Genomic DNA, 53,122 nt, shown 5'->3' with positions numbered 1-53,122 from the left:
CGTGGTGCGGATCGGAAAGCCCTTTTCGCCGTAGAGATCCCAGAAAACCGCGGCGTTATCGGCATAGGCATAGTCGTCCATGCCCAGTTCCTTCGCGCGGCCTTCCAGCTTGTCCGCATGCTTGAATTGCGGCGATCCGGCCATCGAAATACCGGCAAGGTCGCCCTTCACGTCGGCCACGAAAACGGGAACGCCATTGGCCGAGAAACTTTCTGCAAGTCCTTGCAGCGTTACCGTCTTGCCGGTGCCCGTTGCACCCGCGATCAGCCCGTGGCGGTTTGCCTGCTCCAGAAGCAGGTGCTGCTTCTCGCCATCGGCTCCAAGACCGAGGAAAAGAGTGCTCATTTGTGCCCGTCCCTTGTTTCGTATTCTGTTCGAAAAACCGGCCTTCGGTTTGAGGCAGCAGGCGCCCTTGCGTCAAGCAATCCCTCGACTTGCGCGGCCAAGGCGCTAAAGGCTTGATGTCTATGGCGGTCCGGACCCCATTCGTATTGCTCGATGATGCGCGCGAAAGCGGCGCTGCCGATGCCTTGCTGTTTTCCAACCCCCGCAAGATCTTCGTTGCGCGCCGCGCGGACGAGGTCGAGGCCGTGCTGCGGGACGCCGAAGAAGCGCGCCAGGAGGGCGGGGAACTGGCGGGCTACATTGCTTATGAAGCAGGGCTGGCGCTGGAAGAGAAACTTGCAGGGCTTGCCGATGCGCGAACCGGGGCGATGGGGCCGCTCGTATGGCTCGGCCTGTTCGACGAGCCAGAGCGGATCCCGGCCACAGACATGCCCGACTGGTTGGTGTCCCATGCCGAAGGAGGGGGCGGTGTCGGCCCGCTCGAACCGCAGCTGTCACCGGGCGGTTACGAGGCGGCCTTCGGCCAGCTGCAGGAAGCGATCCGCGCCGGCGATATCTACCAGGCGAACCTGACCTTCCCGCTGGCGGGTAATTTCACCGGCGACCCCCTTGGCCTGTACGCGGCGCTGCGTCCGGCCGCGCAGGCGGGCTATGGCGGGGTGATTTTCGACGGGTCGCACTGGCTGCTCAGCCTGTCGCCCGAACTCTTCGTGTCACTGAAAGGCAGCGAGGCAAAGGCCAAGCCGATGAAGGGCACGCGGCCGCGCTCGGCCGATCCGGCGCAGGATGCGGCGCATGCGGAAGAACTGGCGGGCTCGGTCAAGGACAAGGCCGAAAACCTGATGATCGTCGACCTGATGCGCAACGATCTTGCCCGCGTGGCCGAAGCGGGCAGCGTGCGGGTGGACGAGCCCTTTGCGATCGAGAGCTATCCCACGGTGCACCAGATGGTCAGCGTGGTGCGGGCCCAGTTGCAGGAAGGCAAGGGCGCAATCGACCTGGTGCGCGCGCTCTTCCCCTGCGGCTCGATCACCGGCGCGCCCAAGATCCGCGCGATGGAATTGATCGATGCCATCGAAGCGCACCCCCGCGGTCCCTATTGCGGGGCGATCGGGCGGATCGGGGCAGACGGCGATGCGGCTTTCAACGTGGCGATCCGCACCCTGCGCCTGACCGAGATCGAGAATGCGCGCGGCAAGGCCGTGCTTGGGGTGGGCGGGGCCATCGTCGCCGACAGCGAGCCGCGCACCGAATGGCGCGAGGCGCTGATCAAGGGTGCCTTTGCCCGCGCGTCTTCTCCCGATCACAAGGCGGCGCAGTTCGACCTGATCGAAACCATGCGGTTCTCGCCCGAGGAAGGGTTCGACTTCCTCGAGGAGCACTTGATGCGCATGAAGACCAGCGCGGCCGAGCTCGGATTTTCCTTCGACCGGCACGAAGCGCGCAACCAGCTTCACGCGCTGTGCTTCGTGCTCGAAAAGCCGAGCCGCATCCGCCTGCTCGCGGCGCGCAGCGGGGCGATCGCACTCGACATCCAGGACATGCCCGCAGCTTGGGGCGAACCTGCGGAATGTATCGTGCTGCCCCTGCCCGTCGATCCGGGCGACTGGCGCCTGCGCTACAAGACGACCGATCGCAGTTTCTATGATGACGGCCAGCGGATCGCAAAAGAGATGGGCGCGACAGAAGCGCTGTTCGTGCGCGAGGACGGCTTGCTGACCGAAGGCTGCGTCACCAATATCTTCGTGCGCGATAACGATGGCGTGCTATTGACGCCGCCAGCCGCGCTCGGCCTGCTGCCCGGTGTCTACCGGCAGTCGCTTCTCGACGAAGGGAAGGCGCGCGAGGCCGAACTCACTATTGCCGATCTCGAGGACGGTTTCTTCCTCGCCAATGCGCTGCGCCGGATGGTGCACGCGAAACTGAAGACTGCATGACCGATATTCCGATTATCTTCGAAGACGGCGAAGCGCTCGTCATCGACAAGCCTGCCGGCCTTCCCGTGGACCGCCCGAAACGCGGCGGCCCCTGCCTCGAAGACCATTTCGAGCAGCTCAAGCTGGGCTTCCAGCGGCCGCCTTCGCCGGTGCACCGGCTCGACACCGATACCAGCGGCTGCCTGTTGCTGGCGCGCAATCCCAAGTCGCTGAAGCGCTTCGCCAAGGCGTTCGAGGACCGGCTGGTCGAGAAGCGCTATCTCGGCATCCTGGCCGGCATCCCCGAAGGTGACGAGGGCACGATCGAACTCTCGCTGTCGAAAATCAGCAGCGCCGACAAGGGCTGGCGGATGATCGCGGCTAAGAAGGGCAAGCCTTCGGTCACGCACTGGCGCAAGCTGATGGAACATGACGGCAAGGCCTTGCTCGAATTCCGCCCTGAGACCGGCCGGACGCACCAGATCCGCATTCATTGCCAGGCGGGCCTCGGCCTGCCGCTGCTCGGTGATCTGGTTTATGGCACCGGAAAGGGCGCGCCGCGCACCATGCTGCACGCCGCCGGGCTGGTGGTCCCGCGCGAGAAAAAGCCCGCGATCGAGGCCGCGGCACCGCTGCCGCGCGACTTCGCGGCGCTCGGGTTCACCGATGGGTAGGATTGCCGACCGGGCGCTGGAGATTGCCGAGGAGAAATTCATCGCTTCCTCCGGCCCGGGCGGACAGAACGTCAACAAGGTTGCGACCGCGGTGCAATTGCGGGTCGACGTGTTCCAGCTGGGCATGCCGCCCGATGCCTTCGAGAGATTGAAGGAAATTGCCGGCAGCAAATTCACCAAGGCAGGCGAAATCGTCCTGACCGCGAACGAGTACCGCACGCAGGAACAGAATCGCGAGGCTGCGCGCGAACGGCTGGTCGCCCTGCTGGGTCAGGCGCTCACCCCGCCCAAGAAGCGCAAGAAAAGCCGCGTGAACCGCGTGGGCAAGGTCAAGCGGCTGAAGGCCAAGAAAGTCCGCGGCGAGGTGAAAGCCAATCGCGGCAAGGTCAGTTGGTAGCCTTCCTGCCCTCTGGCGCTTGACTTTTGGCCGGGAATCACACAAAGGGCGCGCCACACGGCGGTGCAGCTCGCGCCGCCCTTATTATTTCGGCCTGATCTCCAGAGTGGGAAGGGCCTCTACCGAAAGATCTTTAGGAACACGCCATGGCGAAGCCCGCAACCGTCAAGATCAAGCTCGTCTCGACCGCCGACACGGGCTTCTACTACGTGACGAAGAAGAATCCGCGTAACCACACCGAAAAGTTCGTCTTCAAGAAGTACGACCCGGTTGTGCGCAAGCACGTGGAATTCAAGGAAGCCAAGATCAAGTGATCTGGCGGGGCGTTGGCCCCATAAGCTGAACGGCGGGAACGCGATTAGTTCAGTGACAGTTCAATGCTCCGACTGTAGATCACGGAGCATGAACACCTTGTCCCTTTTCAAGAACCGACCCATCCTCTCGGCCGTGGCATTCGCCATGGCCGTTGGCGTACCTGCAAGCTTTTACGCCGCGCCCGCGCCGGTGGAGGCTGCCGCAGGCGATCTCGACCGTGCGGTCGATGCACTGCGCGGCATTTCGACCATGAAGGCCGACTTCGTCCAGACCGACCGCAACGGCAATTCGGTGACCGGCGTCATGACGCTCAAGCGCCCCGGCAAGATCCGTTTTGAATATGAAAAGGGTGCCGACCTCCTGGTCGTGTCCAACGGCAAGTCGATGTACATGATCGATTACTCGGTGAACCAGGTCCAGCGCTGGCCGATCAAGAATTCGCCGCTAGGCGCGCTGCTCGATCCGAGCCGCGACGTGAAGAAATACGGCAAGCTCGTTCCGACCAGCCATGACGATGTCGTCAGCATCGAGGTGCGCGACAAGGATCGCCCTGAATTCGGCGTGATCACGCTGATCTTCGCCCGCGACGGATCGGCTCCGGGCGGCCTCCGCCTGACCCACTGGGTGGCGCTCGACTCGCAGAATCACCGCACCACCGTGCGGCTGCGCAACCATCGCTATGGAATGAGCGTGGCTGACAGCGCATTCACCTTCCGCGATCCCCGCAAATCGTCCCGTCGCCCGGGATAAACGTTTCGGCGATGAAACGTTCGAATATTGCGGCTTTCCGCGACCGAATGTTCATTGAGCAGCAAGTCGAGCAGGCGTAGAACGGAACTTACGAAACGGCGGGCGGCAATTTCCCCCCTGTTGATTGCACGGCCCACCAAACCGCTTCGTATCCAAGCGTGACGAACGCTCACAAGGAACCCTCGAGCCAATGCCCCCGGCTCGAGGGTTTTTTGTATGGGGAGGTAGACCCCTCGGCGTGAGCGCCCTATCTCCGCGCCATGGTTTCTGTCGCTACCTGGAATATCAATTCCGTCCGCCTTCGCATGCCCATCGTCGAGCGTTTCCTGAAGGAGACGGCTCCCGACGTGCTGTGCCTCCAGGAGATCAAGTGCCAGGAGCACCAGTTTCCCTATGAAGCGTTCAAGGCGCTCGGCTACGAACATGTCGCCGTCCACGGGCAGAAGGGCTATCACGGCGTCGCCACCGTCAGCCGCGTGCCCTTGCGCGAATTTTCGCGCCACGACTGGCAGGCCAATGGCGAAGCGCGGCATGTCGGTGTCGAATTGCCCGACCATGACGGCATGATCATCGAGAATGTCTACGTGCCTGCGGGCGGTGACGAGCCGGACCGCGAAATCAATGCGAAGTTCGGCCAGAAGCTCGATTTCCTCGAGCGCATGACGCGGTGGGCCGACAAGGTCGACCGCCCGACGCTGATCGTGGGCGATTTCAATATCGCGCCGCTCGAAAGCGACGTCTGGAACCACAAGCAGCTCTTGAAGGTCGTCAGCCACACGCCGATCGAGGTCGAGAGCCTCCAGCGCTTCATGGATGCGCATGGCTGGTCCGATATCGGGCGCGAGCACATCAAGGCGCCCGAGCGCTATTACAGCTGGTGGAGCTACCGCGCGAAGGATTGGAAGGCGAACGACCGTGGCCGCCGGCTCGACCATATGTGGGCGAGCCCCGAGCTGGCCAAGCAGGCAACCGGCCATTCGGTCCACGAATACACCCGCGACTGGGAAAAGCCGTCGGACCACGTTCCGCTGGTGACGGAGTTCTCGCTCTGAGCGAGCAATCGCCTTCGCGCCGCGCGGCACTGGCGGTGGACGCGCTGCGTCACGGCTGGCCGCTGGCGATCGAAGGCGCTCCGCTGCTGCAACCGGTGGAGACCGCCTTTTCCGACGTCTCGGGAGAGGCGATGCTGATCTCGGCAACGCGCGCCGCGACGCTCAAACTGGCCAACCAGCGAGAAGCGGCAGCGCCTCGCCAGCCGGTCCTGCTCCGCGGGGCAGAGACTTTCGACCTGCCCGCTGCGCTCGGCGTTGCCGATCCCGCGCTCGACTTGCAGAACCCGATGAAGGGCCCGTTCAAGGCGCTCACGCTCGACTGGGAAGAACAGGCGCGCACGGCGCTGGAACTGGCGCGGATCGCGGGGATCCTGCCGGCCTTTATCGTCGATCCTCATGGTGCGGGTGAGGCTGCTTCGATCGAGGCAGGCGATCTTGCCGCTTTCACCGACCCGCAGCGCCTGCGTATCGCGACGCGCGCGAAGCTCCCCGTGGCGGCTGCCGAAGGCGCGCATATCGTGGCCTTTCGCAGTCCCGACGATACGCGCGAGCATGTCGCGCTGGTCATTGGCGAGCAGCGCGCGGACAAGGCGCCGCTGGTGCGGCTTCATTCCGAATGCCTGACGGGCGATATCCTCGGCAGCCTCAAATGCGATTGCGGTCCGCAGCTCGACGCTGCGTTGCACGCCATGAGCGACGAGGCGGACAAGGGCGGCTGGGGCGTACTGCTCTACATGCGGCAGGAAGGTCGCGGCATCGGCCTCGTGAACAAGCTGCGGGCCTATCGCCTGCAGGACCAGGGCTTCGATACGGTCGATGCCAATACGCGTCTGGGCCTGCCCGACGAAGCGCGCGATTTTCCCACCGCGGCGCGCATGCTCGAACTGCTCGGCGTGAAGGAGATCCGCCTGATGACGAACAATCCGGCCAAGGTCGAAGCGCTTTCGGCAGAAGGCGTGACCGTCGCCGAACGCGTTCCGCATTCGCTGCCCGACAATCCGCACAATGCCCGCTATCTCGCGACCAAGCGCGACAGGGCGGGGCATATCCTGCCATGAGCGCGCTGACGATCCGTCCCGAAAAGCCCGTCGATCACGCGCAGATCGCGGTCGTCACCAATGCCGCTTTTGCCGAGGTCGAGCATAGCGACGGGAGCGAGGTCCGGATCGTCGACCGCCTCCGCTCTGCCGGAGACCTGACCCTTTCGCTGGTTGCCGAGGATGGTGAACGCATCGTCGGCCACGTCGCGGTTTCGCCGGTCACGATCTCGGATGGCAGCACGGGCTGGTACGGGCTCGGCCCGATCAGCGTGCTGCCCGCATGCCAGCGCGAGGGGGTGGGCCTCAGGCTGATGCAGCGCGCGATTGCCGACATGCGCGAACTGGGCGCGCAAGGCATCGTCCTGCTGGGCGAGCCGGCCTATTATTCGCGCTTCGGCTTCGAACACGACCCACAGCTTGCCTATCCCGGCCCGCCGGCAGAGTATTTCCAGCGGCTGGTGCTCGATGGCGATGCGCCGGGCGGTACGGTCAGCTACGCGCCCGCATTCAGCTGAAGCCGCTTGCCGATCGCCTGTCCCATGCGGACGGCATCGCCCGGTTTCAGGCTCTCGTCCCATTCAACCTTGCCCGGTTCGAACAGCAGGACCGCTGTCGAGCCGAGGATGAAGCGACCCATCTCGTCACCTGCGGCAAAATCGTGCTCGCTGCCTGAAAAATCCTGGCGCACGAGCTTGGGATTGTGCGTTTCGACAAGGCCCGACCAGACGGTCTCGATACCCGCGACGATCATCGCGCCGACCATGACATTGGCGAACGACCCGTCCGGCCCTTCGAACAGGCAGGCGAGGCGCTCGTTCTTGGCGAAGAGCCCGTCGACGTTCTCGGCCGTGACCTGGTTCACCGAGAACAGGTCGCCGGGGACATATGTCGTGCTTTTCAGCGTGCCCGCGGCCGGCATGTGGACACGGTGATAATCGCGCGGGCTCAGGTAAATCGTCGCGAAGCTACCGCCTTCGAAACGCTTGGCCGCCTCCGCGTCACCGCCGAGCAGTTGCGTCGCGGTAAAGTGCCGCCCCTTGGCCTGGAAAATCCGGTCTTCCTCGATCCGCCCTATCTGGCTGACCGCGCCGTCTGCCGGGCTGAGGATATGCGTGGAGGCATCGGCCAGCGGCCGCATGCCGGGCTTGAGTTCGCGTGTGAAGAAGTCGTTGAAGCTCTTGAACTGCTCCACGCTTCGCGCTGCCTCGCTCATGTCGACGTCATAGGCATTGATGAAGCGGCGGATGAGAAGGTTCTTCAGCCACGGCACTTCGCTCGATGCGATGGCACCTGCACCGCGCGATACGGCGTGGTGGGGCAGGACGTGCTGCAACCAGATGAAGGGAGAGGTCATTCGTGTGCCTTAGTGCGCCTGCGCCTCAGCGCAACTGGCTATCCTTGCTGCCCCGGCGGTTGATGCCCGACTGGCGTACCGCAGCGTCGCGGCCCGACTGGCAGGCGACGCAGGTCCGTACACCGGGCAGGGCCTCGCGCCGCTTTTCGGGAATTTCCTCGCCGCATTCGTCGCAATATTCGGCGCTCTCGCCGCGAGGCATGCGCGCCCGCGCCGCGCTTACCGCGTCGTTCACCGTATCGTCGATCTGGTCCTGTACGGCCCCATCGCGTGCCCAGCCACCGGCCATTGCAACCTCCTTTCCCCTCCAGAACGACCCGGCAGGGGCAGGCGTTCCGCCCGCAGGCGCTGGATCATTGCGGTTGCGCGGCGAGGGTGCGGTGCATAACCTGCCCCAATGAGATCCATCCGCAACCCGCTCGTCCGCCTTTTTGCAGCTCCGGCCATGGCGCTTTTCCTCCTCGCCAATACGATCGGCGACCGCGCCGAAGCGCTCATGGAAGAGGGCAAGGAGGCAGAGGCTTTCGAACTGGTCCGGCAGGGCGCGGCTGACGGCGATGCGGAGGCGATCAACTATCTTGCATGGTTCTATGACAATGGGCGCTACGTCGAAACCGACAGGGCGCGTGCCGCCGAATTGTACAGGCAGGCCGCCGCCGAGGGCGTCGCATATGCACAGTGGCGGCTTGGCGTGATGATCGACACGGGCGAAACCAACGGCACTCCCGAAGAAGCCTTTGCACTGTTCGAGAAATCGGCCGCGCAGGATTTCACCAACGCCATGACCAGCCTGGCGGTGATGCATGCCACCGGACGCGGCACGAAGCGCGACCCGATCGCTGCGCGCTATTACTATTCGATGGCCGCGGCTGCCGGGAATCCCCACGGGATACGTGGCCTCGGCATTCTCTACCTGCATGGCGAGGGGGTGGATCGCGATCCGATCGAGGCGGCCGCCTATTTCCTCATCTCCGCCAGCCTGGGCAACGAGCAAGGCAAGGAGTCCTTCGACGTGGTTACGCGGGATTACGACGAGGCCACCCTGGAGCAGGTGGCCGAACGTGCGAATGAGCTCGTCGAAGAGCTCGGCTACAAGTTCGAACAGGAACCTGTAGCCGAATAGGGCGATTCGTCAGTCGCCCTTGCGCGGGCGCCATTTCCAGCCGCCCGGGGTGGTTGCCTTCGCGACCAGCATGAATGCGATGGTGGCGACGAGGAATATGGCTGCCCCGGCAACGGTATAGACCTCGTCCCCGCTCTCCCACATCAGGCCGGCAACTACGGCCGTCGCAACATAACCCAGCAGCACGGCCCAGCCCTGCCAAGCGGTGGGCAGGCCAGAGCCGTATCCGAACTTCTTCGGCGCGAACCAGCCTTTCTCGTCACTCATCGGATGTATCCTTTGGTGGTCGTCCCCTGCGCGGGGCCGGCGATTGCTTTACTTCGATGCCGCGCCCCTTGAGCGCCTCGCGCAGCAGCATCTCGATCTGCGCATTGGCACTGCGCAATTCGTCTGCAGCGAGGCGCTCGACCGCGGCATGGACTGCCGGGTCGAGACGCAAGGCAAAGGCTTTCTTTTGCGGCATCGTGTGGCTCTGGGGAATTTCCCGGTCTGCCCCCGGGGGTTAGTAGATCGATCCGGCGTTGATCACAGGATGCGCATCCTTCTCGCCGCACAATACGACCATCAGGTTCGACACCATCGCCGCGCGGCGTTCGTCGTCCATGTCGACGATGCCGTCCTGCGAAAGCTTGGTCAGCGCATCCTCGACCATGCCGACCGCGCCCAGCACGATCTTGGCGCGCGCCGCAATGATGGCATCGGCCTGCTGGCGCTTGAGCATGGCGCTGGCGATCTCGCTGGCATAGGCGAGGTGGGTAAGGCCCGCCTCGTCGACCACGACGCCGGCGACCTTGAGGCGGTCGTTCAGCTCCTCGAGCAATTCGGCATTCACGACGTCCGCACCGCTGCGCAGCGTGACTTCCTCGCCCTCGAAATCGTCATAGGGGTGGCGCGACCCCACCGTGCGGAGACCCGCCTCGATCTGGATGTTCACGAATTCCTTGTAATCGTCGACGTCGAAGCTGGCCTGTGCGGTGTCGCGCACGCGCCAAACGACGTTGCAGGCGATCTCGATCGGGTTGCCGCGCAGATCGTTGATCTTCACGCGGTCCGAATGGATGTTGTGTGCACGGGCGGAGATCTTGTTCTTGCCCATCCACGGCCACACCCAGCGCAGCCCCTCGGTCCGCTCGCTGCCGCGATATTCGCCGAACAGCGTAATGACGGCGGCCTGGTTGGGCTGGATCATGAAGAAGCCCGAGGCGAGGATCAGGACGCCGACCAACGAGACCACGAGCGTGCCCACGAATACAATCTTGGTTGCCTTGGTCGCGCCATAGCCGGGCGCCATGCCGGGCAGGATGAAAGCAAGCGCTGCCACCACCACCACCAGAACCAGCAGCATGATGTAGCCATTGTAGCTGGTCGCCGCACTCTCGCGGCTGGTTTTCATTCCCGTTAGTTCGGCAGACATGACGAATCACTCCTTCGATATAATTATGATATCATATTTATATCAAATGATGTGAGAGTCAATCTGGTCGGGATCAGTGGCGTGCGATCTCCTGCAGAAACCGCTCGCCATAGGCTTCGAGTTTCTTGCCCCCGACACCGCCGACCTGGCCCATCTCGGCCATTGTCGAGGGCCGCGCCGCCATCATCTCGCGCAAAGTGCTGTCGTGGAAGATGACGTAGGGCGGGACCTGGGCTTCGGCGGCGAGTTCGCGGCGCAGTTCGCGCAGGGCTTCGAACAGCGGATCGCCGACCGGGTTGGCCTCGTCACCGCCGCGCCTTCCGCGTCGTTGCCGCTTGGGCGGGACGACGATCGCCACCTCGCGTTCGCCCTTGAGGATTTCGCGTGCGCTTCCACCCAGCGCGAGGCCCCCGTGTTCGGTGGGCACCAAATCGCCGCGCGCCTGCAATGCGCGTCCGAGCGGCTGGAGCAGGCGGGCTTCTTCGCCCTCGACGATGCCATAGACGCTCAACCGGTCGTGCCCCTTCTGGCGCACCCGCTCGTCTTCGGCACCGGTCAGCACTTTCTGGAGGTGCCCCATGCCGAAGCTCTGGCCGGTGCGGTAGACGGCGGAGAGCAGCTTGCGCGCCAGTTCGGTCGCGTCGGTGACATCGGGCGCGTCGAGGCAATTGTCGCAATTGCCGCAGGTCTGTGGCGGATCCTCGCCGAAATGGCGAAGCAGCACGGCGCGGCGGCACTCGGGCGTTTCGACCAGCGCTGCGAGCGCATCGAGGCGCGCGCGCTCGGCATTGCGGCGCTCTTCGTCCACCTCGGCGAGCCGCATGCGCGCGGTGGCGAAATCGCCTGCACCCCAGAACATCGTCGCTGCCGAAGGGTCGCCATCGCGGCCTGCGCGGCCCGTCTCCTGGTAATAGGCCTCGATTGACTTGGGCACGCCGACATGGGCGACGAAGCGCACGTCGGGCTTGTCGATCCCCATGCCGAAAGCCACCGTGGCGACGATCACCATGTCTTCGCTGGCCACGAAGGCGGCCTGGTTGGCGGCGCGCGTCTGCGGGTCGAGGCCTGCGTGATAGGGCAGGACTTGCCGACCGGTGGCAGCGGCCAGCTTGTCGGCAAGGTCTTCCACCTTGCGGCGGGTCTGTGCGTAAACGATGCCGGGACCGGGCCGCTCGGCCATCAGCGTGGTCAGCTGGCGCACCGGATTGTCGCGGTGGCGGATCGTATAACGGATATTGGGCCGGTCGAAGCCAGCCAGCACCAGCCCGTCTTCCGGAATGCCAAGCTGGTTGAGCATGTCGGGCCGCGTCTGCCGGTCCGCCGTGGCGGTCAGCGCAAGGCGCGGGACCTCGGGGAACGCATCCATGAGAGGACGCAGCATCCGGTAGTCGGGGCGGAAATCGTGGCCCCACTCGGAAACGCAATGCGCCTCGTCGATGGCGAACAGCGCAAGGCGCGCGGATGAAAGGAAGTCGCGAAATGCTGGCTGGCTCGCGCGCTCGGGTGCAACATAGAGCAGGTCGAGCTCCCCTGCGCGGAAAGCGTCCTGCGTCTCGCGCCAGTCGGCATCGGCGCTGGTCAGCGTGGCGGCGCGGATGCCGTTCGCCCGCGCACTGCGGAGCTGGTCGTGCATCAGGGCAATGAGTGGGCTGATCACCACGCAGGTCCCCTCCAGCATGACCGCAGGAAGCTGGTAGGTCAGCGATTTGCCGGCACCTGTCGGCATGACCGCGAGGCTCGACTGGCCCGCCAGCGTTCGCTCGACCACTTCGGCCTGCCGGCCCCGGAAATCGTCGAAGCCGAAGGTCGCGCGCAGGGCATTGCGCGCGGCGGGAAGGTCGAGGATCGGGGCTGAGGCCATGCCCCCCGTGTTGCCGCAAGCCCCGCCATGCGCAACCGGCTCTCGTGCTTTTTCCCTTGGCGAGATGGCAAAGGAGCGATTAACCACGCCCCGACCAATTCCAAGGAGAATGCCATGAAGTTCCGTATTGCCGCCGCCGCCACCGCCAGCCTCGCTCTTGCAGCATGCGGCAGCGCCGACGACGCATCGACCGAAGCAGAAGCCAACACGGTCGAAGTCGCAGCCGACGAAGCCATGGAGCCGGTCACCGAAGAACCGGTGGTAGACGAAGAAGCAGCGATTGAGGAAGACACGGCCGCAATCGAAGCCGAAGCCGCAACGGTCGAAGCCGCTGGCGATGAAGCCGCTGCGACCGCAGCCGCTGCAATGGACGCGATGTCCGAAGACGGCCAGTAATCTGCGAAACAGGATGGGGCGCGAAGTGGCAGGACATGCCGCTTTGCGCCCCTTTCCGTAGCGCGCTTTGCGATGGCGCCAATGCGCGATAGCGTGCGCGCGATGATACGAATCGCAGCCCTGTTCGCCATCCCACTCGGCCTGCTTTCCGCTTGCGGATCGCCGGGTGATACGCAGGCCACGACGCCGATGACCGAGGGCGAGGCCGAGGCGCTGGAAGACGCCGCCTCCATGCTCGACGAGCAGCGCCTGGACGAAAGCGGGCAGGACACCGACGGTACCGAATTCGAAGGAGAGAGCGAATGAGCGTAACCCAGCCAAATCCCGGCATGGACCAGGATACCTTCGACCAGTTCCTCGACCAGCTCGAACGCTATGTCCGCGAGCGCCTGATCCCGGCCGAAAAGGACGTGATCGAGAACGACGCCCTGCCCGAGGATATCGTTGCCGAAATGAAGGAAATGGGCCTGTTCGGCCTGACGGTTCCCGAAGAGCACGGCGGGGCCGGTCTCAACGTCACTCAATATGCCAAGGTCGTGCAGACCATGGCCTATGCCGCACCTGCCTATCGTTCAATCTTCTCGATCAATGTCGGCATGTTCAATTCCGCGATCAAGAACGGCGGTACGGCCGAACAGCAGGCCGAATGGTGGCCGCGCATTGCAGCGGGCGAGATCGCCTGTTTCGGCCTCACCGAGCCCGGCAGCGGATCTGACAGTGCGGCGATGCAGACAATGGCCTGGCCCGATCCGGACGGGAACGGATGGATCCTCAACGGCACCAAGCGATACATCACCAACGCCCCGCACGCCGACGTCGGGCTGATCATGGCGCGCACCGAGAAAGAGGCGCTGCCCAAGAACGCGCATGTCAGCGCCTTCATCGTCCCGATGGATACGCCCGGCGTTTCGACCAGCAGCCCCGACAAGAAGATGGGCCAGGCGGGCAGCCATATCTCCGACGTCATGCTCGACGATGTGCATGTGCCGGGCGACGCGCTGCTGGGCGGCGAGACCGGCAAGGGCTTCCGCTTTGCGATGATGAGCCTCGACAACGGGCGCATCTCGGTCGGCGCGGCCAGCACGGGCTATGCTCGCCGCGCGCTCGACAGCGCGATCAAATATGCGAACGAGCGGCAGGCCTTCGGCGAACCGATCGCCAACTTCCAGCTGATCCAGCAGATGCTGGCCGAAAGCTGGACCGAGATCTACGCTGCCGAAGCGATGATGGCGGACGTCACCGCACGCGTCGACCGGGGCGAGGATACGGTCAAGGAAGCCGCCGCCTTCAAGGTCTTCGCCTCCGAGATGTGCGGCCGCGTGGTCGACCGCGTGGTGCAGGTCTATGGCGGTGCGGGGTACCTGGCCGAATACGATGCCGAGCGGTTCTTCCGCGATGCGCGCATCTACCGCATCTACGAGGGCACGACCCAGATCCTTCAGCTGCAGATCGCCAAGCGTATGCTGCGCGAATATGCGGCGAGCGTCTGAGGCGTGTACGGCCTCCTCAACGACCTGAGCATAATCGAGGCGTCGAGCTTCGTCGCTTCTCCGACCGCTGGGCTCTATTGCGCGCAGATGGGCGCGGAGGTGATCCGTGTCGATCACAAGGAGGGCGGGCTCGATTACGACCGCTACATGCTCACGAAAGAGGGCCGCTCGCTCAGCTGGGAGAACCTCAACCGTGCGAAGAAGTCGGTCGCGCTGGACTTGCGCAGTGAAGAGGGTCGCGAACTGCTGGTTGAACTGTCGGCGAAGACCGGCAATCTCATCACCAATTTGCCCGAAAAGAGCTTCTTGTCGCATAGGGCAGTCGCGGCGAACTGCCCCGATCTCGTCAGCGTGCGCATCATGGGCTGGCACGACGGGCGGCAGGCGATGGACTTCACCGTCAATGCGGCCAGCGGCTATCCGCTGATGTGCGGGCCCGAAGACTGGGACGAGGCTACCGCGCCGCCGGTCAACCAGGTGCTGCCGGCGTGGGATTTCATCACCGGCGCCTATTGCGCCTTCGCGCTGGTCGCAGCGATCCGCCACCGCGATCATACCGGCGAGGGCAGCGAGCTGCGCGTGCCCTTGAGCGATGTCGCCATTGGCACGGTCGCCAACAGCGGGGCGATGGCCGAAATGCTCTACCGCGGTGCCGACCGCGAGCGGCTCGGCAATGCGATCTGGGGAGCGTTCGGACGCGATTTCCGCAGTCTCGACAACATTCGCTTCATGGTAGCCGCACTGACGGCGAAGCAGTGGACGGGCCTGGTGAAAGCCTTCGGTGTGGAAGGCGAGATTGCCGCTCTCGAGCAGGAATGCGGCGTGCGCTTTGCCGACGGCGACGACCCGCGCTTCAAGCATCGCCACGCTCTGTTCGACCTTTTCCAGTCGCGCGCCGGAACGATGGACTGGCCCGAACTCGAGCGCCGCATGGCCGCCGAGGGCTGCACTTTCGAACGCTATCGTACCATGCACGAGGCTGCGAACGATCCCGTGCTGGTGGGCGACAACCCGCTCTTCACGCGGACTTCTGCAAACCCCTCGGGTTTCGAATATCCCGCCACCCGCAGCTTCGCCAATATTCCCGGGCGCGATGCCGGCGGTCCGGCGCCCGCGCCCTATCTTGGGCAGCATACCGAGGAAGTGCTCGCGTCACGCCTCGGCCTGTCTTCGGGCGCGATCGGCAAGCTCGTCGACCGCGATATCGCCCGCCTCTCCGATAAGGACTGATCCATGACCGAACTCCGCCGCGTCGCCATTTGCAAACCCCTGCGCACACCTGTCGGCAAATTTCTCGGCAGCCTTGCTCCCATGGAAGCTGGTGAACTTGGCGCGGTCATCATCAAGGCTCTTGTCGAGCGCTCGGGCGTCGATCCGATGCGCGTCGACGACGTGGTGTTCAGCCAGGGCTATGGCAGCGGCGAAGCGCCGGCCATCGGGCGCTGGAGCTGGCTCGCCGCCGGCTACCCCATCGAGGTGCCCGGCATGCAGCTTGACCGGCGGTGCGGCTCGGGCCTGCAGGCGGTCGCAACCGCTGCGATGATGGTGCAGACCGGCATGGCCGACTGCGTGCTTGCGGGCGGTGTCGAGAGCATGTCCAATGTCGAGCATTACACGACCAAGGCGCGCCACGGTTCGCGGCTGGGCGACATGGTACTGTGGGATCGCCTCACGCGCGGGCGCCTGATGAGCCAGCCGATCGAGCGCTTCGGCGTCATCACCGGCATGATCGAGACGGCGGAAAACCTCGCCAAGGATTACAATATCAGCCGAGAAGCATCGGACGAATTCGCCGTTCGCAGCCACCGCAATGCGGCCAAGGCGTGGGACGAAGGCAAGTTCGACGAACAGCTCGTGCCGGTCGAAATTCCCCAGCGTCGCGGAGATCCCGTGGTCTTCGCCAAAGACGAAGGCTATCGCGCCGATGCCGACATGGAAAGCCTCTCCAAGCTGCGCCCTATCGACGGCAAGCGCGATCCGGAAGCCATCGTCACCGCGGGCAATGCCAGCCAGCAGAACGATGCGGCGGCCGCATGCCTCGTGGTGGCCGAAGACAAGGTCGAGGAACTCGGCCTCGAACCGATCCTGTGGTTCCATTCGTGGAGCGCTGCGGGCTGCGATCCCAGCCGCATGGGTATCGGCCCCGTCCCGGCGGTGGAGCGCCTGTTTGTCAAGAACGGGCTGGGCTGGGACGATATCGGACTGATCGAGCTCAATGAGGCCTTCGCTCCGCAGGCGCTCGCCGTGCTCAAGGGCTGGGGTTTCGCAGAAGGCGACAGCCGCCGCGAGATCGTCAACGTCAACGGTTCGGGCATCTCGCTCGGCCATCCCATCGGTGCGACGGGCATCCGCATCCTTGCCGACATGGCACATGAGATGCAGCGGCGCGAAGTGCGCTATGGCCTCGAGACCATGTGCATCGGCGGCGGGCAGGGCATGGCCGCCGTGTTCGAGCGTGCGGCCTAGTCCTCGACCGGATTGCTCGCAATCGGCCGGAGAACGCCATAGGTTTCGACCTGCGGTTCGCGCCCAAGCTCCGGAAAATCGATTTCGGCCGGCTCGCAAGCGGTGTCGGGCAGCCGGTCCAGCAGGTCGCGCACCAGCGTTAGCCGGCCCTGTTTCTGGTCGTTGAAATCGACAAGCGTCCACGGCGCCCATTCGGTATGCGTGCGCCTCAGCATCTCTTCGCGTGCTTCGGTATAGGCATCGTACTTGTCGCGCGCGGCAAGGTCGATCGGTGACAGTTTCCAGCGCTTTAGCGGGTCTTCAAGTCGCTCGCGCAGCCGCTCTTCCTGTTTTTCCTGGTCCGCCCCTAGCCAGTATTTGAACAAGAGGATGCCATCGTCGACGAGCATCTTCTCGAAAGCCGGCACCTGGTCGAGGAACTGCTCGACCTGTGCATCGCTGGCAAAGCCCATCACCTTTTCCACGCCTGCGCGGTTGTACCAGCTACGGTCGAACAGGACGATCTCGCCCGTCGTCGGCAGGTGGTCGACATAGCGCTGGAAGTACCACTGGCCCTGCTCGTCCTCGGTCGGCCTGCCCAGCGCGACAACGTGGCACTGGCGCGGATTGAGTTTCTCGGAAACTGCGCGGATCGCGCCGCCCTTTCCGGCCGTGTCGCGGCCCTCGAACAGCACGACGATGCGCTGGCCGGTCACCCTGGCCCAGCGGGCCATCGCCACCAGTTCCTCGCGCATCGGCTCCAGCTTGGCTTCGTAATCCTTGCGTTTCATGGCTGCGCGCATCTCCTGATTTGAATGGCGGTGACAAAGCGACTATCTACAGCAGTGATATGGCTACGCTAGCAGAACCAGAACAGGACTTTACCCGGCTTCCCGAAATGCCGGACGATGTCTTCACCGCGCCCCTGAAGAAGCCCGAGCATGTCGGCGACGACTGGCTCGAGCCCAAGCAGACCATCTACGACAGCGAAGACGATGCGATCTGGGACGACCTGTTCAAGCGGCAGATGGAAATGCTGCCCGGCCGCGCGGCGACCGCATTCATGGAAGGGACCGAGAAACTCGATCTCGGCCGCGGCGGCGTGCCCGAATTCGGCAAGCTGTCGGAGGAACTGGACAAGCTGACCGGCTGGAGCGTGGTGCCCGTGCCCATGCTGATCCCCGATCACGTGTTCTTCTGGCACCTGGCCAACCGCCGTTTCCCGGCGGGCAATTTCATCCGCACGCGCGAGACCTTCGACTATATCCAGGAACCCGACGTGTTCCACGATGTCTTCGGCCACGTGCCGATGCTGACCGATCCGGTCTATGCCGATTACATGCAGGAATACGGCAAGGCCGGCTGGAAGGCGATGCGCTACAACCGGCTGAAGGCGCTGGGTTCGCTCTACTGGTATACGGTGGAGTTCGGCCTCATCGAGGAAAAGCCGGGCGACGTACGCGCCTATGGCGCGGGTATCCTCTCCGGCCCGACAGAGGTGGTCTATTCGGTCGAGGCGGAAAGCCCCAACCGCATCATGCTCAACGTCGATCGCGTGATGCGCACCGATTACGTCATCAGCGACCTGCAGCCGACCTATTTCGTGATTTCGAGCTTCGAGGACCTCTATCGCCAGACGGTGGAGCGCGATTTCGACAAGCTCTACAAGAGCCTGGGTCCGGGCTTCACCTATGCCAATACGGCAGTGATCGATGTCGATTACGTGGTGAACCGCGGCAGCCTTGAATACACGCTGCGCGGCGGGCGCGGATCGGGCGCCAAGCCGGTCTGATCTGGCAATCGGCTAGAACAAGGAAAAAGGGCCCCGGATCGCTCCGGAGCCCTTTCTTGTTCCCGTAGGAACAGCCTGGACTACATGGTCTCGTCGACCTGGTCTTCCATCTGCTCTTCCATGGCATCGGTCTGGTCGTCCATGGCGTCAGCCTGTTCATCGGTGATCTCGCCCGATGCTTCCATTTCGTTGACCATCGCGTCACGGTCGTCTTCCATCTGTTCGATGTTGTCTTCCGCTTCGTTTTCGGCAGCGCTGTCGCATGCTGCGAGGCCGAGGCTCATGGCTGCTGCCGATGCGACGAGTGCGATCTTGTTGAATTTCATTACTACTTCCCCTTTTTGGACTGATTGCAGACGCTGACGCAGTGATGCGGACGCCCTATAATCATGGCAAAAATGTGTCGCGGAGCGTTTGGTTCCCGAGAAGCCATAAAAAGGGCCCCGGATCGCTCCGGAGCCCTTTCGTGTTCACATAGGAACAGCCTGGATTACATGGTCTGGTCAACCTGGTCTTCCATCTGCTCTTCCATGGCATCGGTCTGGTCGTCCATGGCATCGGCCTGGTCTTCGGTGATTTCACCGGCTTCTTCCATCTGGTCGACTTGAGCGTCACGCACGTCTTCCATGGCTTCGATTTCGTCTTCAGCCTGGTTTTCAGCAGGGCTGTCGCAAGCTGCGAGGCCGAGGCTCATGGCTGCTGCCGATGCGACGAGAGCGGTCTTGGTGAATTTCATTGTTTCTTCCCCTTGATAACAGGTTCCAGCCAGAAACTGGCGGACCCCGATGTGGATGGATACTGCGTTGCGCGATTAAGACAAGGCTTTCTCACGCACGACATTGTACAAGCCAATCAGCACGATAGCTCCGACAGCGGCCCATAGGAGCGTGCTCGCCCGGATCGCGCCGAGAAAGACGCCGCCCGAGGTTGCCAGCCCTACGCCCAGCGAACCGATGATGCCGGCGACCACATTCCGCAGAATGCCGCGCCCGTCATCGATCTGGAGGGCGATCGTTGCCAGCCAGCCCAACAGGGCGCCGGTTACGATCAGGATTATCAGACCCATCTATGCTTCCTTGCAACTGGTACTTACCCAATCAAACCACGCTGCGGCAGATGGTTCCGGGAATGTGACAGAAACAAGGCGAACCGTTGACGCTCCCCGGTCAGAGCAGGGCGAGCAGCGCGATCCCCAGCAACACCCGGTAGACCACGAAGACCAGCATCGAGGCCTTCTTCAAAAAGTTCATCAGGAAGATCATCGTCGCGAGCGCGGTGAAGAAGGTGAGGATACCGGTAACGATGGCATCCTGCTGCATCTGGGCGGTCGCCCCGGCGAGGTCGAATGCGGCCAGCACGCCGGCACCGGCAACCGCCGGAATGGCCAGCAGGAAGGAGAAACGCGCCGATTCCACGCGCGAGTAACCCAGTGCGCGCGCCGCGGTCATGGTGGCACCCGAACGGCTGGTGCCCGGGATCAGGGCCATTGCCTGCGCGATACCCACCAGGATCGCGTCCTTGAGGCTCATGTCCTCATAAGCCTTGGTCTGCTTGCCGAACCTGTCGGCAAGGCCCAGCAGGATGCCGAAGATGATCAAATTGGTTGCGACGAGGTCGGTCGACCGGAAACCTTCCAGATAGCCGCCGAGCTTGATGAACAGCCCTGCCGCAACGGCGGGTATGGTCCCGATGACGACGAACCAGAACAGCTTGCGCTGCTCGTCGTCCTTGCCGAGGCCGACGCTGGCGAAACCGCCGCGCGCAAGGCCGATCACGTCCTTGCGGAAATAGAGGATGATCGCGAGCAGCGAACCCACATGCACCGCCACGTCGATCAGCGGACCCTGGTCGGGGAAATCCGTGAGCTTCGGGATCAGGATGAGGTGACCCGAGGACGAAATCGGCAGGAATTCGGTAATTCCCTGGACGATCGCGATGATGAGTTCTTGCAGGAAAGTCATGGGGCGGGGAATTGGCAGAAGCCGCGCTGCTGTCAAACAAAAACCCCGCCGCCCACGGGAGGCCGACGGGGTTTCCACTCCTCTCTCGGGAGAAAGGCTTACCAGATCGTGATGCGTTCTTCCGGCGGCAGGTAGAGATCGTCCTCCGGCGTTACACCGAAGGCGTCGTACCAGGCGTCCATATTGCGCACGATGCCGTTCACCCGGAACTCTTCAGGGCTATGCGGATCGGTGGTCAGGCGCTGGCGGGCTGCCGCTTCGCGCTGCTGCGAACGCCAGACCTGGGCCCATGCGAGGAAGAAGCGCTGGTCGCCGGTCAGCCCGTCGATCACCTTGTCTTCCTTGCCGTTCAGCGACAGCTTGTAGGCGCGATAGGCTAGGCTCAATCCGCCAAGGTCGCCGATGTTCTCGCCCAGCGTGAGGCGGCCGTTGACGCAAGTCTCGCCCTCGTCGAGCGGGCAATAGCCGTCATACTGCTCCACCAGCGCATCGCCCAGCTTGTCGAAGGCCTTGCGGTCGGCGTCGGTCCACCAGTCGCGCAGGGCACCGGTGCCGTCGGACTTGGAGCCCTGATCGTCGAAACCGTGGCCCATTTCATGGCCGATCACGCCGCCGATGCCGCCGTAGTTCACTGCCGCGTCGGCAGTGATCCCGAAGAAGGGTTGCTGCAGGATCGCAGCGGGGAAGACGATCTCGTTCTTGGTCGGGTTGTAGTAGGCGTTGACCGTCTGCGGCAGCATGTACCACTCGGTACGGTCGATCGGGCCGCCCAGCTTGCCGAGCATTTCCTGCCATTCCCACTCGGCAGATGCCATGCGGTTCGCGACCGGAGCGCCCGGGGTGATGGTCAAGCCTTCATAGCTTTCCAGATTGTCGCGATAGCCGATCTTCGGGTCGAAGGCATCGAGCTTGGCAATGGCCTGCTCCTTGGTTTCCTCGCCCATCCAGTCGAGGCCGTCGATCGACTGTGCCATGGCCTTGCGCAGGTTCGCCACGAGTTCGTCCATCGCCGCCTTGTTTTCGGGCGGGAAATATTCGGCGACATAGGACTTGCCGAGCAATTCGCCGAGCAGGCCCTCGGTTTCACCGATAGCGCGTTTCCAGCGCGGACGCTGTTCGGGGGTTCCGTTGAGCGTCGTGCCGTAGAATGCAAACTGTGCGTTGTCGAAACGCGCGGGCAGGACCGATGCGTTGGACGACAGGAAGCCCTTCACGGTCCAGGCCTGCAGGACATCCATCGGTGTATCGAGGATCAGCTGCATGGCTGCGGGCATGCCGCCACCGATCTTGGCCAGCGTGTCGGCATCGAGACCCAGTTCCTCTGCCCGTTCGGTAGTGGGCGGGAGGTCGGTTACGATAAAGCGGTCGATATCCTCGAACCCGCTAGCCGTCAGCATGGCAGTGAGGGGGAAGCCACCTGCCTGCGCCTCGAGCTCCTGGGGCGTGAGTGCGTTATAGGTCAGGTCGTCGTTGCGCCGCGTGGCGCGATCCCAGGCGACCTTGCGGGCGATCGAATCCTCGAAGTCATAGATTTGCTGCGCCATGCCGGCAGCGTCTGCATAGCCCGCCTCGCCGAGGAGGAAGGCGAGGTAATCGCGATACTTGGCCTGGATGTCGCGACCCTTCTCGCTTTCGTCGAGGTAATAGTCGCGGTCGGGCAGGCCGAGACCGCCCGAACCGGCGTGGACCGAATAGCGCGTGGGCTCTTTCGCGTCGACTTCGACATAGGCGTAGAGCGGCGAGGAATAGCCGGGCGTGCCCCAGATTTCCGCCAGCGAGGCGAGCGTTTCCGCGCCCTGGATCGCATCGAGATAAGGCTGTGCGGGCGCAAGGCCGGCGGCTTCGATGGCGCCGGTGTCGAGATAGGCATTGTAGGCTTCCACAATGCGCGTTTCATCGGCGCTCAGCGTGGCAGGGTCCTTCGCCGTCAGCTGGTCGACCAATGCCTTCACGTCCGAAGTCGATTTCTCGCGCAGGAGGTTGAAGGCGCCGAAGCGGCTGAATTCCGCGGGTAGCGGATTGGCATCGAGCCACTTCTGGTTGGCATAGGCGAAAAAGTCGTCGCCCGGATCGATGTCGGTCGAAAGCGTATCGGGATCGAAACCCCAGTCGCCAAAGCTCATGGTGGGCACCGGCACTTCTTCGGCAGGTGCGGCACTGGTATCTTCCGCCGCGGCGGGTGTTGCAAGCGCAAGGGCGAGCGCGGACGCGCTGGCGGCAAGGGTAAGTAATTTCATTGTGGGCAGTCTCCCGGAATTGACTGGCCGCAGGCGATTTGTCGCACACGGCCTTGCCCAGTCTGGCTAGCAGAAACGCGCGCCGGGAGTTGCTTTTCGTCGGGTGGATGACCCGATTGGTCGAGGATTTACGCGGTTTCGATGCCGAATTGCAGCTCGGCAAGGCGCGCATAGAGCCCGCCATTGCCGGCAAGCTGTGCGTGCGTGCCCTGTTCGACGATGCGTCCGTCTTCCATCACCACGATGCGATCGGCCGCGCGCACGGTGGCGAGGCGGTGGGCGATGACCAGGGTGGTGCGGTCTTCCATCAGGTGCTCGAGCGCGTCCTGTACCAGCCGTTCGCTTTCGGCATCGAGCGCGCTGGTGGCTTCGTCGAGCAGCAGGATCGGGGCATCGCGCAAGACCGCGCGGGCGATGGCAATGCGCTGGCGCTGGCCGCCCGAAAGCTGCGTCCCGTTCTCGCCCAGATGGGTATCGAGGCCCTGCGGCAGGTTTTCGAGGAATCCGGCCACATTGGCGGCGCGCGCCGCTGCCCAGACCTGTTCCTCGCTTGCATCCCAGTTGCCATAGCGCAGATTGTCGCGCGCGCTGGCGGAGAAGAGCACGCCCTCTTGCGGGACGAAAGCGATGCGCGAGCGGATTTCGGCCGGATCGGCCTTGGTCAGCGCAATGCCGTCGAGCCGGACGGTGCCGCTCTGCGGATCGTAAAACCGCTCGACCAGCTGGAAGATGGTCGACTTGCCCGCGCCGGACGGGCCGACGATGGCGACCGTTTCGCCCGGTTCCACCTCGAGGCTGAAATCCTCCAGCGCCGGGGTTTCGGGCCGCGTGGGATAGCGGAAGTTTACATTGCGGAACGACAAGCTGCCACGCGGCGGGGTGGGCAGCGCCATCGGCTTGTCCGGCGCAGCGATCTCGGGCTTTTCCTCAAGCAGTTCGGACAGGCGGCTGGCGGCACCTGCCGCGCGCAGCAGGTCGCCATAAACTTCTGTCAGCGCGCCGAAGGCACCTGCCACCAGCGCGGCGGCGAAGACGAAGGACACGATCGTGCCGTAGCTGATCGTCCCGTCATTGGCCGCTTCTGCGCCCTTCCAGACGAGCATGGTAATCCCGCCGAAGACGAACAGAATGATACAGGCGGTGAGCGCGGCGCGGATGACGATCCGGCGCTTGGCGACAGTGAAAGTACGCTCCACCGTATCGCCGAAGCGCGCCTGCTCGCGGCGTTCCTGGTTGAAGCCCTGCACGATCTTCATCGCGGAAAGCACTTCGGTGACGTTGGCGCCGATATCGGCAACACGGTCCTGGCTGGTGCGGCTGACCTTGCGCAGGCGGCGCCCGAAAACGGTCAGCGGGACCACGATCAGCGGGATGATCAGCAACATGCCGACGGTCAGCCCGGGCACGAGGTAGAAGAGATAGGCCGTACCGCCCAGCGCCACGAGAATATTCCGCAGTGCGACCGAGACGGTGGTCCCGACCATGTTTTCGATCAGCGCGGTATCGCTGGTCATGCGGCTGGAGATTTCCTTGGGGCTGTTGACCTCGTAGAAACCGGGCGCGAGGCGCAGTAGGTTCGCCTGCACGCGCTTGCGCACATCGGCGACCACGCGTTCGCCCAGCCAGCTCACGAAATAGAAGCGCATGGCAGTACCCAGCGCGAGAACCGTCACAATGCCGAGCAAAACGCGGAACCAGAAAGTCAGCTGGGTACCGTCGCCGCCCATGCCCTGGTCGACCACGAAGCGCAGTCCCGCGGGAATGGCGAGCGTCGCGCTGGCCGTGATGACCAGTGCGGTAAAGGCCAGCGCTACATGGCCGGGATAATTGCGCAATTCATCGAAGACCATGCGCAGCGGCTTGAGCGAACGCGGCTCGCCCTTGCGGCGGCGCGCGAACAGCCTGCGCTTCTTGTCTGTCTGGGCGCCCGTCTCGTCCATGAGCGCTCACCTAGTCACGGTGAGGCGCAAAATCCACAGGTGAGGCGAGTTACCGGCACTTTTACCCAGTTTGTGCATTGCACAATGAGGTTTCACGCGGCACACTCGCGCTCTTTTCAAGGTCACCCGCAAGCCACAACACAAAAGCGCGGGTCGCAGGGGATTACGATGCTTTACCACATGCACGAGCTGCAGAAGAGCTGGATGTCGAGCGCCAGCACTTGGGCTTCCATCGGGGCAGAGATGCTCTCCAACCCGGCTTTGCCGTTTGGTTACATGGGCATGGGGCCGATGGCCTCCAGCGCGCTCGAGGTCTTCGCGCACGCCACCGCCACCTATGGCAAGCCTGCCTGGGGCATCGAGACCGTGACGGTCGGCAAGCAGGCCTATCCGGTGGTGGAGTCCACGGTCCTCAACAAGCCCTTCGGCGATCTGAAGCGCTTCCACCGCGAAGACCTGCCCGAAGACGCGCCGCGCCTCCTGATCGTCGCGCCGATGAGCGGCCACTACGCCACGCTGCTGCGCGGCACGGTCGAGCGGATGCTTGAAAACTACACCGTCTATGTCACCGACTGGGCCGATGCGCGCACCGTGCCGCTGCACGAAGGCCAGTTCGACCTCGACGACTACATGGATTACGTGATCGAGTTCCTCGAGCATATCGGCCCGGGCGCGCACGCCATGGCGGTGTGCCAGCCCTCGGTCCCCGTCTTCGCCGCGACTGCGATCATGAACCGTGACGGGCACGAGTGCGCTCCGAAGACGCTCACCATGATGGGCGGCCCGATCGACACGCGCTGCTCGCCCACCAGCGTCAACGACCTTGCGATGGAGCGCCCCATCGAGTGGTTCCGTCACAATGTCATCGCCACCGTGCCGATGCAGTATCGCGGCTCAGGACGCCGGGTCTATCCGGGCTTCATGCAGCTCGCCGGCTTCATGAGCATGAACCTCGGCAATCACATGATGAGCCATTACGAGATGTTCAAACACCTCACCGTTGGCGACGAGGCTAGCGCGCAGGCGACCAAGGATTTCTACGACGAATACCGCAGCGTCTGCGACATGACCGCCGAATTCTACCTGCAGACGGTGCAGGAGGTGTTCCAGGACCATTCGATCCCCAATGGCACCTTCAAGCACCGCGGCAAGCGCATCGACCTGGGCGACATCACCGGGACCGCGCTCCTCGCAATCGAGGGCGAGCGCGACGATATCTCGGGCCTCGGCCAGACCCGCGCCGCGCTGGAGCTGACGCCCAATCTCGATGCGTCGAAGAAGCGGTATTACATGGCCGAGGGCGCGGGCCATTACGGCATCTTCAACGGCAGCAAGTGGCGCGAAAAGATTGCACCGGTGGTGGAGGAATTCGTCGCCACGCATGGATGAAGCGGCGATGAGCGCCGATCAGGCCATCCCGCAGGCCGTGCGGGACGAAATCGAAACGCGGCTAGCGGATATCGAGACGAAGGAGGGCATCCACTATCTACTCGCGATCGAATCCGGATCGCGGGCTTGGGGCTTTCCTTCTCCTGACAGCGATTTCGATGTCCGCTTCGTATATGTGCGTCAACGCGATGACTATCTGTCACTCAAGCAACCGCGCGACGTGATCGAACAGCCTATCGTCGACGATATCGACCTCAACGGGTGGGATATCCGCAAGGCTCTCGGCCTCATGCTCAAGCAAAATGCGGTGCTCTCGGAATGGATCGAAAGTTCAATTCGTTACCGACCCCAGGATCCCATGGTGGCGGACCTCGCCGCGCTGGGTGACCGGCATTTCGACCCGCAGGGGTATGCCCGCCACTATGCCAGCTTGGGGCGGAGCACCGTGAAGCGTTGGCTGGAGTCCGAGCAAGGCGTCACGGTCAAGAAGTACTTCTACGCGCTGCGCCCCGCATTGTCGGTGAGAGCGCTTCGCATGTGCCCGCAGGCGCGCCCCCCGATGCGGTTGCAGGACCTGATGGCAGTCACAGGCCTGCCCCGCAGTTTGTCGGAGGAAATCGAGGAGATGGTCGCAATCAAGGCTGAAACGCGAGAGGCAGGAAGCGCCAAACCCCGACCGGCGATCGACGCTTTCATCGCTGACGAACTCGACCGGGTTGAGGAGGTGGCTTCACGCCCGGCAAGCGAAGAGTTCGCAGACGAGGCGAACGCGTTCTTCCTGAAGCTGGTGGGCGCCGGCACCTGAGCCGAATTGTCGGGATTTTTCGAATCGTGCTAGGATGCCCCTAAGCGAGTGCCAGTGTCGCGGCTGCACGAGGGGATGACCCATGCTGACTATTACCAAGCCTGCTGCCGACCGGATCGATATCGTTCTGGACGGCAAGGTCGATGCGGACATCATGCGCAAGGCGCTCGATGATCTGATCGAGAAGTCCGAAGGCATGACCGGGGGCAAGATGTTCTACCGGATCACCAATTTCGAACTGCCTTCTCTGGGCGCGATCGGCGTCGAGTTCAGCCGTCTGCCCAAGCTCTTCAGGATGCTCGGCGCGTTCGACAAATGCGCGGTGCTGACGGATTCGGACTGGCTGAAGAAAGCCGCGGAACTCGAAGGCGCGCTGATCCCGGGCATGGATATCAAGAGCTTCGACTATGACGCTGTGGACGTCGCGGAGGCGTGGCTGGATCTCTAGGCAAACCGTTCCGCGTGCCACTTCACATGCTCGGCCATGAAGGTCGAGATGAAGTAATAGGAGTGGTCGTAGCCCTCCTGCATGCGGATTTCGGCGGGGATGCCGGCCTTGGCGCAGGCGACGGATAGCAGGCCGGTCTTGAGCTGTTCCTCGAGGAAATTGTCCGCCGTGCCCTGGTCGACCAGCAGGTTGTCGATGCGTGCACCGTTCTCGATCAGCGCGACCGCGTCATATTCGGCCCAGGCCTCGCGGTCGTCTCCGAGATAGCGGGAGAGGGCCTTCTCGCCCCAAGGCACCCTGGTTGGTGCGACGATGGGTGCGAAGGCGCTGACAGATTTGAAGCGGTCCGCGTTGCGCAAGCCGATGGTGAGGGCACCGTGGCCGCCCATCGAATGTCCGGTGATGCCCTGGCGCGCCATGTCGGCGGGGAAGTTCGCTGCGATCAGCGCGGGCAATTCGTCCTCGATATAGCTGCGCATGCGGTAGTGTTTCGACCAAGGCTCGCGGACCGCGTCGACATAGAAGCCCGCGCCCTTGCCGAAGTCGTACTCGTCGGCCGCATCGGGTACGTCGTCACCGCGCGGACTTGTGTCGGGGGCAACGAAGATCACGCCGTATTCGGCACAGGCGCGTCGGTATTCGCCCTTTTCGGTAACATTGGCATGCGTGCAGGTGAGGCCCGACAGGTACCACAGCACCGGCAGCTTCGCGCCCTCGGCATGCGGCGGGACATAGACCGAGAAGGTCATCTCGGTCCCCGTCGTCTCCGAGTGGTGCGAGAGGACGAACTGGTCGCCACCGAAAGCCTTGTTCTGGGATAGGTAGTCGAGCGTCATGCGGGGTCCTGTGCTGGAATGTCTGCGATCATCGGCGCATGTCCCCAATGTTCCAGCAACTGCAAGGTGTCCGCGCCGGACAGGCCGATGGTCGCGGTATTGCGAAGCGGGTGGACGTTGATGCGGTCTGCCTCGGCAAGGCTGCGGTCGAGGACCACGGTGATGCTGCCGGCTCCGGCGTTGATTGCGCCAAGCGGAGTCACCGATCCGGGCGTGAGTCCGAGCAGGCGTTCCATGTCATCGGGCTTGCCGAAGCTCACGCGCTTGCAGCCGATGGCCTGCGGCAGTGACTTCAGGTCCACGCGCATTTCGGCGGGCACGGTGACCAGCCAGAATGCGCCGCCTGCGTCTTTCAGGAACAGGTTCTTCGTATGCTCGCCGGGGATGCTCGCCTTGATGTCGCGGCTTTCCTCGACGGTGAAAACGGCCTGGTGTTCGTGGTGCTCGAAGGGGATTGCGAGCGCCTCCAAATCGGCCCGCAATCCCGCTTCGCCTCTGTGCGCCAAGCCGATCAGCCCGGACGGTACATCGCGCAGACCTTGTTGCCTGCCGGGTCGCGCAGGTAGGCGAGGTAGAGCTTCATGCCCGCGCCTTCACGCAGACCCGGCGGATCTTCGATCTCGGTACCGCCGTTTTCGCTGCCCGCCTTGTGCCAGGCATCGGCCATTGCTTCGCTGTCGGCTGCGAAACCGATGGTCGAACCATTGCCGCAGCTCGCCGGCTGGCCGTCGATGGGCTTGGTGATCAGGAAGATCCCGCCATTGTGCATGTAGATGACGCGGCCCTTGGGATCGACCTGCCCTTCGCGCCCGCCCAGTGCCTTGAAACAGGCGTCGTAGAACTTCTTCGAGGCCTCGATATCGTCGGCCCCCAGCATCACGTGACTGAACATATCTCTCTCCTTTATGCTTCGACCGCTTTGGTCGCAGTAGCTTCGTTTCCGGTATTCGGCGCATTTTCGGGATCGAGCAGCAGGACCTGCACCTCGCCCTTGTGTGCATTCGGCTTGTGTTCCTCGCCCGCTGCGATCAGCAGCAGGTCGCCGGGATTGAGGGTCTCCGTACGGTCGCGAAACTCGATATCGAGTTCCCCGTCCACGCACAGGAACAGTTCGTCATGGGTGTGGCTGTGCCAATCAAATTCGCCTTCGAGCTTGGCGATGCGAACCTCGTGACCCTCGTAGCGCGCGACGATGCGCGGTGCCCAATGCTCGCTGAAACCGGCGAATTTTTCGGCGAGGGTCACCTTGGCTGGCATCAGTCGAAGACGACCACGCTGCGGATGCTTTCGCCCGCATGCATCAGGTCGAAGCCCTTGTTGATTTCTTCCAGCTTCAGCATATGCGTGATCATCGGGTCGATCTGGATTTTGCCGTCCATGTACCAATCGACGATCTTGGGCACGTCGGTTCGGCCCTTGGCCCCGCCGAACGCGGTGCCGCGCCAGTTGCGGCCCGTCACCAGCTGGAAGGGGCGCGTTTCGATGGTCTTGCCCGCTTCGGCCACGCCGATGATGATCGAAGTGCCCCAGCCCTTGTGGCAGCACTCCAGGGCCTGCCGCATGACATCGGTATTGCCGGTGCAGTCGAAGCTGTAATCCGCCCCGCCGTCGAGCATTTCGACGATGGTGGCGACGACGTCCTTCACGTCCTTGGGATTGATGAAGTCGGTCATGCCGAAATGTTCGGCATAGCTCTTCTTGTCGGGGTTGATGTCGACGCCCACGATCCGGTCGGCGCCCGCCATCTTCGCGCCCTGGATGACGTTGAGGCCGATCCCGCCGAGGCCGAAGATCACCACATTGTCGCCCGGCTTGACCTGCGCGGTGTTCACTACCGCACCGACACCCGTCGTCACGCCGCAGCCGATGTAGCAGCTGGTGTGGAACGGCGCGTCCTCGCGGATCTTGGCGACCGCGATTTCGGGCAGGACGGTGAAGTTCGAGAAGGTCGAACAACCCATGTAGTGGTAGATCGGCTTGCCCTGATAGCTGAAGCGCGTCGTGCCGTCGGGCATCAGGCCCTTGCCCTGCGTCTCGCGGATCGCGCTGCACAAATTGGTCTTGCCGGAAAGGCACATTTTGCATTGGCGGCATTCGGGGGTGTAGAGCGGGATCACATGGTCGCCCGGCTTGACCGAGGTCACGCCCTTGCCGACCTCGCGCACGATGCCTGCGCCTTCGTGGCCCAACACGCTGGGGAACAGACCCTCGCTGTCGAGCCCGTCGAGCGTGTAGGCATCGGTGTGGCAGATGCCCGTCGCCTTGATCTCGACCAGCACTTCGCCCTCTTTCGGGCCCTCCAGATCGAGTTCGACGATCTCCAGCGGTTTCTTGGCTTCGAAGGCGACGGCAGCTCTGGTCTTCATTTGAAACGAATCTCCTCTTCGGCTTTGGACTAGGGAAGCGCGCTGGGGCAGGCAAGTTGCTTGCGGTTCAGGCAAGCGCAGCTAGAAGCCGCGCCATGATCAGGCCCCTCATCGCTTCCGCAGCCCTAGTGCTTTCTTTCCCCGTATTGGCGCAGGAGGGCGAACCGGCGCCCGAGATACCGCCGCTGACGCTGGAGCAGCAGACCAATTTCCGCTGCGGGGTCGCTTTCGGTCTCGTCGCTGGCGGTCAGGATGCCGGGTACGAGCGGACTCTGGTATATCCGGCGATGGAACCCCGCGGTGAAGAATTCTTCGTCCGGGTGACTGCACAGATCATGGAGGATACCCGGTTCACGCATGATGTCATGAATGCGCTGGTGGATCGCGAGCTGGCGTCCTTCCAGAGCGAGGGTTTCGAGGCCGTCGAGGCGATCATGCCCGCCTGCCTCACGCTGCTCGACGCTTCCGGCGTCTGACAGCCGTTCAGCCCCCTTTCAGCGGCGTCGCGGTAGCAAACCGCCAGTTGCCGCTCCGGAGGGGAATTTCCATGCGTAATTCCGTATTGTCCGCATTGTCGCTGGCCGCGATCGCAGCGCCTGCACCCCTCCTTGCGCAGGATGCGGACCTGCCTGCGCCCGAGGTGGAAGAAGAAGCGGCCACCGACCTCGCCGAGAAATTCTCCGATCCCGAATACCAGCGCGAAACCGCGATGCTGATGCGCACGCTCAGCGAAGTGCTGCTCGACCTGCCGCTCGGCCCGCTGGTGGAAGCCGCCGGCGAGATGTCGGGCGAGGAAATGCCCGAGGTCGACCGCGATACCACGCTGCGTTCGATGGCGCCCGAAGCCGGCCGGATTCCGGAGGAAATCGAGCGCAATCTGCCGCGCGCGATGGAAGCGATGGGCACCATGGCAGAGGCGCTGGAGGAGATGAGGCCCGCGCTCGAAGAGATGGCCGCGCGCCTGCAGGAAAGCCTGCCGCAAGAATAGCTTTCGAAGACGCGAACAGTCCCGCTGCGGGAAATTCTTTAAATACCCCTATTGGACCGGTGGACGCGCGGGTGCGGCTGATGCAATAGCGTGGGTGCAATGTGGCAACTCCACCAATTCCCTCTTTGTCCTTTCAGCCGCAAGCTGCGCCTCGTCATGGCGGAGAAGTCGGTCGCCTATGAACTCGTCCGCGAAAATCCGTGGGACGGGCGCGATGCGTTCTGGCAGCTGAACCCGGCGGGCCGCACCCCGGTGCTGCACGATCCCGCGCGCCGCGTAACCTTGTGCGACAGCCAGGCGATCTGCGAATTCCTCGAAGAGACGGTGGAGCGTAATCCCATGATCGGGGGCAATGCGATGCAGCGCGCGGAAATCCGCCGCCTCGTCGCGCTGTTCGACGAGAATTTCTACGCCGACGTGACCGAGCCCGCGCTTCACGAGAAGATGAAGAAGCGCCTCATCCTGCGCCAGTCGCCCGACGGGCAGGTGCTGCGCCAGATGGGCCGGATGCTGCACGGCCACCTCGACTATATCGACTGGCTGGTCGACACGCGGCAATGGCTGGCGGGGCCGCAGCTGAGCCTCGCCGACCTCACCTGCGCGGCGCATCTCTCGGTGGTGGACTACCTCGGCGGTATCGACTGGCGAGGCCACGAACAGGCGCGCGACTGGTACATGGTCATGAAAAGCCGCCCCAGCTTCCGCCCGCTGCTGAGCGAGAAGATGGACGGGCTACCCCCGCCGCGGGAATATGCCTCGCTGGATTTGTGAGGAGTGGCTTGCGCCCTTACTGCAATCGAAGCCTTTCCACGCGCTTCTTTATTTTGAAGTGCAACCACAAATCATCATTGGATTGCATTTATTATGACTATGAATTTGTTGCTTTGGAAATGGTCCGGCGAATTCGATAGTCCAGCCAAGCGGAAGAGACATTCCCTGAAATTTGAGGACGTGACCCGGCAATTTTGCAAGGACGGCGATCATCCGGCGATTGGGGATGCGGATATTTCGGCATTCAGCGACGCGCTGGATTCCGAGTTCGGGAGCAACGCAGATAACTGGCCTTTTGCACTGGAAACCTATGCCAAGTGCGCTGTCGTGAACTATGCCAATTCCCAAAGATTTGAATTGGTCCCGCGAATAGCATCTATCGGACGGCGCTTCGGACTCAACGCCTCAGAATTCTAAAAACTCAGTCCCCAGTAGAATCAGTTGACCAGTCGCGTCCCGCTGCATTCTCGGTTTGACCCGGGTCACCTCTGACAAACCGGGCAGAACCACGTGCTGCGTCCGCCCTGCACGGTGCGGCGGATCGTGCCGCTGTCCTCGTGATGGCAGGGCTCGCCCTCGCGGCCGTAGACGTGGAAGCGGGTGGCGAAATAGCCTAGCTCGCCGTCGGGCTGGGCGAAATCGCGCAAGGTGCTGCCACCGTCGCGTATGGATCGCTCCAGCACGTCCTTGATTGCGGGGACGAGGCGGCGGAGTTGCGGCATGGTCACCTTGCCGCCTGCCTTTCGCGGATGGATGCCTGCATGCCACAGCGCCTCGCACACATAGATATTGCCGAGGCCCGCCACGATGGTCTGGTCCAATAGCAGCAGCTTGATCGCCTGCTTGCGCCCGCGCGTTGCCTCGCGCAGGTGTTCGGGGGTGAGGCCATCGCCCAGCGGCTCCGGCCCCAGCGCGGCGAAGGGTTTCCAGGTTACCAGCTCGCCGCTCGTCATCAAATCGACCGAGCCGAAGCGGCGCGGATCGTTGAGCGCAAAGCGGTGGCCTGCGGTCTCGATCACCAGATGGTCGTGCTTCTCGTCTTCCGCCGGATCGATCCGCCAGCGTCCGCTCATGCCGAGGTGGAACACCATCGCGTGGTCGCGGCTGGTGTGGATGAGGCCGTATTTTGCCCGGCGCGACAGATGCGTCACGCTCGCCCCGGTCAGAGCCTGCACCAGATCGGGCGGGAAGGGGCGGCGCATATCGGGGCGGTTGACGGTCACTCGCGTGATCGTCTCGCCCTTAAGGAACCGCGCAAGGCCGCGCACCGTTGTTTCGACTTCAGGAAGCTCTGGCATGAAAACCCCTCTAACACCCTTTGCGCTCCGCTCAATTCCCCCTAAGGCACGCGCCTATGAGTGACACCGTTTCCTTCGGCTACGAAGATATCGATGCGAGCGAGAAGACCGGCCGCGTGGGCGAGATCTTTTCGAGCGTTGCCGCCAAGTACGACATCATGAACGACGCGATGAGCGGCGGCATGCATCGTCTGTGGAAGGACCGTTTCGTCAAGCGCGTGAAACCGCAGCCGGGCGAGCAGATCCTCGACATGGCCGGCGGCACGGGCGACATCGCCTTCCGCATGGCGGAGCGCGGGGCGAGCGTTACCGTGTCCGACATCAACCAGGATATGCTCGACGTCGGTATCGAGCGCGCGATGGATCGCGGGATCGACGGCCTCGTCTGGTCTCGACAGAACGCCGAGGAGCTTTCCTTCTCGAGCCGCACCTTCGATGCCTACACCATCGTCTTCGGCATCCGGAACGTGACCTTCATCGACAAGGCCCTGAGAGAGGCGCACCGCGTTCTGAAGTTCGGCGGGCGATTCTATTGCATGGAGTTCAGTCAGACCGACTGGCCCGGCTTCAAGGAAGTCTACGACCTCTATTCGCACCAGCTCATGCCCAAGATCGGCAAGGCCATCGCCAACGACGAGGACAGCTATCGCTACCTTGCCGAATCGATCCGCCGCTTCCCCAAGCCGCCCGAATTCGAGGCGATGATCCGCAATGCAGGTTTCGAGAACACGCGGGTCGAGAAAATCCTCGGCGGCGCGGTCAATATCCATTCGGGGTGGAAAGTTTAAGGCGTGGCACGCCCCGCAAGGCATATCTGGCGGCTCCTTAAATGGGGCCGGACGCTGGCGAAGCACGGCGCGCTGCGCGGGATCGAGCGCGATCCCAACACGCCGCCTCCGGTCAAGCGGCTGGCGCGCATCGCCCGCTTCGGAACGGTGCAGCCGAAAGAGCCGGATTATGCCGGTGCCTTCCGCGATATTGGTCCGGCCGCGATCAAGCTCGGCCAGACACTCGCCACGCGTCCCGACCTCGTGGGCGAGGATGCTGCGCGCAACCTCCTCAAGCTCCAGGACGACTTGCCGCCGGTAAGCTTCGACAAGATCAAGCAGAGCATCGAGGCGAGCTTCGAACAGCCGCTCGAGAACCTCTATTCCGAATTCGACCCCGTGCCGGTCGGGGCGGCCTCGATCGCGCAGGTCCACCGCGCGGTCACCACCGATGGCCGGAAGGTCGCGGTGAAGGTCCTGCGCCCCGGCGTGCGCGAACAGTTCGCGCGCGACATCGATACCTATGAATGGGCCGCTGCCCATGTCGAGGCGATGGGCGGCGAGGCTTCTCGTCTGCGCCCGCGGCTCGTCATCGCCAACTTCAAGCGCTGGACCAACCGCGAGCTCGACCTGCGGCGCGAGGCGGCCAGCGCATCGGAACTCGCCGATCACATGGTCGGGACCGAGAAATACGAGATCCCCGGCATCGACTGGGACCGTACCAATGGCCGCGTCCTGACCGTCGACTGGATCGACGGCATCAAGATCAGCAATACCGAGGCGATCCGCGCGGCGGGCCACGACATGGACGAGCTGGCAAGCCGCCTCGTCCTCGCTTTCCTCAAGCAGGCCATCGCGGCGGGCTTCTTCCATGCCGACATGCACCAGGGGAACCTGTTCGTGAAAGCGGACGGGACCATCGCCGCCATCGACTTCGGAATCATGGGCCGGATCGACCGGCGCGCGCGCATGTGGCTGGCGGAAATCCTCTACGGCCTGACGACGGGCAATTACAAACGCGTCGCCGAGATCCATTTCGAGGCGCAATACGTCCCGAGCTATCACAATGTCGACGAATTCGCGACGGCGCTGAGGGCGGTGGGCGAACCCATGCGCGGCAAGCCGGTGAGCGAATTGTCGGTCGGCCAGATGCTCGACGGGCTGTTTGCCATCACCCGCGATTTCGACATGCAGACCCAGCCGCACCTGCTGCTGCTGCAAAAGACCATGGTGATGGTCGAAGGCATCGCCACGCAGCTCAATCCCGCGATCAACATGTGGGACGTCTCCGCGCCCTATGTGCGCAGCTGGATCCGCGACGAGCTTGGCCCCGAAGCCGCGATTGCCGACCGTATACGCGAGGATACCGAGACGCTGCTCCGCATCCCCGACCTCGTGCGCCGTATCGAGGACCGCTTCCCGCCCAAGGGCGGCGCGCCCGAGCCGCCGCCGCTACCCGAGGTGGAATTGATGTGGGAACGCCGCGTGAAGAAGGAGCGCAGCTGGCTGCGCTACCTCGTCACCTTTGCCGCCGGTGGCGGCGCGGCATGGCTTGCGCTTACGCAGGGGTTGCTGGGCTAGTCCCGTTCCAGGGGAAGGTCCTGATCGCCAGCGCTATCACGATGACGTGCAGCGCCTCGACCGTCATCGGCTGCCACCAGCCGTCATAGTCGCCGACCACGAAGAGGTTCACCAAACGTCCGCTGAATGCGATCGCGAACAGCGCGAGCGCGGGCCAGAGCACGTCGGCGCGCCGCTTCCATGCGCCAATCCCCATACTGATTGCCGCGACCCAGAAAAACGCCGCAAAATCGCCGCGCATCGCCGAAAGCCCCATGGGCGTGGGTGACTGGAGACCGAAATCGACGCCCGCAGTGGCGGGGTCGATGAAGAAGCTCGCACCCAGCAACAGGTCGAGTATCGCGCCGAGCGCCAGCAAAGCTGCCAATATGAAATGCATGATGAAAATTCCCCCGTTTCCGATTTCTTCACCATAGGCTGGCAAGGAGGAGGCTGCAAACGGGTGCGCGATGCGCGCTGGCAATGACGGACAGGGGGCGCTAGCAAGCGCATCGATGACGCAATGGGAATGCACCAACCGATCCGCGCGGGCAAAGCCGCGCATGATTCCAGTCAGGAGGACCGTCACGTGAGCGGCCCCAAGATCCTGCTCGTGATCGGTGGCGGTATCGCTGCCTACAAGAGCTGTGAACTCGTACGCCTGATCAGGAAGGCGGGCGGCGATGTCACCTGCGTCCTGACCGAGGGCGGGCAGCAGTTCGTCACGCCGATGGCGCTTGCCGCCCTGTCGGAAAACAAGGTCTACACCTCGCTTTTCGATCTCAAGGACGAGGTCGAGATGGGGCATATCCAGCTGTCGCGGAACGCCGACCTCGTGGTCGTGTGCCCCGCCACTGCAGATATCCTCGCCAAGATGGCCGCCGGTATCGCCGACGATCTGGCCACGACGCTGATCCTCGCCACAGACAAGCCGGTCGTCACCGTTCCGGCGATGAACGTGCGGATGTGGGAGCATTCGGCCACCCAGCGCAACGCAGAATGGCTGCGCCAGGCCGGTGTGACCGTGATGGACCCGGACGAGGGCGCGATGGCCTGCGGCGAATTCGGCCCCGGCCGCCTGCCCGAGCCTGCTGCCATCCTGCGCAAGATCGCCGAGACACTCGATCTCGATATCGACGTGCCCGAACTGGCCGCACCTGCGCCTGCGCTGGCTCCGCCTTCCGCGAAAGAGGAAGCGGACGAGCCGAAGGTGCTGGAGGACGATATCGAAGAAGAGGTCGAAGAGCCCGAAGAGGAGGAAGAAGACCTCTCGGCACGCTCCGGCCTCGGCAGCCTGCTCAACGCGATCATCCCGCGTTCGACTGCAAAGCGCAGCCAGAAGGAAATCGACGAGGAATTCGAAGAGCTCGAGGATCTCGAGGAAGATTTCGAGGAAGCCGAGTTCGACGCGGACGAACCGGAGCACGATCCCGATTTCGTGCCCGACATGGGCGGCTTGCTCGCCAAGAAGGGCGGCGCGGCTGCGGCCCCGCCGACCGACAAGGAAGCGATCAACCATACCGTCGGCAAGAAGGACAAGCGCGCCGTCGCGCAGCCGATCCCAGAAGAGGTCGAAGTGCTCGAAGCGGAAAACCCGCTCGAGGCCGATCCGCTCTACGGGCAGGCGATCTTCGACGAGGATCCGGAACACCGCCCGCTCTACGGCAAGCACGTGCTCGTCACTGCGGGCCCGACCCGGGAGCCGATCGATCCGGTGCGCTACATCGCCAACCGTTCGAGCGGCAAGCAGGGCTTCGCGATTGCCGCCATGGCCGCAGCAGCGGGCGCCCGCGTGACGCTGGTCACCGGTCCGGTGCATCTTCCGACCCCGATCGGCGTCGACCGCATCGATGTCGAAACCGCCGACGACATGGCAGAGGAAGTGCGCAACGCGCTGCCCGCAGATTGCGCCTTCATGGTCGCGGCCGTCGCCGACTGGAAGAGCCGCCATGTCGCAGGCGAAAAGATGAAGAAGCGCGGCTCTGCGCCGCCTGCACTCATCCTTGCCGAAAACCCCGATATCCTCGCCGCAGTGGCTGCCGGCCGCAAGCGCCCGCACCTCCTCATCGGCTTTGCCGCCGAGACGGAAAACGTGGTCGAGAACGCCAAGTCCAAGCGCAAGCGCAAGGGTGCCGACTGGATCGTGGCCAACAATGTCGCCGGCGCAGCTGGCGAGAGCGTGATGGGCGGCGATCTCAACCAGGTCCACATCGTGACTTCGGAAGGCGTAGAAAGCCTCGCCGAAATGCCCAAGGAAGAAGTCGCGCGCGAACTCATCATCCGCGCTGCCGAAGCCCTAGCCGAGCCGGAGGAAGATCCGCGTGACTGATGCCGTAGCCGTCCAGATCAAGCGCCTGCCTCACGGCCACGGTCTCGATCTTCCGGCCTATGCCACCAGCGGCGCTGCGGGCATGGATGTCCTCTCGGCCGAAAGCGTGACGATTCGCCCCGGCCAGCGGCATGCGGTCGCCACCGGCCTCGCCGTTGCGATCCCTGAGAATTACGAAATCCAGGTGCGCCCGCGTTCGGGGCTGGCCTTCAAGCACGGCATCACCGTGCCTAATACGCCCGGCACGATCGACAGCGATTATCGCGGCGAACTGAAGGTCATCCTGATCAACCACGGGGCCGACGATTTCGCCATAGCCCGCGGCGATCGCATCGCGCAGCTGGTGCTGGCGCCGGTCACGCAGGCCAAGTGGGACGAGGTCGAGGAACTGGACGAGACCGACCGCGGCGAAGGCGGCTTCGGCTCGACCGGCGGTCACGCCAGGCTGGCTTAGTCGAACAGCCCAACGGCCAGCTCGGCCCAGACCAGCAGGAACAGCGCCAGTATGGCGCCGATGGCGATCATCCGTGCGCGCGTGCCGAGTGTCGCGCGCAGCGCCATCTCGATGCCGATCCCGACCAGCGCAAGCAAGCCGCCCATCATGGCGAAATCGCCCGGTCCCCAATTGACATCGGCGGTGACCTGCATGGCAATCGCCGGCAGCAAGAGAACGAGCGCGGCCACGGTCCAGTAGATCGCGCGGATGCGGTTTGCGGCGGGTGCGGCAAGGGCGGTCATCATCTCATCTCCTTCAATTGGCGCGCTTTATAGCATGCCTGCGGCCTTTGCGTGAAGGGCACGAAAAAGGGCGACCCGATCCATGGCCGCCCTTCCTCGGTGTTCCCCGTCCAAGACGATGAACTTTTCTGTTTAGTCGATCCGGCGGACCGTCTTTTCTTCCGGCTTGATCGAGATGCGCACCGTTTCGCCCGAATTGCCCGGGAAGTCGGTGAACATGGCCTCGACCAGGTTCGGCACGAGGTACTGCAGGCGGTTCGAGGTCGACAGGGCCTGCGCCTTGCCTTCGAACAGCCGCTCGCCGGTGGCCGTGCGGTCGATCTTCATGTCGATGCCGCTGGTATAGACGGTGTAGCTGCGGACTTCGGGGCCGCCGAACCAAGGGTCGTTGAACCCGTAACCCCAGCGTCCGCCGTAATAGCTACGGGTGCGGATGATGCGGCCGTCGCGGGTGCGATAGTAGCGCGGGCGAACGAAGCCGCTGTAGCCGCGGTAGCCGTACCAGGGCGAATAGAACGGGTCGTGGAAGCCGGTCGTGCGGACCCGCTCGCGCCCGTTGTCGACGCCATAGTCGAAGCGGACCAGCAGCGTGGCCTCTTCGGGCGTGGCGGCTTCGGCATAGCCGAGGCGCACCATCTGCTCTTCGACCATATCGGCATATTGCGAGAATTCGAGACCGCCGGCCAGCGCCGGATCGTCTGCGACCACGGCAAAGCTTTCGCCCTGCGGGGCGGGCAATTGCGATTCGAAACGGGATACGTCGGCCTTGAATGCCGGCGTGGCACAGGCGGCAAGACCTGCAAGGATCATCGGAATGGAGGCCAGCTTCAGCTTGTGCCCCCACCCCATGTTACGGGTAGTCATGGCATTGGTCCTTTCGCTTCGCGTCCGGCGCATCGCACTATCTTGGTGCCCACCATACACGAATTTTCGATACTGTCGCCGCGTGCCGTTTCCCCCAGGCATTCTTCCAGCGAATGATCAGGGGTTTAGCGCCTTGGCCATGAACCGGCTTTGAATGCGCGGATTCACATATGTTGCACTTGTCACGAGGGTTGTCGTGAGGGGGCGGAGCGGGCTAAGGGACCGCCCGATATCCATTCATTTGCACACGGTAAGAAAACCCATGGCAGGCCATTCCAAGTTCAAGAACATCATGCACCGCAAGGGCGCGCAGGACAAAAAGCGCTCGAACCTGTTTTCCAAGCTCAGCCGCGAAATCACCGTGGCCGCGAAAATGGGCATGCCCGATCCGGACATGAACCCGCGCCTGCGCCTGGCGGTAAACGCCGCCAAGAGCCAGTCGATGCCGAAGGACAACATCCAGCGCGCGATCGACAAGGCTTCGGCTTCGGATGCGGAGAATTACGAGGAAGTCCGCTACGAAGGATATGGTCCGGGCGGCAGCGCGATCATCGTCGAAGCGCTGACCGACAACCGCAACCGCACTGCCACCGCCGTGCGCACTGCGTTTTCGAAGAACGGCGGCAACCTTGGCACCGAGGGCAGCGTCCAGCACGGTTTCGAACGCCTCGGCCTGATCGAATACCCGGCCAGTGCAGGTGACGAGGACAAGGTCCTCGAAGCGGCGATGGAAGCGGGCGCCGAAGACATCGAGAGCAGCGAAGACGGCCACACGATCTGGACCGCAGCGGAGGACCTCCACCAGGTTGCAGGCGATCTCGAAAAGGCGCTTGGCGAAGCGGAGAACGTGAAGCTCGCATGGAAGCCGAACATCACCGTCGAGATGGACGAAAAGGGTGCCGGCACGCTGATCAAGCTGATCGACGCTCTGGAAGACGATGACGACGTCCAGACCGTCTGGGGCAATTACGAAATCTCCGACGAGGTCATGGAGAAGGTGGGCGCCTGAGGCGTCCAGCGATGAAGCTGCGCGAGTGGGCAATTTTCCTGACCCTCGCCAGCGCTTTCCTGCTCGCCATCGCGTGGCGGCTCGGCTGGCTTATCGGGCTGGAATGAGCGGGGCTGCGCGATGATCATCCTCGGCCTCGACCCTTCGCTCAGCTGCACCGGCTGGGGCGTGATCCAGGCCGAGGGCTCGCGCATTGCGCATATCGCCAACGGGCAGGTGCCGACCGATCCCAAGGCGCCGATTGCGCAGCGGCTGTCGCATTTGCAGACTGTGCTCGAAGCGGTGATCGCCGAACACAAGCCCGACCGTGCGGCGGCGGAAGAAGTCTTCGTCAACAAGAATCCGCAATCGACGCTGAAGCTGGCTCAGGCGCGCGGCGCGGTGCTGGCCGCGTGTGGTGGCGCCGGTCTCGATGTGAGCGAACATGCTGCGCGGCTGGTCAAGAAAGCGGTTGTCGGCACAGGTGGCGCGGACAAGGCGCAGGTGCAGGCGATGCTCAAGGTGCTGCTGCCGGGCGCGAAGATCGCTGGCGCCGATGCGGCAGACGCGCTCGCCGTGGCGATAGCCAGCGCGCACCTGTCCTCCACGCAGCCTTCACGCTAGGCCTCTGTCATGAAGTCGCAAAATCACGCCTCCAGCCTCGATTTTGCGCAAGTTTTGCGGTTCGACGCTTTTTCGCGCAGGACCGTGTCCCATGCGTTCAACCCTGTAGGACAAGCAGCTTGACCATCCAGATCTACGGCATTCCCAATTGCGACACCGTCAAGAAGGCGAGGAAATGGCTCGATGCGAACGGCATCGCTTACGCCTTCCACGACTACAAGAAGGAAGGCGTGGACGCAGGCAAGCTTGAAAGCTGGTCCGATGCGGTCGGCTGGGAGGTGCTGCTCAACAAGCGCGGCACGACTTTCCGCAAGCTGTGCGACGAGGACAAAGCCGATATCGACCGCGCCAAGGCGGTGCGCCTCATGGTGGAGCATCCGAGCATGATCAAGCGCCCCGTCGCGGAGCATTCCGGCGGGGTTCTGGTGGGCTTCAGGGAAGACGAGTGGCAGGCGGCGCTCTAGAAGCCGCTGCTGTCACCCCAGCCGTGGTTGTCGCCATGCGTCCAGCCGCGCGCGTTCTCGTTCGCAGAGCTGTCGATCAGGCGTTTGATGGTGCTGTAGTCGCCGTGGGAGCCGTATATCAGCCCAACCACAATGGCCGCACCGAGTAGGAGCTTCTTGATCATGACCCCTCGATTCTCCCGATTCGTGGTAAAATTTGTCCTAATGTTGGGCCTGTTGTTCGCCGGAACGAGCGCTTTTGCCGACGAAATGCTCGTGATCGCCCACCGCGGCGCCAGCGGAGAGCGTCCGGAGCACACCCTTGCAGCTTATGAACGCGCGATCGACCAGGGCGCGGACTACATCGAGCCTGACCTCGTGGTGACCAAGGATCTCGTCCTAGTCGCGCGCCACGAGAACGAATTGTCGGACACGACCGACGTCGCTGCCCGCGAGGAGTTTGCGGACCGTCGCCGCAGCAAGACCATCGACGGGCGGCTGGTGAGCGGCTGGTTCGCCGAGGATTTCACGCTCGCCGAAATACGCAGCTTGCGCGCAAAGGAACGCCTCCCCGGCATGCGGCCTGCAAATGCGCGGTTCGACGGGTTGTACTCCATCCCGACCTTCGCGGAGATCGTGCAGCTCGTTCGTGCCAAGGAAGTCGAGACCGGCCGCACCATCGGCCTCTATCCCGAACTCAAGCACCCCACCTTCCTGCTCCAGGACGAGGGCATAGACAGTGTCGACCTGCTGGTGCGCGCGCTGCGCGAAGCCGACCTCGACGATGCCGATGATGCGGTTTTCGTGCAGAGCTTCGAAGTCGGGCCGCTGCGCAGGCTCGACCGGCTGGTCGATGTCCCGCTGGTGCAGCTCGTCAAACTTGATGACGGCCCGGCCGACGAACCGGCGCTTCGTTACGATGACATGGTCGCGCCGGTCGGGCTGGCCGAAATTGCGACCTATGCCGATGCAATCGGTGCGGACTTGCGCCTGCTGTTCGGGCCCGAGGGTATTCCGAGCGGCGTAGTCGACGATGCGAAAGAGGCTGGCCTGGACGTCCATGCATGGACGCTACGCAAGGAAAACGCCTACCTGCCGCCCATGCTCCGCCGCGGAGAGGCGGAAAACGGCACGGGTGATATGCTCGGCATGGTGACGATCCTGAAGGCGCAGGGCATCGACGGCGTGTTTACCGACGATCCCGGGCTGGTGGTCAGCGCGCTCGCGCAGTGACGATGTAATTGAGCGAGAGGTCGCCCGAGAGGTGGAGACCCTTCATCGGCGAAAAGGCGATGCCGCGCGGTTCGCCCATCGTCAGGCCAGCTTCGGCAAGGATATCGGACAGTTCTTCGGGCGTGACGAAATCGTCCCAGTGATGCGTGCCCCTAGGGATGAGACCGAAGCCCTCCGCAGCGCCGATCATCAGCGTGCGCGAACGCACGGTGCGGTTGGGGGTTGAGAGGACCATCAGCCCGCCGTCGGCCAGCCGGGCTGCCAGCTGGGAAGCGAAGGCCTGCTTGTCGGCGACATGCTCGATCACTTCCATCGCGGTGACGAGATCGAACGTGCCGATATCGTGGCTTGCCAGCTCGCCTGCCATGTAGCGGATGTCGAGCCCGCTCCTCTCGGCATGGAGAGCGGCGGCCGCCGTGTTCTCGGGCGCTGCGTCGATGCCGGTGACTTCGGCGCCGAGACGCGCCAGCGGTTCGCACAGCAGGCCCGCGCCGCAACCGACGTCGAGCGCGCTCTTGCCCGCGAGCGGCTTGGCATCGCGGATATCGCCCGCCCAGTGCATATCGATCGCCTCGCGCAGGAATTCGAGCCGGACCGGATTGAGCTTGTGGAGCATGGCGGAAGAACCCTTCGGGTCCCACCAGTCCTTCGCCAGCTTGCCGAAATGCGCCGCCTCATCGGGGCGGATCGTTTGGCCCGCTGAAGTATTGCTTGGATTGGTCGTGGTTGCATCGCTCATGCGGCGTGGCTAGCAGCCTCAACGTAAGCATTCCAGCACGGAGACATCCCGCTTGGCACGTATCGTGATGAAATTCGGCGGCACCTCGATGGCGGGGACCGAACGCATTCGCCGCGTCGCCAATATCGTGCGCAAGCAGGCTGCGGGCGGCAATGAGGTCGCGGTCGTCGTCAGCGCCATGGCGGGCGAGACCGACCGGCTGGTGAACTTCTGCCGCGAAGCCAATGCGCTTTACGACCCGGCGGAATATGACGTCGTCGTCGCCAGTGGCGAACAGGTGACCTCGGGCCTCCTGGCACTCACTCTGCAATCGCTCGGCTGCAAGGCGCGAAGCTGGCTCGGCTGGCAATTGCCCGTCCGCACGATCGAGGCCCATGCCAAGGCCCGCGTCGACACCATCGACGGCGATGCGCTGGCGAAATCCATGGCTGCCGGAGAGATCGCGGTCATCCCCGGCTTCCAGGGCGTGTCGGACGACGGCCGTATCACCACCATGGGCCGTGGCGGCTCGGATACGTCGGCAGTGGCGGTGGCGGCTGCGGTCAAGGCCGACCGCTGCGACATCTATACCGACGTCGACGGCGTCTACACGACCGACCCGCGCATCGTCGCCAAGGCGCGCAAGCTGAAGGCGGTGACCTACGAGGAAATGCTCGAACTGGCGAGTGTGGGCGCGAAGGTGCTGCAGACCCGCAGCGTGGGTCTTGCAATGAAAGAGGGCGTGCGCGTGCAGGTCCTCTCCAGCTTCGTGGGCGACGATGCCGTCCCCGCGGACGAGCTTCCGGGCACGATGATCGTGTCGGAAGAAGAAATGGACGAATTGGTGGAGAAGGGCGAAGTGGAACGCCAGCACGTAACCGGCATCGCGCATGACAAGAACGAAGCCAAGATCATCCTCACCCGCGTGCCCGACAAGCCCGGCGCGGTGGCGCACATCTTCGAGCCGCTTGCCGCCGCCAGCATCAATGTCGACATGATCATCCAGAACGTCGGCCGCGACAAGGGCGAGACCGACGTGACCTTCACGGTCCCGCAAGCCGACCTCGCGCGCGCGCAGGCGCTGCTCGAAGACAAGCGCGAGGACATCGGCTTCAACCGCATCATTACCGACAGCCAGATCGCCAAGATCAGCGTCGTCGGCGTCGGCATGAAGAGCCACGCGGGCGTCGCGGCGACCATGTTCAAGGCGCTTGCCGACCGCGGAATCAACATTCAGGCGATCACCACCTCCGAAATCAAGGTCAGTGTGATGATCGACGAGGACGAGACCGAACTGGCGGTACGCGTTCTGCACACCGCCTACGGCCTCGACGCGGCGGACGAGGCTGCGTGAGCCACACCGCGAAGATCCTCCTTCTCGGCTCGGGCGAACTGGGCCGCGAGTTTGTGATCTCTGCCAAGCGCCTCGGCGCCTATGTCGTGGCCTGCGATGCCTATGACGATGCGCCCGCCATGCAGGTGGCGGATGAGCGCGAGGTCTTCTCCATGCTCGATGGCGAGAAATTGCGCGCAGCGGCGGAGAAGCATGGCCCCGACTATATCGTGCCCGAGATCGAGGCGATCCGCACCGCCGTGCTCGCCGAACTTGAGGAGGAAGGCTTCACCGTCGTGCCCTCGGCCCGCGCTGCGCAGCTCACCATGAACCGCGATGCCATCCGCGATCTTGCGGCGAACGATCTGGGTCTCGTCACCTCGCGTTATCGCTATGCGAAGAACCTCGACGAGGTGAAGGCGGCTGCCGAGCACACCGGATTTCCCTGCGTCATCAAGCCGGTCATGTCGTCCAGCGGCAAGGGCCAGAGCACGGTGCGCGAAGAGGACAAGCTCGAAGAGGCGTGGGACTATGCCTGCGCCAATATGCGCGGCGACCGTCAGCGCGTCATCGTCGAGCAATTCGTCGATTTCGATTACGAGATCACCTTGCTGACCGTTCGCCACAAGACGGGCGTGACCTTCTGCCCGCCGATCGGCCACCGGCAGGAGCGTGGCGATTACCAGGAAAGCTGGCAGCCCACGCCGATGTCCGATGCGGCCACTGCCAAGGCGCAGGAAATGGCGAGGAAAGTGGTCGACGATCTGGGCGGCTACGGCCTCTTCGGGGTGGAGTTCTTCGTGAAGGGCGAAGAGGTCATCTTCTCCGAACTCAGCCCCCGGCCGCATGACACGGGCATGGTCACGCTGGTCAGCCAGAACCTGACCGAATTCGATCTCCATGCCCGCGCGGTCATGGGGCTGCCCGTGCCAGCGCAGTTGCGCGCCCGTCCCTCGGCCAGCGCAGTGATCCTTGCCGATCGCGACAACTCGGACCTGTCCTATGCAGGCCTTGCCGAAGCGCTGGAGGAAGACGGGACCGACCTGCGCATTTTCGCCAAGCCCACCAGTCGCCCCTTCCGCCGCATGGGTGTGACGCTGGCGACGGCGGGCGAAACCGACGAGGCCCGCCGCAAGGCCCGCGATGCCGCCCACAAGGTGCGCATCGTCTACGGCGACTGACTTACCAGAACAGCATCACGTTCATCAGGCGTCCCGGCAAGACAATGGCCGCGATGCCCGGGATCATCAGCGCTCCGAAGAAGAGACCGACAATCTCCTTTCGGTGAGTGGCGATGTCGCCCTTGCGGGCGCTCGACACGATGAGCCAGGCGGCGCGGTAGGTGATCGGCACGAAGATGTGGATCCAGGTGAGCCGCATTCCATCATGGATGAAAATGGTGGAGGTCGCCGTGATCACCATCAGGACGACCCACAGCTTGCCGAGCTGTTTGTGCATCGGTGTGCCCTTCCTGGCGAGCAGGAGATATGCGCCAAGAGGGACACAGGGGATCACGGTGCTGACGTGGAAGGCCACCGCGATATTCCTGAGGTGCGGAAGGTCCGGCGTCATGCCGAGAAGCCCGCGGGTGATCGCAATCACGCAAATTGCAGTCATCAAGCCGCCCGCACCGATAACCATGGCGCGCATCATCGGGGTCAGGTCCATCGGTCCGGATCGGCGGATCAGGAAGGCGGGAAGGGCGCTAGCGGTCATGAAAAGTCTCCGTCGTGTGTTCGTCGGAGCTCATGATGTCGCCCGCCCGTTCGCCGGCAACCGCGCCTACGTGATGTGGCGCAAGCCTTCGCGAAATGCGCGCATTTCCCGCGCGCTGCCACTTTACGAAGCGCGAATGGGCGCTAGTTCTGGTGGGAGATGGGACAGGGTGAGCAATCCGAGAAACGGCAAAAGCTGCGCAAGCTGCTGATCGATCTTGCCTGCATGGGCGTGATCGGCGTCGTGCTTGCGCTGATCGGCCCCTTCGGAAGCTTCCAGGACCCGCTTGCGCTCAGGCTGATCGTCTGGGTCGGTTTCGCCTATCTCGGATACTTCCTCTATGCGCCGATCGACGGTGTGGCGCAGCGGCTCGCACCTGCGCTGGACCTGCCTGTCTGGGCAGTGCGGTTCGTGGGCGTCATGGTCGCATCGCTGCCGATGTCGGTTGCGGTGTGGATCTTGCCGCGACTGCCGGACAGGCTGCGCTGGCCCGATGCGGAAACGGCGCTCACCCAGTATTTCTATGTCGCCGTTGTCGGGGGTATGATCACGCTGCTGTTCACTCTCGCCCAGCGTGGATCCGTGAGCGAGCCGACGAAGGACCAGCCCCTGCCTGAGGATGGGAGCACCGCCAAGGAAAGTGCTCCGCGCTTCATCGACCGATTGCCGCCCCAGCTTGGCACGGACCTGCTCGCGCTGGAGATGGAGGATCACTATGTCCGCGCACATACGCGGCTCGGCAGCGAACTCGTGCTGATGCGCCTCGGCGACGCGATGGCCGAACTGGAAGGGGTGGACGGGCGTCAGGTGCATCGCAGCTGGTGGGTCGCCCGCGATGCGGTGGAAGAGGTCAGGCGCGAGGGGCGCAACCTGCGACTGGTTCTCGCTCGCGGGATCGAAGCGCCCGTCTCTCGCAACCGCGCAAGCGAACTCAAGGCGGCAGGCTGGCTATAGCCGCTTGCCGTAAGGGCGGGTGCGCCCTAAGCGGCCTCGTATGACTACCTATCCCAAGACCAACCGCCTGATGCAGCGCGGTGCAGAGTTCCTCGGCTCCGAATATGCGATCCTGTGCGGCGCGATGAGCTGGGTCTCCGAGCGCAATCTGGTATCGGCGATTTCCAATGCCGGTGGCTTTGGCGTGATCGCCTGCGGCGCGATGACGCCCGAACTGCTCGAGACCGAGATCGCGGAAACGCAGAAGCTCACCGACAAGCCCTTCGGCGTGAACCTCATCACCATGCACCCGCAGCTCTTCGACCTCATCGAAGTGTGCGACAAGGCGGGCGTGAGCCATGTCGTGCTCGCGGGCGGCATTCCGCCCAAGGGCAGTGTCGAGGCGATCAAGGGCGGCGACAATCCCGCCAAGGTCATCTGCTTCGCGCCGACGCTGGCGCTCGCCAAGAAGCTGCTGCGTTCGGGCGCCGATGCGCTGGTAATCGAGGGCATGGAAGCAGGCGGCCATATCGGCCCCGTCTCGACCAGCGTGCTCGCGCAGGAAATGCTGCCAGAACTTTCGGAAGACCACATCATCTTCGTTGCCGGCGGGATCGGCCGCGGCAATGCCATGGCCGGCTATCTCGAAATGGGCGCAGCGGGCGTCCAGCTCGGCACGCGCTTCGCCTGCGCGACCGAAAGCATCGCGCATGAGAACTTCAAGAAAGCCCTCTTCCGCGCCAATGCCCGCGATGCAATTGCCAGCGTCCAGGTCGACCCGCGCCTGCCGGTCATCCCGGTGCGCGCGCTCAAGAACAAGGGCACCGAGGAGTTCACCCGCAAGCAGATCGAAGTGGCCGGCACGCTCGACCGCGAAGAAATCGCGATGGAAGAAGCCCAGCTCCAGATCGAGCATTATTGGGCAGGTGCGCTGCGCCGCGCGGTTATCGACGGCGATGTCGAGAACGGCAGCCTGATGGCGGGCCAGTCGGTCGGCATGCTCAAGGAAGAAGAGCCGGTGGCGGTCATCATCGAAAAGCTCATGGCCCAGAGCGAGGAAGCGCTGACGCGCCGATAAGGGTGTGATCCGCAGCCTCGACCTCGATGTCGCGATCTACCGCGACCGCGCACAGGTGACGCACCGGGGCAGCGGCACATTCATCGACATGCGCGCGGAGTTTGCCTTTTCCTCCGATGCGCGGCTGGTCGAGCATGCCCGCTATTTCGAGGACACGCTCGTCAGGGCGATGCGGCACATCCTGGCAGAAGGTGGCTTTTCGCTGAAGGAGCCGATCGCCCATGTCGTGCGCTTCGATGGCAATCTGGACGACATGCAAAAGTCGCTGGTCGAGACCGCCTTGCGCGAGATCGGGTTTCATGAAGTCATCTTCGAACTCGACGCCTAGAAACGAGCGCTTGGGGTCTGCCTAGCGCTTTGCGTTTGCCGATCGCTCGATGCCACGCCAAAAGCCGACCATGTCCGAACCCCTCGTCCTTACCCTGTCCTGCGCCGATCGTCCGGGCATCACCGCCCGCGTTTCCTCGTTCCTGTTTGAGCGCGGAGGCAACATCCTCGAAGCACAGCAATTCAACGACCGCACCTCGGACGCCTTCTTCATGCGGGTGGAGTTCGATCCGGGAGAGGTTTCGCGTGAGGCCATCCGGTCCGATTTCGTGGCGCTGGCCGAGGAATACGGCATGGACTGGAAGCTGGCCCTGCGCGACCGGCCGCGCCGCGTGCTGATCATGGTCAGCAAGTTCGATCACTGCCTCGCCGATCTCCTTTACCGATGGCGGATCGGCGAAATGCCGATGGAACCGGTCGCGATCCTGTCCAACCACCCGCGCGAGGCGATCGAGCATACCCATCTGGGCGATATTCCCTTCCACCACCTGCCGATCACGCGCGAGACCAAGTCGGAGCAGGAAGCACAGGTCCGCGAACTGGCCGAGCGATACGACGCGGAGCTGGTGGTGCTGGCGCGTTACATGCAGATCCTGTCGGACGAGCAGGCGGCGCATTTCGCCGGGCGCTGCATCAACATCCACCACTCGTTCCTGCCCGGCTTCAAGGGCGCCAAGCCCTATCACCAGGCCTACGAGCGCGGTGTCAAAATGATCGGGGCGAGCGCGCATTACGTCACCACCGATCTCGACGAAGGCCCGATCATCCACCAGGCGGCAGAACCGATCAGCCATGCCGACACGCCGGACGAACTGGTGCGCAAGGGCCGCGAGATCGAGAGCCGCGTGCTGGCCGAAGCCGTGCGCCTTCACCTCGAAGAGCGGGTACTCCTCAACGGCCAGCGCACGGTGGTCTTCAGGAGCTGATCAGCGTTTCGCTACCCGCGTCTTGGCGCGTTCGGCCTCCATTGCCTTGTCCTCGTTGGCGCGCTTGATGACGTATTGCCGGATGGCCTCGATCTCGTCTTCGGAAAGCGAACCGGCAAAGCTTGCCATGCCGTTGTCCTGCAACGCGCCGCCATGAACGATCTGCAGCCATGCGGTGCGGTTCTCCAGCGCGCCCGAGCGCCGCAGGTCGGGCAGTTCGGTCGATCCGACTGCCGCGGGTGCGTGGCAGACGGCGCAATAGCGGGCGTAATTGCTACGGCCGAGCTCGATCGTTTCCGCGCTTGCCTTGGAGAGCGGCGGATCGAGCGGAGCAAGGGCGAAATCGGGTTCTGGGGGAAGCTGCACGTCGCCGCCCAGCTTGAACACGAGAAGTCGGCTGATGTTACGCACCGGCTTCATCTGGTCGATAAGTTCGCCATCTACCGAAAGCGCGAAGGCGCCGCCCCAGCCGGCGAGCACGGCAACATATTGCTCGCCATCGACCGTGTAGGTCATCGGCGGAGCGACTACGCCGGTCTGTGCCGCGAAACTCCATAGCTTGTCGCCGGTGGCCGAATTGTAAGCCGCGAACTCGCTACCCGAATTGCCCTGGAAAACGAGCCCGCCTGCAGTGGCCAGCAGGCCGCCGTTCCACGGTCCGGGATGTTCGACTTCCCAGCGCACCTTCTGCGCGACCGGGTCCCAGGCGAGCAGCTTGCCCTTGATGGTACCCTGGACCTGCCGGCGGATGCCGAGATCTGGCGGCAGGTCGCCAGCGCCCAGATCGTATCCGACATTGAACCCCCGCGCGCGGTCGGGTTTCCAGTTCGCCTCGGGCGCATAAAGCATCGCCGCTTCGAAGGCCGGGATGTACACGAGGTTTTCGCCCGGATGATAGGCCATCGGGTGCCAGTTATGGCCGCCCAGCGGGCCGGGCATGACGAGCGCGGGCTTGCCGGTGATATCGATCCGCGTTTCCGGGTTCATGATCGGGCGACCGTCCTCGCTCATGCCGGTCGACCAGTTCTGCGGGATGTATGGCTCGGCCGAAATGAACTCGCCCGTCGCACGGTCGAGGACATAGAAATAGCCGTTCTTGGGCGCCTGCATCAGCACCTGCCGTGTCCGGCCGTCGATTTCCATGTCGGCCAGGATGATGTGCTGCGTGGCGGTATAGTCCCATGTCTCGCCGGGCGTGGTCTGGTAATGCCAGACGTATTCTCCCGTATCGGGGCGGATCGCGACGATGCTGGAGAGATAGAGGTTGTCGCCTTCACCGGTGCCGTCTTTGCCTGGGCTGCGATAGGCGCGGTTCCACGGGCTGCCGTTGCCGACCCCGAAGTAGAGCAGGTCGAGTTCGGGATCGTAGGCCATCGAATCCCAGACTGTGCCACCGCCGCCGATCGAATCCTCTCCGGTCAGCGCATCGCCGCTCCAGGTCTCGGCAGCCGTCTTGAGATATTCGGGAGCGTCATCGCCTTCGTCGCCCGGCACGGTGTAGAAGCGCCACAGCTCTTCGCCGTCCTCGGCGTCATAGGCGGCAATATAGCCGCGTACGCCAAACTCGGCCCCGCCATTGCCGATCAGGACCTTGCCGTCGATCACGCGCGGTGCGCCGGTGATGGTGTAGCTCTTCGCCTGGTCGACCGTGACCTTTTCCCAGGCCACTTGGCCGGTGTCGCGATCGAGCGCGACCAGCCTGCCGTCGAGCGTGCCGAGGAACAGGTGGTCTCCCCAGGCCGCAAGGCCGCGGTTCACGACATCGCAGCAGGCTTTCACGCCAGTTTCGCCGGGAACCTGCGGATCGTAGCTCCACAACGGCTTGCCGGTGGCGGCATCGAAGGCGAAGACCTTGCTCCATGCGCTTGTGACATAGAGCTTGCCGTCCATCACCAGCGGTGTCGCTTCCTGTCCGCGCGCGGTATCCATATCGGCGAACCATGCGAGGCCGAGTTCGGACACGGTCTCGCGGTTGACCTGGTCGAGCGGGGAGTAACGCTGCTCGGAATAGGTGCGACCGTGGCTGATCCAGTTGGCGCTGTCCTGGTCGGCATTGATCAGTCGCATGGCGTCGATGCCGCCTTCCGGCGCATCGCTATTGCTGCCGCAAGCTGCCAGAAGCAGCGCACCCATCGTGGCAAGGCCCCGAAGTTTCATCCCTCTCTCTCCCTCAACCGGCGGCCTTTGGGTCGCTCGATGAAACCTATCCTGCCTTCCAAGCGTATTCTTGTCCATCACCCTCGCGCACGAGGCGAGGCGGCAGATACGGGAGAAACGGCGATGTGCGATCAAAACCATCTGGAACGTTGGGCGAAAAAGGAACTCGATCGCAGGACCTTCGGTGCCGCCGGACTTGCCGGAATGGCAGCAGCATGTGCGCCGGTCGACCAGGCCGTGTCCGCTTCGGGAGAAGCCAGTGCCGTCACGATGCGCAAGGTTTCTTTCGCAACCGGCGAGGGCACGCTGGACGGTGAGTTCTACACCTCCGGCACCACACCGCGCCCCGGCGTCATCTTCTGGCCGGACATCGCAGGCATCAGGCCGGCGAAACGGCAAATGGCCACCCGTCTGGCCGAAGAAGGCTATGCCGTCCTCCTCGCCAACCCCTACTACCGCGACGTAGCGGGCCAGCAGTTCGAGGATTTCGCGAGTTTCGCGGCAAGCGGCGGCTTCCAGACGGTGCGCCCGTGGCGCGGCAAGTTCACTGCGGAGACCAAGCGTCTCGACAACGCGGCCGCAGCCCGATGGCTGATGCAGCAGGACGAGGTTGCGAGGGATCGTGGGATCGGTGTGCAGGGATACTGCATGACCGGCGGCCATGCTCTTTACGGCCCGTGGTCGGAAGACGTGATCAGCGCCGGTGCCAGCTTCCACGGAGGCGGCCTCGTGACCGGCAGCGAAACCAGCCCGCACCGCACCTTGCAGGAAGACGGCCATTACCTCATCGCGATCAGCCAGGACGACGATGCCGAAGCTCCTACCCACGCGGGCATCCTGCGCGAGGCGGGGCAGGATACTGCCGGTGCGGAAGTCGAGGTCTATGCCGCAGACCACGGTTTCTGCGTTCTCGACAGTCCCAGCTATGACAAGGCCGAGGCCGAGCGGGCATGGGCGCGCCTGCTGGCGCTCTATTCAGAGGCTC

The 53,122-nt window shown here is 63.7% G+C and carries 64 protein-coding genes (2 of these 64 only partly in view); 37 read left to right on the top strand and 27 right to left on the bottom strand.

Going from position 1 to position 53,122, the window contains the following annotated elements:
* Window positions 1–345, bottom strand: the 5' end (the start) of a protein-coding gene (locus K3136_RS07045; protein WP_221432144.1) for a helicase HerA-like domain-containing protein. Its footprint begins 1,194 nt before the window's first position; the window shows 345 of its 1,539 coding nt (coding positions 1–345); its start codon is at window positions 343–345; the stop codon falls past the left edge of the window.
* Window positions 346–467: 122 nt separating this feature from the next.
* Here K3136_RS07045 and pabB point away from each other — a divergent pair, with 122 nt between their 5' ends.
* From pabB to K3136_RS07005, 8 genes are all read left to right on the top strand, one after another.
* On the top strand, window positions 468–2,282 hold the full coding sequence (gene pabB / locus K3136_RS07040) for an aminodeoxychorismate synthase component I (protein WP_221432143.1): 1,815 nt from the start codon (window positions 468–470) through the stop codon (window positions 2,280–2,282).
* The gene (locus tag K3136_RS07035) at window positions 2,279–2,935 is read left to right on the top strand and encodes an RluA family pseudouridine synthase (protein WP_221432142.1); all 657 of its coding nucleotides are present in this window, start codon (window positions 2,279–2,281) and stop codon (window positions 2,933–2,935) included. Before pabB ends, K3136_RS07035 begins: the two co-directional genes overlap by 4 nt.
* Window positions 2,928–3,332 (top strand): alternative ribosome rescue aminoacyl-tRNA hydrolase ArfB, encoded by a 405-nt coding sequence (arfB, locus tag K3136_RS07030; protein WP_221432141.1) that lies wholly within the window; start codon window positions 2,928–2,930, stop codon window positions 3,330–3,332. Before K3136_RS07035 ends, arfB begins: the two co-directional genes overlap by 8 nt.
* 146 nt (window positions 3,333–3,478) lie before the next feature.
* Window positions 3,479–3,646: a 50S ribosomal protein L33 gene (rpmG, locus tag K3136_RS07025; RefSeq protein WP_090476625.1), complete on the top strand. Its 168-nt coding sequence runs from the start codon at window positions 3,479–3,481 to the stop codon at window positions 3,644–3,646.
* 88 nt (window positions 3,647–3,734) lie between these two features.
* Window positions 3,735–4,397 (top strand): LolA family protein, encoded by a 663-nt coding sequence (locus K3136_RS07020; RefSeq protein ID WP_221432140.1) that lies wholly within the window; start codon window positions 3,735–3,737, stop codon window positions 4,395–4,397.
* A 260-nt stretch (window positions 4,398–4,657) separates the two neighbouring features.
* A complete protein-coding gene (gene xth, locus K3136_RS07015; RefSeq protein ID WP_221432139.1) occupies window positions 4,658–5,449 on the top strand; it encodes an exodeoxyribonuclease III in 792 nt (263 codons plus the stop codon).
* 35 nt (window positions 5,450–5,484) lie between these two features.
* Window positions 5,485–6,507 (top strand): GTP cyclohydrolase II, encoded by a 1,023-nt coding sequence (gene ribA / locus K3136_RS07010; protein WP_247711471.1) that lies wholly within the window; start codon window positions 5,485–5,487, stop codon window positions 6,505–6,507.
* A complete protein-coding gene (locus K3136_RS07005) occupies window positions 6,504–7,004 on the top strand; it encodes a GNAT family N-acetyltransferase (RefSeq protein WP_221432138.1) in 501 nt (166 codons plus the stop codon). The genes ribA and K3136_RS07005 overlap by 4 nt, the downstream gene beginning before the upstream one ends.
* On the opposite strand, the gene asd is transcribed toward K3136_RS07005, so the two are convergent.
* Both asd and K3136_RS06995 read right to left on the bottom strand, forming a co-directional pair.
* Window positions 6,983–7,843: an archaetidylserine decarboxylase gene (gene asd, locus K3136_RS07000; RefSeq protein WP_221432137.1), complete on the bottom strand. Its 861-nt coding sequence runs from the start codon at window positions 7,841–7,843 to the stop codon at window positions 6,983–6,985. The two genes, K3136_RS07005 and asd, sit on opposite strands and share 22 nt — an antisense overlap.
* Window positions 7,844–7,868: 25 nt before the next feature.
* Window positions 7,869–8,132, bottom strand: coding sequence for a DksA/TraR family C4-type zinc finger protein (locus K3136_RS06995; RefSeq protein ID WP_221432136.1), 264 nt, complete (start codon window positions 8,130–8,132; stop codon window positions 7,869–7,871).
* Between the two features lie 108 nt (window positions 8,133–8,240).
* Here K3136_RS06995 and K3136_RS06990 point away from each other — a divergent pair, with 108 nt between their 5' ends.
* On the top strand, window positions 8,241–8,966 hold the full coding sequence (locus K3136_RS06990; protein ID WP_221432135.1) for a tetratricopeptide repeat protein: 726 nt from the start codon (window positions 8,241–8,243) through the stop codon (window positions 8,964–8,966).
* A 9-nt stretch (window positions 8,967–8,975) separates the two neighbouring features.
* On the opposite strand, the gene K3136_RS06985 is transcribed toward K3136_RS06990, so the two are convergent.
* The 4 genes from K3136_RS06985 to recQ form a co-directional block, all read right to left on the bottom strand.
* A complete protein-coding gene (locus K3136_RS06985) occupies window positions 8,976–9,233 on the bottom strand; it encodes a hypothetical protein (RefSeq protein WP_221432134.1) in 258 nt (85 codons plus the stop codon).
* On the bottom strand, window positions 9,226–9,429 hold the full coding sequence (locus tag K3136_RS06980) for a type II toxin-antitoxin system antitoxin (protein ID WP_221432133.1): 204 nt from the start codon (window positions 9,427–9,429) through the stop codon (window positions 9,226–9,228). The genes K3136_RS06985 and K3136_RS06980 overlap by 8 nt, the downstream gene beginning before the upstream one ends.
* A gap of 39 nt (window positions 9,430–9,468) precedes the next feature.
* Window positions 9,469–10,380 (bottom strand): SPFH domain-containing protein, encoded by a 912-nt coding sequence (locus K3136_RS06975; RefSeq protein WP_247711470.1) that lies wholly within the window; start codon window positions 10,378–10,380, stop codon window positions 9,469–9,471.
* Window positions 10,381–10,453: 73 nt separating this feature from the next.
* Window positions 10,454–12,241, bottom strand: coding sequence for a DNA helicase RecQ (gene recQ / locus K3136_RS06970; protein ID WP_221432132.1), 1,788 nt, complete (start codon window positions 12,239–12,241; stop codon window positions 10,454–10,456).
* Window positions 12,242–12,355: 114 nt separating this feature from the next.
* Between recQ and K3136_RS06965 the strand changes: the two genes are divergently transcribed.
* From K3136_RS06965 to K3136_RS06945, 5 genes are all read left to right on the top strand, one after another.
* Window positions 12,356–12,637 (top strand): hypothetical protein, encoded by a 282-nt coding sequence (locus K3136_RS06965; RefSeq protein ID WP_221432131.1) that lies wholly within the window; start codon window positions 12,356–12,358, stop codon window positions 12,635–12,637.
* Window positions 12,638–12,739: 102 nt separating this feature from the next.
* A complete protein-coding gene (locus K3136_RS06960; protein WP_221432130.1) occupies window positions 12,740–12,943 on the top strand; it encodes a hypothetical protein in 204 nt (67 codons plus the stop codon).
* Window positions 12,940–14,127 carry an acyl-CoA dehydrogenase family protein gene (locus tag K3136_RS06955; RefSeq protein ID WP_247711469.1) on the top strand — a complete coding sequence of 396 codons (1,188 nt, stop codon included), beginning with the start codon at window positions 12,940–12,942 and terminating at the stop codon, window positions 14,125–14,127. The genes K3136_RS06960 and K3136_RS06955 overlap by 4 nt, the downstream gene beginning before the upstream one ends.
* Window positions 14,128–14,130: 3 nt before the next feature.
* The gene (locus K3136_RS06950; protein ID WP_221432129.1) at window positions 14,131–15,357 is read left to right on the top strand and encodes a CoA transferase; all 1,227 of its coding nucleotides are present in this window, start codon (window positions 14,131–14,133) and stop codon (window positions 15,355–15,357) included.
* Window positions 15,358–15,360: 3 nt separating this feature from the next.
* A complete protein-coding gene (locus K3136_RS06945; RefSeq protein ID WP_221432128.1) occupies window positions 15,361–16,593 on the top strand; it encodes an acetyl-CoA C-acetyltransferase in 1,233 nt (410 codons plus the stop codon).
* Here K3136_RS06945 and ppk2 read toward each other — a convergent pair.
* Window positions 16,590–17,363 (bottom strand): polyphosphate kinase 2, encoded by a 774-nt coding sequence (gene ppk2 / locus K3136_RS06940; RefSeq protein WP_247711468.1) that lies wholly within the window; start codon window positions 17,361–17,363, stop codon window positions 16,590–16,592. The genes K3136_RS06945 and ppk2 overlap by 4 nt on opposite strands.
* A gap of 59 nt (window positions 17,364–17,422) precedes the next feature.
* On the opposite strand from ppk2, the gene phhA reads away from it, so the two are divergent.
* Window positions 17,423–18,364 carry a phenylalanine 4-monooxygenase gene (gene phhA / locus K3136_RS06935; protein WP_247711467.1) on the top strand — a complete coding sequence of 314 codons (942 nt, stop codon included), beginning with the start codon at window positions 17,423–17,425 and terminating at the stop codon, window positions 18,362–18,364.
* Window positions 18,365–18,444: 80 nt separating this feature from the next.
* On the opposite strand, the gene K3136_RS06930 is transcribed toward phhA, so the two are convergent.
* The 6 genes from K3136_RS06930 to K3136_RS06905 form a co-directional block, all read right to left on the bottom strand.
* Entirely contained in the window at window positions 18,445–18,690 is a 246-nt protein-coding gene (locus tag K3136_RS06930) for a hypothetical protein (protein WP_221432126.1), read from the bottom strand.
* Window positions 18,691–18,854: 164 nt separating this feature from the next.
* Window positions 18,855–19,100, bottom strand: coding sequence for a hypothetical protein (locus K3136_RS06925; RefSeq protein WP_221432125.1), 246 nt, complete (start codon window positions 19,098–19,100; stop codon window positions 18,855–18,857).
* A 75-nt stretch (window positions 19,101–19,175) separates the two neighbouring features.
* The gene (locus K3136_RS06920) at window positions 19,176–19,430 is read right to left on the bottom strand and encodes a GlsB/YeaQ/YmgE family stress response membrane protein (RefSeq protein WP_221432124.1); all 255 of its coding nucleotides are present in this window, start codon (window positions 19,428–19,430) and stop codon (window positions 19,176–19,178) included.
* 100 nt (window positions 19,431–19,530) lie between these two features.
* Complete coding sequence (locus K3136_RS06915) at window positions 19,531–20,325, bottom strand: undecaprenyl-diphosphate phosphatase (protein ID WP_221432123.1); 795 nt, start codon at window positions 20,323–20,325, stop codon at window positions 19,531–19,533.
* A gap of 98 nt (window positions 20,326–20,423) precedes the next feature.
* Complete coding sequence (locus K3136_RS06910; RefSeq protein ID WP_221432122.1) at window positions 20,424–22,562, bottom strand: M13 family metallopeptidase; 2,139 nt, start codon at window positions 22,560–22,562, stop codon at window positions 20,424–20,426.
* Window positions 22,563–22,690: 128 nt separating this feature from the next.
* Window positions 22,691–24,502 (bottom strand): ABC transporter transmembrane domain-containing protein, encoded by a 1,812-nt coding sequence (locus tag K3136_RS06905; protein WP_221432121.1) that lies wholly within the window; start codon window positions 24,500–24,502, stop codon window positions 22,691–22,693.
* A gap of 168 nt (window positions 24,503–24,670) precedes the next feature.
* Between K3136_RS06905 and K3136_RS06900 the strand changes: the two genes are divergently transcribed.
* The 3 genes from K3136_RS06900 to K3136_RS06890 all read left to right on the top strand — a co-directional run bounded on the left by K3136_RS06900 (window position 24,671) and on the right by K3136_RS06890 (window position 27,144).
* Window positions 24,671–25,891, top strand: coding sequence for a polyhydroxyalkanoate depolymerase (locus K3136_RS06900; protein WP_221432120.1), 1,221 nt, complete (start codon window positions 24,671–24,673; stop codon window positions 25,889–25,891).
* Window positions 25,884–26,696: a nucleotidyltransferase domain-containing protein gene (locus K3136_RS06895; protein WP_221432119.1), complete on the top strand. Its 813-nt coding sequence runs from the start codon at window positions 25,884–25,886 to the stop codon at window positions 26,694–26,696. The genes K3136_RS06900 and K3136_RS06895 overlap by 8 nt, the downstream gene beginning before the upstream one ends.
* Window positions 26,697–26,778: 82 nt before the next feature.
* Complete coding sequence (locus K3136_RS06890; RefSeq protein WP_221432118.1) at window positions 26,779–27,144, top strand: SpoIIAA family protein; 366 nt, start codon at window positions 26,779–26,781, stop codon at window positions 27,142–27,144.
* Here K3136_RS06890 and fghA read toward each other — a convergent pair.
* Genes fghA through K3136_RS06865 form a run of 5 tightly spaced genes read right to left on the bottom strand, consistent with a single transcriptional unit; the run spans window position 27,141 to window position 30,346 of the window.
* Window positions 27,141–27,980: an S-formylglutathione hydrolase gene (fghA, locus tag K3136_RS06885; RefSeq protein ID WP_221432117.1), complete on the bottom strand. Its 840-nt coding sequence runs from the start codon at window positions 27,978–27,980 to the stop codon at window positions 27,141–27,143. The two genes, K3136_RS06890 and fghA, sit on opposite strands and share 4 nt — an antisense overlap.
* Window positions 27,977–28,450: a prolyl-tRNA synthetase associated domain-containing protein gene (locus K3136_RS06880; RefSeq protein WP_247711466.1), complete on the bottom strand. Its 474-nt coding sequence runs from the start codon at window positions 28,448–28,450 to the stop codon at window positions 27,977–27,979. Before K3136_RS06880 ends, fghA begins: the two co-directional genes overlap by 4 nt.
* A 41-nt stretch (window positions 28,451–28,491) precedes the next feature.
* Window positions 28,492–28,872: a VOC family protein gene (locus K3136_RS06875; RefSeq protein WP_221432115.1), complete on the bottom strand. Its 381-nt coding sequence runs from the start codon at window positions 28,870–28,872 to the stop codon at window positions 28,492–28,494.
* Window positions 28,873–28,883: 11 nt separating this feature from the next.
* On the bottom strand, window positions 28,884–29,237 hold the full coding sequence (locus K3136_RS06870; RefSeq protein WP_221432114.1) for a cupin domain-containing protein: 354 nt from the start codon (window positions 29,235–29,237) through the stop codon (window positions 28,884–28,886).
* Complete coding sequence (locus tag K3136_RS06865) at window positions 29,237–30,346, bottom strand: S-(hydroxymethyl)glutathione dehydrogenase/class III alcohol dehydrogenase (RefSeq protein ID WP_221432113.1); 1,110 nt, start codon at window positions 30,344–30,346, stop codon at window positions 29,237–29,239. Before K3136_RS06865 ends, K3136_RS06870 begins: the two co-directional genes overlap by 1 nt.
* 95 nt (window positions 30,347–30,441) lie before the next feature.
* Here K3136_RS06865 and K3136_RS06860 point away from each other — a divergent pair, with 95 nt between their 5' ends.
* The 4 genes from K3136_RS06860 (at window position 30,442) to K3136_RS06845 (ending at window position 32,522) form a co-directional block, all read left to right on the top strand.
* Window positions 30,442–30,822 (top strand): hypothetical protein, encoded by a 381-nt coding sequence (locus tag K3136_RS06860; RefSeq protein ID WP_221432112.1) that lies wholly within the window; start codon window positions 30,442–30,444, stop codon window positions 30,820–30,822.
* A gap of 71 nt (window positions 30,823–30,893) precedes the next feature.
* A complete protein-coding gene (locus K3136_RS06855) occupies window positions 30,894–31,334 on the top strand; it encodes a hypothetical protein (RefSeq protein WP_221432111.1) in 441 nt (146 codons plus the stop codon).
* 99 nt (window positions 31,335–31,433) lie between these two features.
* The gene (locus K3136_RS06850; RefSeq protein WP_221432110.1) at window positions 31,434–32,105 is read left to right on the top strand and encodes a glutathione S-transferase family protein; all 672 of its coding nucleotides are present in this window, start codon (window positions 31,434–31,436) and stop codon (window positions 32,103–32,105) included.
* A gap of 99 nt (window positions 32,106–32,204) precedes the next feature.
* Window positions 32,205–32,522, top strand: a complete 318-nt coding sequence (locus K3136_RS06845; RefSeq protein ID WP_221432109.1) for a hypothetical protein — start codon at window positions 32,205–32,207, stop codon at window positions 32,520–32,522.
* Between the two features lie 65 nt (window positions 32,523–32,587).
* On the opposite strand, the gene mutM is transcribed toward K3136_RS06845, so the two are convergent.
* Window positions 32,588–33,403 (bottom strand): bifunctional DNA-formamidopyrimidine glycosylase/DNA-(apurinic or apyrimidinic site) lyase, encoded by an 816-nt coding sequence (mutM, locus tag K3136_RS06840; protein ID WP_221432108.1) that lies wholly within the window; start codon window positions 33,401–33,403, stop codon window positions 32,588–32,590.
* Window positions 33,404–33,459: 56 nt separating this feature from the next.
* Between mutM and K3136_RS06835 the strand changes: the two genes are divergently transcribed.
* Complete coding sequence (locus tag K3136_RS06835; RefSeq protein ID WP_221432107.1) at window positions 33,460–34,191, top strand: class I SAM-dependent methyltransferase; 732 nt, start codon at window positions 33,460–33,462, stop codon at window positions 34,189–34,191.
* A 3-nt stretch (window positions 34,192–34,194) separates the two neighbouring features.
* Window positions 34,195–35,751: a 2-polyprenylphenol 6-hydroxylase gene (ubiB, locus tag K3136_RS06830; RefSeq protein WP_221432106.1), complete on the top strand. Its 1,557-nt coding sequence runs from the start codon at window positions 34,195–34,197 to the stop codon at window positions 35,749–35,751.
* Here ubiB and K3136_RS06825 read toward each other — a convergent pair.
* Window positions 35,729–36,130, bottom strand: coding sequence for a hypothetical protein (locus tag K3136_RS06825; protein WP_221432105.1), 402 nt, complete (start codon window positions 36,128–36,130; stop codon window positions 35,729–35,731). The two genes, ubiB and K3136_RS06825, sit on opposite strands and share 23 nt — an antisense overlap.
* 129 nt (window positions 36,131–36,259) lie before the next feature.
* Between K3136_RS06825 and K3136_RS06820 the strand changes: the two genes are divergently transcribed.
* Both K3136_RS06820 and dut read left to right on the top strand, forming a co-directional pair.
* Entirely contained in the window at window positions 36,260–38,059 is a 1,800-nt protein-coding gene (locus tag K3136_RS06820) for a bifunctional phosphopantothenoylcysteine decarboxylase/phosphopantothenate synthase (protein WP_425594364.1), read from the top strand.
* A complete protein-coding gene (gene dut / locus K3136_RS06815) occupies window positions 38,052–38,513 on the top strand; it encodes a dUTP diphosphatase (protein ID WP_221432103.1) in 462 nt (153 codons plus the stop codon). The genes K3136_RS06820 and dut overlap by 8 nt, the downstream gene beginning before the upstream one ends.
* Here dut and K3136_RS06810 read toward each other — a convergent pair.
* Window positions 38,510–38,800 (bottom strand): hypothetical protein, encoded by a 291-nt coding sequence (locus K3136_RS06810; RefSeq protein ID WP_221432102.1) that lies wholly within the window; start codon window positions 38,798–38,800, stop codon window positions 38,510–38,512. The genes dut and K3136_RS06810 overlap by 4 nt on opposite strands.
* A gap of 129 nt (window positions 38,801–38,929) precedes the next feature.
* Window positions 38,930–39,661 carry a DUF4136 domain-containing protein gene (locus tag K3136_RS06805; RefSeq protein WP_247711465.1) on the bottom strand — a complete coding sequence of 244 codons (732 nt, stop codon included), beginning with the start codon at window positions 39,659–39,661 and terminating at the stop codon, window positions 38,930–38,932.
* 262 nt (window positions 39,662–39,923) lie between these two features.
* On the opposite strand from K3136_RS06805, the gene K3136_RS06800 reads away from it, so the two are divergent.
* From K3136_RS06800 to K3136_RS06790, 3 genes are all read left to right on the top strand, one after another.
* Complete coding sequence (locus tag K3136_RS06800; protein WP_221432101.1) at window positions 39,924–40,670, top strand: YebC/PmpR family DNA-binding transcriptional regulator; 747 nt, start codon at window positions 39,924–39,926, stop codon at window positions 40,668–40,670.
* A 120-nt stretch (window positions 40,671–40,790) separates the two neighbouring features.
* Window positions 40,791–41,273, top strand: coding sequence for a crossover junction endodeoxyribonuclease RuvC (ruvC, locus tag K3136_RS06795; RefSeq protein ID WP_221432100.1), 483 nt, complete (start codon window positions 40,791–40,793; stop codon window positions 41,271–41,273).
* Window positions 41,274–41,392: 119 nt separating this feature from the next.
* Window positions 41,393–41,737 carry an ArsC family reductase gene (locus tag K3136_RS06790; RefSeq protein ID WP_221432099.1) on the top strand — a complete coding sequence of 115 codons (345 nt, stop codon included), beginning with the start codon at window positions 41,393–41,395 and terminating at the stop codon, window positions 41,735–41,737.
* On the opposite strand, the gene K3136_RS06785 is transcribed toward K3136_RS06790, so the two are convergent.
* Window positions 41,734–41,901: a hypothetical protein gene (locus K3136_RS06785; RefSeq protein ID WP_221432098.1), complete on the bottom strand. Its 168-nt coding sequence runs from the start codon at window positions 41,899–41,901 to the stop codon at window positions 41,734–41,736. The two genes, K3136_RS06790 and K3136_RS06785, sit on opposite strands and share 4 nt — an antisense overlap.
* Window positions 41,902–41,941: 40 nt before the next feature.
* Here K3136_RS06785 and K3136_RS06780 point away from each other — a divergent pair, with 40 nt between their 5' ends.
* A complete protein-coding gene (locus K3136_RS06780; protein WP_221432097.1) occupies window positions 41,942–42,949 on the top strand; it encodes a glycerophosphodiester phosphodiesterase family protein in 1,008 nt (335 codons plus the stop codon).
* On the opposite strand, the gene ubiG is transcribed toward K3136_RS06780, so the two are convergent.
* On the bottom strand, window positions 42,930–43,688 hold the full coding sequence (gene ubiG, locus K3136_RS06775; RefSeq protein WP_221432096.1) for a bifunctional 2-polyprenyl-6-hydroxyphenol methylase/3-demethylubiquinol 3-O-methyltransferase UbiG: 759 nt from the start codon (window positions 43,686–43,688) through the stop codon (window positions 42,930–42,932). The two genes, K3136_RS06780 and ubiG, sit on opposite strands and share 20 nt — an antisense overlap.
* A gap of 52 nt (window positions 43,689–43,740) precedes the next feature.
* On the opposite strand from ubiG, the gene K3136_RS06770 reads away from it, so the two are divergent.
* Window positions 43,741–45,021 (top strand): aspartate kinase, encoded by a 1,281-nt coding sequence (locus K3136_RS06770; RefSeq protein ID WP_247711464.1) that lies wholly within the window; start codon window positions 43,741–43,743, stop codon window positions 45,019–45,021.
* The gene (gene purT, locus K3136_RS06765; RefSeq protein ID WP_221432095.1) at window positions 45,018–46,181 is read left to right on the top strand and encodes a formate-dependent phosphoribosylglycinamide formyltransferase; all 1,164 of its coding nucleotides are present in this window, start codon (window positions 45,018–45,020) and stop codon (window positions 46,179–46,181) included. Before K3136_RS06770 ends, purT begins: the two co-directional genes overlap by 4 nt.
* A gap of 1 nt (window position 46,182) precedes the next feature.
* On the opposite strand, the gene K3136_RS06760 is transcribed toward purT, so the two are convergent.
* Entirely contained in the window at window positions 46,183–46,716 is a 534-nt protein-coding gene (locus tag K3136_RS06760) for a DUF2306 domain-containing protein (protein ID WP_221432094.1), read from the bottom strand.
* Between the two features lie 159 nt (window positions 46,717–46,875).
* Here K3136_RS06760 and K3136_RS06755 point away from each other — a divergent pair, with 159 nt between their 5' ends.
* The 4 genes from K3136_RS06755 to purU all read left to right on the top strand — a co-directional run bounded on the left by K3136_RS06755 (window position 46,876) and on the right by purU (window position 49,980).
* Entirely contained in the window at window positions 46,876–47,670 is a 795-nt protein-coding gene (locus K3136_RS06755; RefSeq protein WP_221432093.1) for a LytTR family DNA-binding domain-containing protein, read from the top strand.
* Between the two features lie 40 nt (window positions 47,671–47,710).
* On the top strand, window positions 47,711–48,727 hold the full coding sequence (locus tag K3136_RS06750) for an NAD(P)H-dependent flavin oxidoreductase (protein ID WP_221432092.1): 1,017 nt from the start codon (window positions 47,711–47,713) through the stop codon (window positions 48,725–48,727).
* A gap of 4 nt (window positions 48,728–48,731) precedes the next feature.
* Window positions 48,732–49,055 carry a hypothetical protein gene (locus K3136_RS06745; RefSeq protein WP_221432091.1) on the top strand — a complete coding sequence of 108 codons (324 nt, stop codon included), beginning with the start codon at window positions 48,732–48,734 and terminating at the stop codon, window positions 49,053–49,055.
* A 70-nt stretch (window positions 49,056–49,125) separates the two neighbouring features.
* Entirely contained in the window at window positions 49,126–49,980 is an 855-nt protein-coding gene (purU, locus tag K3136_RS06740; RefSeq protein WP_221432090.1) for a formyltetrahydrofolate deformylase, read from the top strand.
* Here purU and K3136_RS06735 read toward each other — a convergent pair whose 3' ends face one another.
* On the bottom strand, window positions 49,981–52,137 hold the full coding sequence (locus tag K3136_RS06735; RefSeq protein ID WP_247711463.1) for a PQQ-dependent dehydrogenase, methanol/ethanol family: 2,157 nt from the start codon (window positions 52,135–52,137) through the stop codon (window positions 49,981–49,983). It lies immediately after the preceding gene.
* A 123-nt stretch (window positions 52,138–52,260) separates the two neighbouring features.
* On the opposite strand from K3136_RS06735, the gene K3136_RS06730 reads away from it, so the two are divergent.
* Window positions 52,261–53,122: the 5' portion of a dienelactone hydrolase family protein gene (locus K3136_RS06730; protein ID WP_221432089.1), read on the top strand. The gene runs 5 nt beyond the window's last position; 862 of the gene's 867 nt are visible here — the first part of the coding sequence; its start codon is at window positions 52,261–52,263; its stop codon lies beyond the right edge, outside the window.

It is taken from the genome of Qipengyuania gelatinilytica (assembly GCF_019711315.1).
In the GTDB taxonomy this organism is placed as follows: domain Bacteria; phylum Pseudomonadota; class Alphaproteobacteria; order Sphingomonadales; family Sphingomonadaceae; genus Qipengyuania; species Qipengyuania gelatinilytica.
Note: the sequence above shows the minus strand (reverse complement) of the source record. Positions and strands in the feature narration are given on the sequence as shown.

Excerpts from the sequence above, each read along its gene's own strand:
- K3136_RS06910 (WP_221432122.1), bottom strand. The coding sequence starts at position 22,562 with ATGAAATTACTTACCCTTGCCGCCAGCGCGTCCGCGCTCGCCCTTGCG.
- asd (WP_221432137.1), bottom strand. The coding sequence starts at position 7,843 with ATGACCTCTCCCTTCATCTGGTTGCAGCACGTCCTGCCCCACCACGCC.
- K3136_RS06870 (WP_221432114.1), bottom strand. The coding sequence starts at position 29,237 with ATGCCAGCCAAGGTGACCCTCGCCGAAAAATTCGCCGGTTTCAGCGAG.
- rpmG (WP_090476625.1), top strand. The coding sequence starts at position 3,479 with ATGGCGAAGCCCGCAACCGTCAAGATCAAGCTCGTCTCGACCGCCGAC.
- K3136_RS06780 (WP_221432097.1), top strand. The coding sequence starts at position 41,942 with ATGTTGGGCCTGTTGTTCGCCGGAACGAGCGCTTTTGCCGACGAAATG.
- K3136_RS07005 (WP_221432138.1), top strand. The coding sequence starts at position 6,504 with ATGAGCGCGCTGACGATCCGTCCCGAAAAGCCCGTCGATCACGCGCAG.
- K3136_RS06805 (WP_247711465.1), bottom strand. The coding sequence starts at position 39,661 with ATGACTACCCGTAACATGGGGTGGGGGCACAAGCTGAAGCTGGCCTCC.
- K3136_RS06905 (WP_221432121.1), bottom strand. The coding sequence starts at position 24,502 with ATGGACGAGACGGGCGCCCAGACAGACAAGAAGCGCAGGCTGTTCGCG.
- K3136_RS06760 (WP_221432094.1), bottom strand. The coding sequence starts at position 46,716 with ATGACCGCTAGCGCCCTTCCCGCCTTCCTGATCCGCCGATCCGGACCG.
- K3136_RS06785 (WP_221432098.1), bottom strand. The coding sequence starts at position 41,901 with ATGATCAAGAAGCTCCTACTCGGTGCGGCCATTGTGGTTGGGCTGATA.
- K3136_RS06965 (WP_221432131.1), top strand. The coding sequence starts at position 12,356 with ATGAAGTTCCGTATTGCCGCCGCCGCCACCGCCAGCCTCGCTCTTGCA.
- ubiG (WP_221432096.1), bottom strand. The coding sequence starts at position 43,688 with ATGAGCGATGCAACCACGACCAATCCAAGCAATACTTCAGCGGGCCAA.
- K3136_RS06900 (WP_221432120.1), top strand. The coding sequence starts at position 24,671 with ATGCTTTACCACATGCACGAGCTGCAGAAGAGCTGGATGTCGAGCGCC.
- arfB (WP_221432141.1), top strand. The coding sequence starts at position 2,928 with ATGGGTAGGATTGCCGACCGGGCGCTGGAGATTGCCGAGGAGAAATTC.
- phhA (WP_247711467.1), top strand. The coding sequence starts at position 17,423 with ATGGCTACGCTAGCAGAACCAGAACAGGACTTTACCCGGCTTCCCGAA.
- K3136_RS06915 (WP_221432123.1), bottom strand. The coding sequence starts at position 20,325 with ATGACTTTCCTGCAAGAACTCATCATCGCGATCGTCCAGGGAATTACC.
- K3136_RS06850 (WP_221432110.1), top strand. The coding sequence starts at position 31,434 with ATGTGGCAACTCCACCAATTCCCTCTTTGTCCTTTCAGCCGCAAGCTG.
- K3136_RS06845 (WP_221432109.1), top strand. The coding sequence starts at position 32,205 with ATGAATTTGTTGCTTTGGAAATGGTCCGGCGAATTCGATAGTCCAGCC.
- K3136_RS06875 (WP_221432115.1), bottom strand. The coding sequence starts at position 28,872 with ATGTTCAGTCACGTGATGCTGGGGGCCGACGATATCGAGGCCTCGAAG.
- fghA (WP_221432117.1), bottom strand. The coding sequence starts at position 27,980 with ATGACGCTCGACTACCTATCCCAGAACAAGGCTTTCGGTGGCGACCAG.
- ppk2 (WP_247711468.1), bottom strand. The coding sequence starts at position 17,363 with ATGAAACGCAAGGATTACGAAGCCAAGCTGGAGCCGATGCGCGAGGAA.
- K3136_RS06755 (WP_221432093.1), top strand. The coding sequence starts at position 46,876 with ATGGGACAGGGTGAGCAATCCGAGAAACGGCAAAAGCTGCGCAAGCTG.
- K3136_RS06920 (WP_221432124.1), bottom strand. The coding sequence starts at position 19,430 with ATGGGTCTGATAATCCTGATCGTAACCGGCGCCCTGTTGGGCTGGCTG.
- recQ (WP_221432132.1), bottom strand. The coding sequence starts at position 12,241 with ATGGCCTCAGCCCCGATCCTCGACCTTCCCGCCGCGCGCAATGCCCTG.
- K3136_RS06865 (WP_221432113.1), bottom strand. The coding sequence starts at position 30,346 with ATGAAGACCAGAGCTGCCGTCGCCTTCGAAGCCAAGAAACCGCTGGAG.
- mutM (WP_221432108.1), bottom strand. The coding sequence starts at position 33,403 with ATGCCAGAGCTTCCTGAAGTCGAAACAACGGTGCGCGGCCTTGCGCGG.
- pabB (WP_221432143.1), top strand. The coding sequence starts at position 468 with ATGGCGGTCCGGACCCCATTCGTATTGCTCGATGATGCGCGCGAAAGC.
- K3136_RS06835 (WP_221432107.1), top strand. The coding sequence starts at position 33,460 with ATGAGTGACACCGTTTCCTTCGGCTACGAAGATATCGATGCGAGCGAG.
- K3136_RS06825 (WP_221432105.1), bottom strand. The coding sequence starts at position 36,130 with ATGCATTTCATATTGGCAGCTTTGCTGGCGCTCGGCGCGATACTCGAC.
- ruvC (WP_221432100.1), top strand. The coding sequence starts at position 40,791 with ATGATCATCCTCGGCCTCGACCCTTCGCTCAGCTGCACCGGCTGGGGC.
- K3136_RS07020 (WP_221432140.1), top strand. The coding sequence starts at position 3,735 with ATGAACACCTTGTCCCTTTTCAAGAACCGACCCATCCTCTCGGCCGTG.
- K3136_RS06985 (WP_221432134.1), bottom strand. The coding sequence starts at position 9,233 with ATGAGTGACGAGAAAGGCTGGTTCGCGCCGAAGAAGTTCGGATACGGC.
- K3136_RS06890 (WP_221432118.1), top strand. The coding sequence starts at position 26,779 with ATGCTGACTATTACCAAGCCTGCTGCCGACCGGATCGATATCGTTCTG.
- K3136_RS06800 (WP_221432101.1), top strand. The coding sequence starts at position 39,924 with ATGGCAGGCCATTCCAAGTTCAAGAACATCATGCACCGCAAGGGCGCG.
- purU (WP_221432090.1), top strand. The coding sequence starts at position 49,126 with ATGTCCGAACCCCTCGTCCTTACCCTGTCCTGCGCCGATCGTCCGGGC.
- K3136_RS06990 (WP_221432135.1), top strand. The coding sequence starts at position 8,241 with ATGAGATCCATCCGCAACCCGCTCGTCCGCCTTTTTGCAGCTCCGGCC.
- K3136_RS06925 (WP_221432125.1), bottom strand. The coding sequence starts at position 19,100 with ATGAAATTCACCAAGACCGCTCTCGTCGCATCGGCAGCAGCCATGAGC.
- K3136_RS06945 (WP_221432128.1), top strand. The coding sequence starts at position 15,361 with ATGACCGAACTCCGCCGCGTCGCCATTTGCAAACCCCTGCGCACACCT.
- K3136_RS06895 (WP_221432119.1), top strand. The coding sequence starts at position 25,884 with ATGGATGAAGCGGCGATGAGCGCCGATCAGGCCATCCCGCAGGCCGTG.
- K3136_RS06930 (WP_221432126.1), bottom strand. The coding sequence starts at position 18,690 with ATGAAATTCAACAAGATCGCACTCGTCGCATCGGCAGCAGCCATGAGC.
- K3136_RS06855 (WP_221432111.1), top strand. The coding sequence starts at position 30,894 with ATGCGTAATTCCGTATTGTCCGCATTGTCGCTGGCCGCGATCGCAGCG.
- K3136_RS06810 (WP_221432102.1), bottom strand. The coding sequence starts at position 38,800 with ATGATGACCGCCCTTGCCGCACCCGCCGCAAACCGCATCCGCGCGATC.
- K3136_RS06955 (WP_247711469.1), top strand. The coding sequence starts at position 12,940 with ATGAGCGTAACCCAGCCAAATCCCGGCATGGACCAGGATACCTTCGAC.
- K3136_RS06980 (WP_221432133.1), bottom strand. The coding sequence starts at position 9,429 with ATGCCGCAAAAGAAAGCCTTTGCCTTGCGTCTCGACCCGGCAGTCCAT.
- K3136_RS06820 (WP_425594364.1), top strand. The coding sequence starts at position 36,260 with ATGCACCAACCGATCCGCGCGGGCAAAGCCGCGCATGATTCCAGTCAG.
- K3136_RS06735 (WP_247711463.1), bottom strand. The coding sequence starts at position 52,137 with ATGAAACTTCGGGGCCTTGCCACGATGGGTGCGCTGCTTCTGGCAGCT.
- K3136_RS06975 (WP_247711470.1), bottom strand. The coding sequence starts at position 10,380 with ATGTCTGCCGAACTAACGGGAATGAAAACCAGCCGCGAGAGTGCGGCG.
- K3136_RS06995 (WP_221432136.1), bottom strand. The coding sequence starts at position 8,132 with ATGGCCGGTGGCTGGGCACGCGATGGGGCCGTACAGGACCAGATCGAC.
- K3136_RS06860 (WP_221432112.1), top strand. The coding sequence starts at position 30,442 with ATGATCAGGCCCCTCATCGCTTCCGCAGCCCTAGTGCTTTCTTTCCCC.
- K3136_RS06960 (WP_221432130.1), top strand. The coding sequence starts at position 12,740 with ATGATACGAATCGCAGCCCTGTTCGCCATCCCACTCGGCCTGCTTTCC.
- K3136_RS07035 (WP_221432142.1), top strand. The coding sequence starts at position 2,279 with ATGACCGATATTCCGATTATCTTCGAAGACGGCGAAGCGCTCGTCATC.
- xth (WP_221432139.1), top strand. The coding sequence starts at position 4,658 with ATGGTTTCTGTCGCTACCTGGAATATCAATTCCGTCCGCCTTCGCATG.
- K3136_RS06750 (WP_221432092.1), top strand. The coding sequence starts at position 47,711 with ATGACTACCTATCCCAAGACCAACCGCCTGATGCAGCGCGGTGCAGAG.